Origin of the sequence: Bifidobacterium asteroides, assembly GCF_003202755.1 — a bacterium.
GTDB classification, from domain to species: domain Bacteria; phylum Actinomycetota; class Actinomycetes; order Actinomycetales; family Bifidobacteriaceae; genus Bombiscardovia; species Bombiscardovia asteroides_F.
The window spans coordinates 519,043-576,713 of record NZ_QGLK01000001.1 but is presented as its reverse complement, the minus strand read 5'-3'; the positions used below and the strand labels follow the sequence as shown (position 1 = coordinate 576,713).

Below are 57,671 nucleotides of genomic sequence, written 5' to 3'. Positions count from 1 at the left end.
AGCAGGTGCAGGTTGGCCCCGTTATCCCTTTCCTCAACGCAGTAGACAATAGGCCCCCTAGTCACCGCCACCTTACCTGCATCCTGGCGGACCAGAGGGTTGGCGGCAACGACACGCACTGGCATGTCGAATTCGATGTCGATCCGATCGCCCTGCTTCCAAGGACCGGAAAGGTAGAGGTACCCCTGTTCCACACGTCGGCTTATGACAGCCGAGGAGCCTTGGCCTGTGTGGACTGTCACCGCATCGGCAGCTGCATCGCCGCCAGCCCAGGAAGGCAGACGGAGGGCCAGAGTGGTCTGGCCGTGGCCAGAAGCCTCCACATCCAGGCTGATTCGACCCTTCCAAGGCAGTTCCGAATGCACCCGCAGTGCGATCGACCCCTCCCCCAGGTCCGCCTGGATCCTTCCGCCGATGTAGAGATGTACAAAGAGCGTGGACCCATCCTCGGCCAAGGTGTAAGCGTAATCCTGCACCGATTCGACCAGCCGTGCCAGGTTGGGCGGGCAGCATGCGCAACCGAACCACCGTTTGCGCACGATGGGCACGTAACTGTAGCGGGGATCCTTGTTCCGCTTGGTCTGTGGCCTGACCTCGAGGGGATTGCCATAGAAGAAACTCTTGCCATCCATGGCCATGCCGTCAAGCACTGTGTTATAGAGGGCCAGCTCCATCACGTCGGCATATTCGGACCTGGGCTCCAGCTGCAGCATTCTCCGCGCAAAGAAGACCAGAGCCACAGAGGCGCAGGTCTCACAATATCCGGTGTCGTTGGGCAGGTCATAGGCATAGGAGTGCGATTCGGCATCCGCGTCGGCACCCACCCCTCCCGTGACGTAGAGTTTCTTGTCAACAATGTCACGCCAGAGGGCATGCACCGCCTCATTCAGTGCAGGATCCTCGGTCAGCCTGGCCACATCGGCAGCTCCGGCGTACAGATACCCGGCCCTGACCGCATGACCCACGGCTTGACGTTGCTGAGCCACCGGCTCATGGGCCTGGTAGTAGGCATAGGGTGCTGGCCTGCTGGCGTCGACAGTGAAGTCGGCATGCTCATAGGCTGCCCTCTGCCGGTCCTCCTGCTCGAAATAGAGGGGGCTTGTTCCCCGCTGATTGACAAAGTAGGCCGCCAGGTCCAAATATCGCTTGATTCCGGTGGTCTCGTACAGGCGGATCAGAGCCATCTCGGCAATCTCATGACCCGGATAGCCATGCAGCTGATTGTCGCCCGGCCCGAAGGTCGCGGCCACATAGTCGGCGAACCGCTCGGCCGCATGCAAAAGCTTGGTCTTGCCCGTGCCCTGGTAATAGGCGATGGCACCTTCAATCAGATGGCCCAGGCAGTAGAGCTCATGGTGGTCCTTGAGATTGGTGAAGTGTCGATTCATCCCGTTGAGGATGTAGTAGGTGTCCAGGTATCCGCTGTTGAGCTGTGCCGCACAGACGATGTCGATAGCCCCGTCGGCCAGCCGCTCCAGCTCGGCATCCGGATGATGCGCCAGCGAGTACCCCACGGCCTCCACCCATTTGGAGAAGTCGGTGTCCTGGAAAACGTAACCATAGAACTTGTTCGGATCGGGATGATCCGGATCCTCCGGCAGGCAGTGAAATCCCTGATTGGTGTAAGTCGGCGGCTGGAAATCTCCGCTCCCCTCCTGCCCATTCAGCCTCTTGTTGAGCGCGGCGGCGGCGCGGAAGTTGTGCATGCAGTAGCTGGGCGAAGCGCCAGGCACCTGGTCGTTGAGGGCCCTCCATTGGTAGGGCAGGACCGCTGTTCTGACCAGCTCCTGCTCGGCTGACCAGAAGGGGTCGTCGACGCTGGCCTGACTGATCTGAATAGGCCCGCTCATATTGAATTGCTGACTCATGCTGCCATCTGCCTTTCTATGCGACGGCTGAAAACGGCCAGCACCAGCGCAACAGTCACCAAGGCCACAGCCACGATGGGGAAGAGATAGACCTGCTGGTCGGCCGTCTGGAAGAATTTGAAGAAGATGATGGCAATGGCATTGCCGATGGCTGCGGTCTGGTTCCATGCCGTCTGCAGCTGGGTCTCGTAGGACTCCGGAGAAAGCCCCGAGACCAGAGAGCTGCCGATCGGACCGACGAGCTGGTCAGACAGGGCCATGAAGGCGTAGTAGATGAGCACCCACCAGAGGGAGTAGCCAGAGGATCCACTTCCGCCCAGAATCAGGGAGGGTATGGTCAGCGTGAAGAAGGCCAGACCCGTGACCAGCAGCCCCATACCGTACTTATAGGTGGTCCGGATCGCCCCGGCACGAGTCTTGGTCCACAGGAAGATAAAGATGGGGCCGGCTATCAGATCCATGACCATGTAGATGACCTGGAGCGAACCCGGGGCGATGGTGATGCCGAAGATCACCCGGTTAATCTTCTTGTCCAGGAAGATGGCGATGGCGCTGGTCAGCAGGGTGGCGCCCAGGGCCATGACGATCTGAGCGAAGAAGAACCAGAGAAAGGCCCGAAGATGGGTGTGGTCACGGGCGGTCAGGTCCTTTTTGGTGAATAGGTTGACCAGGAAGCAGATGGGTACTACGAAGGCGAAGGTGGTGACAGCATTGATGATGGCATTCAGGTTGAAATGCTTGGTCAGGACCAGGGCGGCGATGATCAGCGCCAACACAACCAACCCGATGACCAGACCCTTGAGTATCCGCTGGCGCTCCCGGGCCGACAGGGGCTTGATGGGAGCCTCGCCCAGGGGTCCGAAGAAGCGGTACTGGGTGAAGAAGATAGCCGCGCCATAGAGCAGGGCGAAGACCCCGGCCACAGCGAAGCCGATATGGTAGTTGCTCAGACCGATCTGGCCCACCACGACCGGGGTGATGATTCCGGCCACCGTGTTGGCGAACTGGTGGATGGTGAAGGCCGCATCGCGCCTGCGGGCATCCTCCTTGCGGTAGAGCTGCCCGGTCAGGGAGGCGTTGGACATCCCCATGATGGGCATGGACAGCAGCACCAGGGCGATGTAGGCCATGGTCTGCCCGAAGACCTGACTGGTCGGCGGTATAGCCAGGATGAAGAAGGCTGTGGCCTTGAGTAGGTTGCCTAGTATCAGTGCCTTACGCATTCCCAGGACCCTGTCAGACAGCCAGCTGCCCACGATATTGAGCAGTCCGTTGGCTGCCCCCATGGCCGCGATCATCAGAGCCGCATCCCCCTGGGAGAACCCCAGCCCCTTTGAGAAGGGGGTGTAGAGGTAGTAGATCATCAGGGCATAGAAGGCGCCCCAGGCGGCCGAGTTGCAGAAATTGCCCAGAGCCAGGGTTCCGATGGCGCGAGGATGTCCGAAGAAGCCCTTGTCATCCCTGACCTCTTCCAAGGTGCTCTCCGTGTGTTTCATGATTGCATCGTTCCCAGAATGGTGGTGAATTTATAGAAAAGGTGGATGATTTTGAGGTATAGATTCTTTACAGCCACCTGGGTCACCAACCCCTGCGCTGGTATGGTCCGGTCTGCCACAGTCGTTCCGTCTCCTTCTGACGTGCTTAGGCCCCACTGCCTACGCTGACTTCAATGGTAACGACGGTGCATTTCATGTCTGGTGGCTTAGAATTCACAATACGTGGAGCATTTTTACCGATTCGTCCCGATGAGAGGTCGACTTTAATGACTTTGTTCTATGACCAGGAAAGCCGGCCCCAGCCCGAGCTGGTCTCTGCCGGCACCTTCATCGGCGACCCGGGCTGGCAACACAGCAGACGCATCATCAGCACCTTCGAAATCATCTGCAACATCCAAGGCGTGCTGCCGCTGCAGATTGGCGATACACGCTACATGGTCGGGCCCGGCACCTTCCTGATCGTCCCGCCCAACCTGGAGCATCAGGGGTTCCGGACAATCACTGAGAGCCTGAAGTTTGATTGGATGCATTTCAGTCTACCCGGCCTGACCCCAGTCGAGTGCACTGGCGATGACCCCGGTGTAGATGAGACTTCGGGCATCCTCCTGCCCGCCTATAGTGAGAATCTGCTCATGGATCGAATCACCGTCATCACCAACCAGCTGCTGGACGTCTGCCAGATGCACGGCGACCAACGCTATCTGAACGCCATCCTGGCCTGCGTGCTCTATGAGGTGACTATGCAGACCAGGCAGTTGCTGCACACCCAATCCATGAATCTGCACGAGCTGCAGCCGGTGCGCGACTGGATCCGCATTCACGCTCTGGGACCCATCAGCCTGGGGCAGATCGCCAACTACTTCAACTACAACAAGAGTTACCTGTCTCGCAAATACCGGCAGAAGTTCGGCATCACCATTTCACAGGAGATCGAACGCTTCCGCATGGAGGCGGCCAAGTCGCTGCTGGTGGAGACCGACGACACAGTGGAAAGCATCGGGGCCATCGTCGGCTACAAGGACGATAAATACTTCATGAAGGTGTTCAAACGCAGCACCGGCATCAGCCCCACCCGCTACCGCAGAACCTTTCACCAGCGGCATTTCAACTCCCACTGAACCCGGCCGTAGGGTTAAGCGAAGGGAACAATGGGTGGTTTTTATTGACTCAATGGTCCCCGCCAAAGAGGTTTCGCCCACAAGTCCCATAGGATGAAAACATCAAGGTGATTCCGCGATGAAGGGAGATCCCCCAATGCCTCATACCAATCCACCTCGGGTGATTTTTAGCCAGATGATCGATTCTCGACGCATCGAACTCTACTGGGATCAGGAGGTGAAGGGAGCCGCCGACCCCCGACATTTCCGCCTTTCCCTGGACGGCCATCCCCTGCCGCTGATGGAGAGGACCGACGTGGAGTGGAACCTGCTCAACGTCTATGAACCCATCAAAAAACGGTCCACGCTGATTACCAGGGAACCCTTGGATTTTACTGTTCTGGGGCGTCTGACCATACGGGCGGACTCGGCCATCGTCAACCGTCAAGGCCAGCAGGCCGACCCGGAGGTCGAGATCGTGGTCAACAACTGGCACTACCAGTACACCCAGTTCACCAACTGCCACTGTGGCATCCCCATCGAATCATCGGACGACGTCAAGCACCACACCCGGCTGCTGGCGGCCGATCTGATCGACACCATGCTGTCCGCATCGCCGCAGGTAGCCAAGACCATGATCGCCGAGGGCGCCAGGGTCGCCATCTACGGGCTGCACGAGGATGTCTATGACATACCCGAGCACCGCGGCGGCGCCCAGATCATGGATCGGCCTGTTGAAGGCTATGGAGGCATGATCGGCGACCCGGTCACATCTATCTCCGCCGCCAACATCGAACGCATCACCGAGGGCGTACACCAGACCCGCTACCCCAATGAGTCCATACTGGCCCATGAATTCGGCCACGCCATCCACCTGCTGGGCATCAACCGCCTTGAGGATCAGAGCCTGGCTCACCAAATCCAAACCGCATACAGCCATGCACAGGAGACGGGTCTCTGGCCCCACACCTACTTGATGGGCAACATCGAGGAGTACTTCGCCACTCTGACCTCCAAGTGGTTCAACGTCATGGCCGAGAGCGCCGACGATAACTGGGACGGCGTCCGAGGCCCGCTCAACACCAGGAACGAGCTACGCGAATACGACCCGACCGGCTACGACATGCTGGCGGACATCTATCCGCAGACCGCACTGCCCTACCCCTGGAACACCAACCCGGTCAACCATGACTACAGCGGGCATATGGACCAGCTGCCCTGAGAGCACCCGCTGTGGCGTTTGGCCTGCAGAAGGTGAGGATCGCGCCCGTGAGGCTACCCGACTAAGAGGCAGAGTGGTGGCTAACCAGGTAAATACGGCCAGCATTCGACCGCGAATGATACAAGTCGGCAAATATCGAGTCGGCAAATATTTTGTATACTTAGAGAAAGAGCTAAGCTTGCCTTAGCCAATAACCGCTCTTCTGGGTTATGAGACTTAAATCTAATTAACAATGTTGTGAACCCTCCCCCACCTGCTTAAGGAGAACTGATGAAGGAGACAAAGGGTTTTGGACAGAAGGACTTTGACCTAGCAGAGGTGCCTCAACGGGATTCCCAGGGTCGCGTGGGACGGCTCACGGCATTGCCAGCCCAATTCCGCAGCAGAGCAAGAACAGCTGGGGCTATCTGGGAAAAACAAATAATCGCTCTCGTAGCAGTAGTGATGAGTGTGGCCCTGTTCTCGGGTTGCCAGGGAACGAATAGGTCAGAGCCATCAGTGAAACAGGTCTCCAATTATCTTTCATCGCTGACAAAGTACAACGTTTCTGGTGACGGCAGTGTCAAAACCATTTCTGCGAACCAATCGGGAACCCTGTATGTACTGGCACAGCGAGCCGACCTCAAGCGGACTGATGCCGCGCAATGCAAGGTGAACGGGCAAGCCATGCAGCGTTCTTCTTCTGACATAAATTACCCAGCAGGTGACGGAAAGAATTTCTTCCCATTCGCACAAATCGAGATCGCGCAAGGCAACCCACACAAGCTCTCTTGCAACCAACCGAGTGGGACCAAATTAATTGCATTGCTCGACCCGCATATCCGAAACTTATGAAGGCTGGGCCAACGAGCAATCGAGCAGCAGGAAGTTGACCGAAAGCAGCTACAAGTAAAACAGCAAACGTGCGTCCCATTCTGCCTGCCGTTCGGAGCCTCCAAAGTCTTGGAACAGTAAGTAACGAAACCCGATATTCATCAACCTTCACAACCCAAATATTGCCGTTAAGAAGCCCCAGTGCAGCTATAGCCTGAGTGCTACAAGGCCAGGTGTGATAAAGTTGTTTCAGATTGTCGGGATTGTACCTGGCCTACGGCTGGCCTGAAGGATGGGGATATCCGATAGCCTGGCCGCTATTCCTGGGGAAGGGGATCGTAATTAGCATGCGTCGGCATTCGTGCACAACAGGTAGACCAGCTATGGCCGTCAGTATTCTGCTCGCCATAATCCTGCCCGCAAGCCTTATCGCAGGCAGTTTTGCCACAGCTGACACTGCTGAAAGCGAGCCTAGTGCTGCCGACACTACCGCGCCAGCCGCACTAGGAGGCACCGGGGGGGGGGGTCGTCAGACCCCTCGCGTAGCTAAGCAAAATTTCGGCATTTCCTCCAGTAAGGCAACATCGCTCGGCACACCGCCAACACCTGAATCTCCACTAGCTTCACCATCTCCGCTAGCCACATCCTCCCCTCTACCCACTTCTTCTCCTCTTCATTCCACGCCAGGGAAAACAGGCACCGAAGGCAGCTCCCACCATAACCTCCCACAAACGCGCTCAAACACCCAATACACCGTTACTTTCAGCAATCCCCTAGGCACCGATACAACCCAGACAATCACAGATGGCGAGCGCGCAATACGGCCGGCCGACCCAACCAAGGACGGCTACCTTTTCGACGGATGGTTCACCGGCAATACCTCCGTCGCTTATGACTTCAACCAGCCGGTCACCGACAATCTCACCCTCACCGCCAAGTGGACCAAAGGCTCTGAAACCTGGAGTATCAGCCCTGATCACGGGCCCGAAACCGGCAATGCCAAGGCCACTATTACGCCGCCTACAAGGCAAGACATCAGATTCAGCCAAATCCAAGCAGGCAACAGCCACTCTCTGGCCATAGGCTCGGACGGGAACCTCTACAGCTGGGGCAGCAACCAAAATGGACAGCTGGGCCGCAACATCGGATCGGCCACATACGATGCCAAGCCAGGCCTGGTCGCCAAACCCGCAGGAGCATCAGGCGACTTTACCTGGGTGCAGGCCAGCGCAGGATACGATCATTCCCTGGCCATAGGCTCGGACGGCAACCTCTACAGCTGGGGCATCAACAGCTTCGGTCAGCTGGGCCGCAGTATTGATTCAGCCAACAGTGCCCAACCTGGTCTGGTCGCCAAACCCGCGGGAACTTCAACAACCTTTACCTGGTCGCAGATCAGCGCCGGCGGTGAATTCTCTCTGGCGATCGGTTCCAACGGCGTTTTGTACAGCTGGGGATGCAACCAATGGGGACAGCTGGGAATCGGCATCCGAGACTCGCAGACCCATATCACACCAAGTCCTATCAAGAATCCGTCAACAGCAACCATCACATGGAATAAAGTCAGCGCAGGGTACGACCATGCATTGGCCATAGGCTCAGATGGCAGCGTCTACAGCTGGGGCGGCAACAACCATGGACAACTGGGAAACGGCGACTCAAGCTCCTACTGGAGCACTACACTCGTAAAACCTCAACTGCCCGATACCGTCACCATTACCCAGATCAGCGCAAAAAGCGACTCCTCCCTCGCTCTCACCTCTGATGGCACCCTGTACGCCTGGGGATGGAACGACAATGGACAGATAGGACGAGGGGCTACCGGATCCAGCGCCTTCTATGTCAATCCAGACAAGCTCACCGTGAGCGGAGTCAGCTTTACGCAGGCCGGCGCCGGAAGAGGAACTACCTTGGCTTTGGGATCCGACGGCAAGCTCTATGGCTGGGGAAAGTACGGGGGAACGCCCATAACCGGCACTCCCAGCCAGGTCAGCTTCACACAGGTCAGCGCTGGCGACGATTACCTTTTGGTCTTAGGCTCGGATGGCAACCTCTATAGCTGGGGCAACAACAAGTATGGCCAGCTAGGACTCACCGACAATGTCGACACATCAACAGGTATCCGAACCCCAAAGCTCACACCCTTCCCTGAAACTGCCACTCTCAGCTCAGTCGACTTCGGCGGAACGGCAGGAACGAATCTGACTGCGAACACGGACGGCACTTGGAGCGTCACCACGCCCAAGCATGCAAGAGGCAAGACGGATGTCACCGTCTCCTGGAGCATGAACGGCCAGCAGCCCGATGTGCACCTGACCTATCGATACTTTGGTGTTTACAATATCGCGTTCTCTTCCGATGGTGGCTCCTGCCCAGCACCCTCAGGCATGCCCAAAGATCAGTCCGCAACTGAGGGCGAGCAGGTCAAGCGCCCGTATCCTGACCCGCAGGCGGCCGGCTGCCTGTTCGACGGCTGGTTCGTCAAGGACGCCAACGGCGATTCCAATGTGGCTTACGATTTCAGCCAGCTCGTCACCAAGAATGTAACGCTGGTCGCGCATTGGAGCCTAGCCGACACTCGCGGCTGGTCGATCAACCCTGACAAGGGCAACGTGCTGGGCGGCCAGCAGGTGACCATTACGCCTCCCAAAACCAGCCGCGGCGTCCGCTTCAACCAGATCAGCGCCGGCGGATCCAAAAACAGGGAGATGCGCGGCTTCTCGGTGGGCGTGGCCAGTGACGGGAATGCCTACGCCTGGGGCAACAACAATTACGGGCAACTGGGAACCGGCGACAACAAGCAGCAAGACAGACCAACCGAGGTCCTCAAGCCGGAGGGTGTAAAAGAAGGCTTCACCTACACGCAGATTTCGTCAGCGGGAGCGCACACTCTGGCCATCGGTTCCAATGGCATCCTCTACAGCTGGGGGCGCAACGATTTCGGCCAACTGGGCAACGGCAGCACGGACACAAGCGTCCACGCCAAGCCGGAAGCTGTCATCAACCCCAGTACGGGCCAGCCGTTCCAGGCCGTCCAGGTCAGCGCCGGAGCCTGCGACTCGGTCGCCATCGATACCACGGGCAAGGTCTACAGCTGGGGAAGCGAAACCACAACCCTCGGCGATAGCGTCAGTACTGCAAATTCCGTTGCCAAAGCGAAGCCCACCCTAGTGGCCGATCCGGGCGGTACCGACCAGGGTCTGCATGCGGTCCAGGTCAGCGCCAACTGGAGCTTCATCATGGCCTTGAATGCGGATGGCAACATCTACGCCTGGGGATACAACAACTGGGGGCAGTTCGGCAACGGGTCCTCGACCAACAGCACTTGGACCACTTACTCCTCCACCCCTACATTGGTGCGCGATCCCACGGATACCAGCAAAGGACTGCAGGCCACCCGGATCAGCGCGGGCGCATGGCATGCCTTGGCCATAGGTCAGGACGGCACGGTATGGGCATGGGGAATGGACAACAACGGCCAGCTTGGTTTCAGCACCGACTATCAGACGTTGCCCAAGCAGGTACCCAATCTTAAGGCCCAGCAGGTCAGTGCAAGCACATGGAATTCCTTGGCAATAGGTCAGGACGGCACAGCCTGGGGTTGGGGCAACAACGCCAATGGCCAGCTCGGCGACGGCACCACCAGTAAGCGGACCACGCCACGGCCGGTCTTAGCCCCTGCAGATCAGAGCGGCTCCGGCACTGGGTTTGCATCCGTACGCATCAGTGCAGGATGGGGCCATTCCGTGGCCATCGGCCAGGACGGCAAAGCCTACGCCTGGGGCGACAACCGCTACAATCAGCTTGGAGCCGAGCAGAGCCTGACGCAAAGCCGCACCCCGACCCTAGTAGCCTTCAATCCGACGTTGCTAATCACTGGTGTCAAGTTCGACCAGGCGGCGGTCAGCTTCCTGCAGCAGAATTCTGACGGGTCCGTCTCTTTCGCTACGCCTGTCCATAATCCTGGGCAAGCCGACGTGGTCGTGGACTGGACCCTGGACGGCATCAGCCAGACCCAGACGCATTTGGCCTACACCTATGAAGGTGTCCTGCCCCTGACGGGAGGCAATGGCAGCATGATCCTCCTGCTCGCCGCCGGACTGCTGGCCGCAGCCGGCGCCATCGCGGCCGGACGCCACCGGCGGGAAACCCGCAGCCTGCACGTCTAGAATCTTCACCCGAGTAAGCAGCCGGACTAAACCCCAAGTTAGCCCAGCCGAAGGGTGGCCCCGCAGTCCCCAACACAACGGAGCCACCCACCTCTTTGTATGTGATTTCTTAGAAGAATGCAGGAGTCCCGGAAAGCAGGTCTGTAAGGCATCGACAGGCTGATGCTTACGCCCAAAGCGCGCCTGCTGTGGTAACCTGTCTTACGTGAGCCGGGATTGTGCCCGGCATGCGGCTTTCAGCCGGGACAGGGGGCGTCTTGGACATAGCCGCGATTCCAGGGAAAGGGGATTCCGCTTAATATGGGTCAGCATACCAACACACCAAGCCGCCCAGCAGCGACCATTAGTTTGCTGCTCGCCCTCATTCTGCCCGCCAGCATGATCGCCGGCAGCCTAGCCGTGGCCGACACCACAACCAGCCAGCCTGTCATGGCCGACGCGGTGGCCATGACAGAAAACACCGGGGGGGGGGGGTCGTCAGACCCCTCGCGTAGCTAAGCAAAATTCTGACATTTCCCCCAGTAACGCAATATCCACAACCAGCCGGCCATCCCTATCCGCACCCTCGCCCCTGAACACAGCCTCCCCACTGACACCCACGCCTTCACCCCTAGCCACGTCTTCATCGCCGAAAGCTACAACATCTAAATCTGGTAAGAGCAACGACGATCCGCCTCAGACGCGATCAACAAAGCACACCGTCACCTTCAAAGATGACAACACAACTCTCAGCAAGCAATCCATTGCCGACGGCACCCGCGCCAGCCGGCCTCCCAAGGATCCAACCAGGGACGGCTACCTGTTCGACGGCTGGTTCACCAAAGACGCTAAAGGCGACTCCAACGTGGCCTACGACTTCAGCCAGCCCGTCACCACAGACCTCACCCTGACCGCCCACTGGACCAAGGGAACCAGCATCTGGAGCCTCTCCCCCACCTCAGGGCCAGCCGCGGGAGGCGACAAAACCACCCTGACCACTCCCACAAAACCAGACATACGGTTCAGCCATATCAGCTCAGGGAGCAATTTTATCCTGGCCCTGGGATCGGACGGCAACCTCTACAGCTGGGGCAGCAACGGCGATGGTGAGCTAGGACGCGACACCAGCAGCACACCTAACAGCATACCAGGGCTGGTTACAGCACCGGATGGCGTCCGCTTCACCCAGACAAGCGGAGGGCTAGGCCTTTCCCTGGCCCTGGGATCGGACGGCAATATCTACAGCTGGGGATACAACAGCGAGGGTCAACTAGGACGCGACACCAGCAGCAAAGACAGCACGCCAGCCGACAGGCCGGGCCTGGTCGCCCCGCCGGCAGGCGTCCGCTTCACCCAGGTTAGCGCCGGCTTCACGCATTCCTTCGCCTTCGGCTCGGACGGCAACCTCTACAGCTGGGGAGACAACAGCGACGGCCAGCTGGGACGAGATACTGGATCAGCCAAATATGACACCACGCCAGGCAAAGTGCCCCTGCCAGCAGGTGTCGCGAGTTTCACCCAGGTCAGCGGAGGAACTTTCTACTCCCTGGCTATGGGCTCGGACGGCAACCTCTACAGCTGGGGCACCAACACCTTCGGCGAGCTGGGACGCGATACTGGATCAGCCAGAAGCGACTCCACACCGAGGAAAGTGTCCATACGGACAGGCGTCGCAAAATTCACCGCTATCTCCGCAAAGGGATGGTGTTCCTTGGCTATGGACTCGGACGGCAACCTCTACAGCTGGGGGTACAACCTCTACGGCGAATTGGGACGCAAAACCGATAATCCCACAATAAACGTTGTGCCAGTCAAAGTAACAATGCCGGCAGGCATCACGAGATTCATCTGGTTCGCCGAAGGAACGGAACACACTCTGGCTATGGGCTCGGACGGAAACCTCTACAGCTGGGGATGGGACTACTATGGCCAGCTGGGACGCGAGAACAACAACACGTCAGACAGCACTCCACGCAAAGTGATGATGCCGGCAGGTGTCAGCTACATCCAAGCCAGCGCAGGAGAGGCCTTTTCTGTGGCCATGGGCTCAGATGGCAACCTCTACAGCTGGGGAGACAATGAAAGCGGCCAGCTGGGACGTGATACCGGCGACAGCACCCAGAACACCAGCTCAGCCAAAGTCACCTTCCCGGAGAATCCTAGGCCCGTCAGCGTCAGTTTCGGCGGGATACCCGGCACGAATCTGACGGACAACAAGGATGGCACCTGGAGCGTCTCCACGCCCCCGCATGCAGGAGGCAAGACCGACGTAACAATCAACTGGAATATGAATGGCCAGCAGCCCGACGCGCACCTGGACTACACCTATATCAGCTCCTATACGGTCGCCTTCGACAGCGCCGGCGGCAAGCCGGCCCCAGGCCAGCAGCGGATCACCGGAGGCCAGCAGGCCACACGCCCGACCACGGACCCGGCCAAGGACGGCTTCCTGTTCGACGGCTGGTTCCTCAAGGACACCAAGGGTAAATCCGATGTGGCGTATGATTTCAGCCAGCCGGTCACCGCGGACATCACCCTGGTCGCGCATTGGAGCCCCGCCAACACCGGCGGCTGGTCGATCAGCCCAGACAAGGGCAACGTGCTGGGCGGCCAGCAGACGACCATCACCCCGCCCAAGCTCAGCCGCGGCATCCGCTTCAACCAGATAAGCGCCGGTGGCTTCCAGGCCGGGGACTTCCAAGGCTTCTCCGTGGGCGTGGCCAGTGACGGGAACGCCTACGCCTGGGGCAGCAACCAGTACGGGCAGCTGGGCCAGGGCACCGCCGGCAGCACTCCGCAGAAGACACCGGTCAGGGTCCCTCTGCCGGCTGGCGTGGATTCCAGTTTCACCTACACACAGGCCGTGGCGGGCGGCTACCATGTGCTGGCCGTCGGCAGCGACGGCATCGTCTACGCCTGGGGCGCCAACAACCACGGGCAGCTCGGCAACGGCAGTGTGGACACGCAAAACCATTCCAAGCCGCAGCCCGTCAAGGACACGGACGGCCAGCCCTTCAAGGCCATCCAGGTGAGCGCCGGCGCCTACGACTCGGCGGCCATCAGCCCGGATGGGCGCGTCTACACCTGGGGCAGCGAAAACAACAACTTCACCGCATACAGCACACCCAAACCGACCCCCACCCTGGCCAAGGACCCCAACGGCTCCGGCCAGGGGCTGTACGCGGCCCAGGTCAGCCTGGGCTGGAGCTTCATCATGGCCATGGACACGGACGGCAGCCTCTACACGTGGGGATACAACAACTACGGGCAGTTCGGCAACGGCACAGCCACGGGGGTATACAGCACCACGTACGCCGCCAACCCGGCACGCGTGCCCGACCCCAAGGACACGAGCAAGGCCTTCAAAGCCACGCAGGTCAGCGCCGGAGCCAACCACGCCCTGGCCATCGGCCAGGACGGCACCGCCTGGGCATGGGGGTACAACGACCACGGGCAGCTGGGCGACGGGTCGACAACCAGCAGGTCCACCCCCAAACAGATCCAGGATCCCGCAAACCCAGGCCAAGCATTCCAGGCCGCATGGGTCAGCGCCGGCGTGCACCACTCCCTGGCCGTCGACCGGAACGGCGCGGCCTGGGCCTGGGGATGGAACAGCGACGGCCAGCTCGGCGACAACACCACCAGCGACCGGCCCGCGCCCACACGCGTATCGCCGCCCGCAGGCCAGGGCAGCGCCGGCACCGGGCTCGCAACAGCACGAACCAGCGCAGGACGAAACCACTCCCTGGCCATCGGCCAGGACGGCAACACGTACAGTTGGGGCGACAACCAGTACGGCCAGCTCGGCACCGGAAACGACACGACACAGAGCCGCACCCCGGCCCTGGCCGCCTTCAACCCCAAGCTGCTGATCACCGGCGTCAAGTTCGACAAGACCGTCGTGAACCCACTGGTGCAGCACCCTGACGGGTCCGTCACCCTGGCCACCCCCGCCCACAGTCCGGGACTGGCCGACGTGATCGTGGACTGGACCCTGGGCGGCAACGGCCAGACCCAGGCGCGCCTGGCCTACACCTACGAAGGCACCCTGCCACTGACGGGCGGCAACGGCAGCATGATCCTCCTGCTCGCCGCCGGGCTGCTCGCCACGGCCGGCGCCGTCGCAGCCGGACGCCACCGGCGCGAAACCCACAGCCTGCACGCCTAGAATCTTCACCCGAGTAAGCAGCCAGGCCGCACCCCAAGACGGCCCGGCCAACCAGGGTGGCCCCGCAGTCCCCAACACAACGGAGCCACCCACCTCACTTCATTAGAATCCCACTCCCACGCCAACCCCATCTGCAGCGATAACGAACAATCAGGATGATGCCTGATACAGACTTATAGCTCGCTTCTCCTAGGCCCTGACAAGGTCTGCATAAATAAGTCCGCCGGAGTGATAAAGTTATTGCAGATAAGGCCGGGATTGAGCCCGGCGTGCGGCAGGGGATCCGGACTGGGGAGTTCCGGGCATGAAGCCGCAGGTCCTGGGGAAGGGGATCATGCTTAACATGCGTCAGCATACGAACACGCATAGCCGTCCGGTTATAACCGCCAGCCTTCTGCTCGCCGTCATCCTGCCGGCAAGTCTGATCGCCGGCGGTCTCGCTGCGGCCGACACGGCTACTAGCGAGCCTGTTGTGGCCGGCGCGAGCGCGCCTGCCACAACAGGCGGCACCGGGGGGGGGGGGTCGTCAGACCCCTCGCGTAGCTAAGCAAAATTCCGGTATTTCCCCCAGTAAGGCAACGTCTCCAACTTCACCCCTCTCTACACCATCGCCCCTAACAACAACCTCCCCGCTAAATACAGCGCAGCTGCCGTCACCCACCATCCCAACACCTAATAAAAGCGTTGATCAATCACAACCACGATCATCCGCTCAACATACCGTCACTTTCAACGACCCTGAACAGCAAACCAGCACAGAACAAAAAATCACGGACGGAAACCGTGTAAAGAGACCCGCAAATCCCTCAAGAATCGGCTATGTGTTCGACGGATGGCTCATAGGAGACACACCCGTCGCCTATGACTTCAGTCAGCCGGTCACCAGCGATATCACCCTGACAGCCCACTGGATACAAGGCTCCAGCACGTGGAGCCTCGATCCCGTCCATGGACCCGCGAGCGGCAACACCAAGGTCACTCTTACCCCGCCCGTCATACCCAATATTCGGTTCAGTCAGATCAGCGCAGGAAATAACTTTGCTGTGGCATTGGGATCAGACGGCAACATCTACAGCTGGGGTTCCAACCAGAAAGGCCAGCTTGGTCGAACAGCCAGCAGCAGCCTATACGATCCAAACCCCACACCCGGCAAGGTCGACAGACCCGCAAACGTACCATCCGACTTTACATGGGTTCAGGTCAGCGCAGGAAACACTTTTGCCCTGGCTCTCGGTTCTGATGGCATTCTCTATAGTTGGGGAGACAACGACTTATATGAGCTTGGACGCGACGGTGTTTACAATCTCTTCGGCGGTGACCAAACACCGAGGCCTGTAGACAAGCAAGACACCATCAAATTCACCCGCATCAAAGCAACAGCAAACCACGCTATGGCTTTTGATTCCCTTGGAAATCTCTACAGCTGGGGGTGGAATGAGTATGGACAACTGGGTCATGATGGGGAAACTCAGCAAGTCAAAGAACCGGCTAAGGTCGACAAACCTGCAAATACATCATCCGATTTCTCCTGGGTTCAGGCTAACGGAGGGTTCTACGATACGATTGCAATCGGTTCAGACGGCAACCTCTACAGCTGGGGAAACAACGACTTCGATCAACTGGGCCGCGACACCACTAATACAAGAAAGAATCCTATTCCTGGCAAGATTGACAAGCCCGCAGGTGTTCCCAGCGACTTCACATGGCTCCAGACGGGATCAGCCCATTACAATTCCATGGCCCTTGGCTCGGATGGAAACATCTATACCTGGGGTTCGGATCTTCAAGAAGTCATGCTGGGACGCGACCTGAGCCTCAATGCCGCCAATCGTCCGGCAGCTGTCTATAAACCTGCCAACATCAACTACATTGACTGCATGACGACTGACTACCACTCTGTGGGGCTCGGCTCAGACGGCAACCTCTACAGCTGGGGAACAGACGGAGACGGCGAGCTTGGACACGCTACACCAGTAAGCGGCCCAGGAATTGTGACCAAGCCAGACAGTAACCAAAATGACTTCACCTGGAAGCAGGCCAGCATAAACAATGGCTATACCATGGGACTCGGCTCAGACGGCTACCTGTATACCTGGGGCTTTAACTATTACGGCGAGCTAGGGCACGGCGCCGCCGGCGATAAAGAACGCGGAGTAGTGTCGACCCTCGGCACACCCGACCTCACTGGCATTAAGTTCGACGGAACCGCTATTAAAGACCTGTCGAAGAACACGAATGACAACGCTTGGAGCGCCACTGCCCCGCCGCATGCAAAGGGGAAGGCGGACGTGACTGTCCAATGGACCATAAATGGGGCGTCGCAGCCGGATGTGCATTTGACCTACCGATACGACGGACCAAAATACACTGTCTCCTTCAGCAACCAAGACAACTCCTGTCCGACGTCTTCCGACATGCCCCAAAACCAGTCCGTTACTGAGGACGGGCAGGCAATGCGCCCGTACCCCGATCTGAAGGCGGACGGCTGCCTGTTTGATGGTTGGTTCCTCAAGGATGCCAATGGCAAATCCGATGTGGCGTATGATTTCAGCCAGCCGGTCACCGCGGACATGACCCTGGTCGCGCATTGGAGCCCTGAGAAAGATTCCGGCTGGTCGATCAGCCCGGGCAAGGGCAACGTGCTGGGCGGCCAGCGGGCGACCATCACCCCGCCCAAGGCCAATAGAGGCGTCCGCTTCAGCCAGGTCAGCGCAGGCGGCTACCAGATGAGTGATGCGAAAGGCTTCTCCGTGGGCGTGGCCAGCGACGGGAACGCCTACGCCTGGGGCAGCAACCAGCACGGGCAGCTGGGCATCGGCAACACAACCAAGCAGAACAAGCCGGTTAAAATCCCCTTGCCGGACGGCGTGGATTCCGGGTTCACCTACACGCAGGTCGCGGCAGGGGGCTTCCATGTGTTGGCCATCGGGAGCGACGGCATCGTCTACAGCTGGGGCGCCAACGACCACGGCCAGCTGGGCGACGGCACCACCACCGAGCGTTCCAAGCCGCAGCCCGTGCCGGACCCGAACGACACAAGCCAGCCGTTCAAGGCCGTCCAGGTGAGCGCCGGCGCCTACGACTCGGCGGCCATCAGCCCGGACGGGCGCGTCTACACCTGGGGCAGCGAGGGCAACAGCCGCGACGGCGTCTTCCCCAGCTTCACCCAGCCGCGGAAGACGCCGACCCCGGCAGCCGCCCCCGACGGATCCGGCCAGGGGCTGCAGGCGGTGCGGGTCAGCCTCGGCTGGAGCTTCATCATGGCCTTGGACGCGGACGGCAACGTATACGCCTGGGGATACAACAACTACGGCCAGCTCGGCAACAACAGCACCAGCAGCACCTACACAGCCACGCCCACCAGGGTGCGCGACCCGAACAGCCCCAATGACCCCAATAAAGGATTGCAGGCCACGCAGATCAGCGCAGGCACGGACCATGGCCTCGCCATCGACAGGAACGGGACCGTCCTGAGCTGGGGGCACAACAACCAAGGCCAGCTCGGCAACGGCTCCACCTACGACAAGCTCGTCCCCGAACCGGTCAAGAACCCGGGTGGAAGAGGCAGTTTCACCGCCGTCGGCATCAGCACAGGAGTCATATACTCCCTGGCCGTCGACAGCTCCGGCAACACCTGGGCATGGGGATACAACGCCTACGGCCAATTAGGCAACGGCGACGTCTTTGCCCTGCTCACGCCAACAAGCGTGCGAAGCCCCGACCCGTCCGCCGGCGCCAGCGCATCCCTGCAGGCCACGCGGGTCAGCGCGGCGCAATACCATTCCCTGGCCATCGGCCAGGACGGCAACGCCTACGCCTGGGGCGACAACCGCTTAGGCCAGCTCGGCAACGGAAGTCTGACGCAGAGCCGCACCCCGACCCTGGTCGCCTTCAACCCGGCACTGCTGATCACCGGCGTCAAATTCGACAAGACAGCCGTGGACCCCCTGGTGCAGAACCCCGACGGGTCCGTCACCCTGGCCACCCCCGCCCACAATCCTGGACTGGCCGATGTCATCGTGGACTGGACCCTGGGCGGCACCAAACAGGAACCCGCACACCTGGCCTACACCTACGAAGGCGTCCTGCCCCTGACGGGCGGCAACGGCAGCACGGTCCTCCTGCTCGCCGCCGGGCTGCTCGCCGCAGCCGGCGCCGCCGCAGCCGGACGCCACAGGCACGAAACCCGCGCCCTGCACGTCTAGAATCCTCACTCGAGTAAGCAAGCCGGGCCGCACCCCAAGACGGCCCGGCCAACCAGGGTGGCCCCGCCAATCCCCCAACACAACGGAGCCACCCACCTCTTTCATACCGTCCCTAGCTCGCTGTTTTCTCCTGCCCAGTTATAGATGAGCAATAAAAGAGCCTTGACGAGTTCATCAGATCATCGAGTCCTTTTTAGGCTATTACCCGTATGGATAGCACACAGTGGAGTTTTGCAAAGTTGAGAGCTTTCCCTCATAAACACTTGCAAAACAATCTTCGACCAGAGATTGCTACTGTCATTGTTTCAACTGAATCCTAAAAGCTGGTGTCCGCAAAATTGTAAGTCCTCAGTGCAGGACCAGAACGACAGCGAACCCGAGGCAGAGTGGAGCGCAGAAAATCGTGCCCCGGTGGGCAGAAAGAGTGTCTGGCCCACACTTGAACAACAAGCCCGCTACATTGAAGTCCCCCACCGTCCGCAGAGCAAAGACCGCCCCGGCTATCTAGGGCAGAGCCCTTGACAACCGGAGTCCAGACTTTTAAACGTTTCAGCAAGATAAGGACGATCAGAATCATAAAAGCCCGGATTGCCATCAAGACTTCAAGAAATTCAGCTTCTTATTCGTGCGCGAGGATTAATCGAACAACATAGGCCAGTAATTGTGTTTGCATTCAGGCAAGATCCGATTACTAAACAGCTTGCTACCAAGCTTCCAGTACCTGTAAAAGCAGGCGGTGACTGCGGAGAGCACGGTGTCAATAGCATCCAACAAGCCGGCACCCGTAGACATAGATCACCTATCATTTCTTCGTCGAAGAGTAGTTATCGGATTCCCAACACTGCCAACGAAAATCATAGTACTCACTGCAATAATGAGGAAAAACACACTCTCCCTAACGTCTATTGGTAAAGTGTCTGCGAGCGCGCCGAGACCGCCCCGACAGAGATCAGAAACACTTTACCGATAAATGCCGCCGATAATTACTGCAGATAAATCAACATTGTTGGATCACATTGCGCGAGAGAATACACAAATCCTCATTAAAGGCTGAAATCCCTACTCGGTTCCATATTCATAATCACCACCAAGAGCTGATGCCGCAGACACGATGATGCGAGATTAATTGTTAACGATGTTATTATAGTTTACATTGTTAATCAGCAACAATCATTGGGAGGTATACCTTGCATCCTGCAAGAACCAATTCAGGGGAATACGCCCTGTCCTGTCAACAGGTGCGCAAATCATTCGGGAGCAGGCAGGTGCTCAAGGGTGTGGATCTTCAGGTCAGACGCGGAATCATCCTGGGTCTGCTGGGCCGGAACGGAGCAGGAAAGTCAACCCTGATCTCGGCCTTGACCGGACTGGGTGAGCCGGACTCGGGCCACATCACAGTCGAGGGACACAACCCCTATCGAACCTCTTCACGCATTTTCGGCCGGGTCATCGGACTCGCGCCCCAGGACCTGGGCATCTATCCCCACCTCAGCGTCCGAGACAACCTGCGCGGCATGGCCGGTCTGCAAGGACTGAACGCCAAACAGGGCAGCAAAAGAGCCGACGAACTGATAGAGCTCATGGGGCTGGCATCCCAGTCAGGAACATCAGCCGAGAATCTATCGGGAGGGCAGAAACGACGCCTCCACACCGCCATGGCGATGGTCCACAATCCCCCGGTGCTCTTCCTGGACGAACCGACGGTCGGCGCCGATGTGGAAGCACGCGCCAGAATACTCGACATGGTCAAGGCCATGAGCCGGCAGGGCACCACCATCATCTACACCACTCACTATCTCAAGGAGTTGGAAGAGATGGGCGCGGACCTCGCCTTCCTGATCGACGGGCGAATCCAGGTCCAGGGCTCCCTGCAGGAGGTGCTCCACAAATATGCCCGGGCATCCCTGCGCATCTCCTTCGTCGGTAAGGCCCCAGGCAAGATCCCCGGATGGCAGATGACAGAGGGTTTCCTGGAGCCCGATCACCCGGTTTCCAGCCCAGAGCAGGAGCTGGCCCGCCTCTTGCAGGAGCCGGTCATGAAAAATGCCCGTCTGGCATCAATCACCATCGTCCAGCCTGACATCGAATCGGCCTACATGACCGTCATGGGTACATCCTCAAGCGATCCGGCCGGGTCACGAGCATGGGAAGACAGGTGAGCGCCATGCATTTCAACGGATATCTAGCGGCGTTCCGCCTGAATTTCAAAATCGAGCTGCGAAGCATCTGGCTGCAGGCGGTCATCGTGGCCATTCCACTGATCATCATCCCCTTCATGCTGCCCTCCTACCGGGACTCGCTGAGGGCCCAGGGGCATCTGGGCGCCAATGGATCCGAGCAGGCGCTTCCTGGGTTCGCCATCCTTTTCGCCATGTTTTCCCTGCAGCTGGTCCTCCAACTCTTCTTCCAGGAGCATGAATGGCACACCTGGGACAGAATGCGGGTGTCGGCGGTCTCCCTCTTCGACCTGGTCATGGCCAAACTGAGCGTGTCCTTCATGGTGCAGGTGGTCCAGGTCTCTCTAGTCATGCTGATCGGGACGGCGCTCTACCACTATCGGCCTAATGGATCAGTCCTGGCCCTGGCCGCGGTCTGCCTGCTCATTTCAATTGTGCTGACCCTCTTCGGCCTGTTGCTCTACATCTTCTCGTCCTCCCAGAACATGGCCATGTCCTTCAACAACATTCTTGGCATGCTCCTGGCTGGCATGGGCGGAGCCCTCAGCCCTGTCTCCGGATTCCCGGACTGGGCACAGAAGCTGGCCAAGGGCAGTCCCGTCTACTGGGCCATGGATGCCGTAGGAAAAATCAATTTCGACCATGCCGGAATGGCGGATGTATGGCCTGACCTGCGTATCCTGCTGGCCTTCCTGCTCGCCCTGGCTCTTCTGGCAACGGTACTATTCAAGAGAGGAGTACAGCGGAAGGAGTGAGGAAGGCATGGCTGACCCACCCAAGGCACCCGTCAAGACGACGCTCAACCGCGACTATGTTCTGCGCTCTGCCCTATATTTCGTCGACGAGCACGGACTGGAGGCCCTGAATATCCGCGCCCTGGGCAAGCAGATGGGGGTGTCCGGGCCAGCCATCTACCGCCATGTGCCCAGCAAGGCCGCCCTGCTAGATGGGATCGTCGAGCTCATCTGGCAGTCAGCCACCGACCTCGACTCCATACCCCAGGGCATGGGATGGCGGCAAGCGCTGGAAGAGGTCATGCTCCAGGTTCACCGGACGCTGCTTTCGCATCCCCGGGCGCTCCCGCTCATGGCCACGCATCCCATCAACACGGACCAGTCCTTCCACATGGTCAGCACCTGGTTGAACCAGCTGACCACCCATGGGCTCAAGATCGATTCAGACACCATCCACCTGCTCAACAGTCTGGCCGGACTGACCTTGGGTAGCGCCATCGCCCAGGCCTCTCCCCCGGTCGGCGGTGCGGGTGGCCGGACCAATACGGAACTTGCAAAAAAGCTGGCCGAGGATACCCAAGGATTTGATGATCTGAAGAGGCTGTTCGATTCTCCGGGCGACGGAATCAGTGCACTTATGGAGACCAGCTACCGCAAGGGCCTGCACGCCCTGATCGCCGGTTGGCCTGCCTGATCCGGAACTGCCGACCAATTCAGCGGGCCACTGCATCAGAAGTCCTGTTTGGCGATGTTCCCTCGACATTCCACCTGAGAGGATTTTATCCTCAGGTAGTATAGTTGGAGGATGCAGGGCTTTCTGTTCACACCCTCATGAAAAGGGATGGGGACGCGCAAAACGTCTAGGAAGCCTCCGAGGGTGTCTTACCGGCAGGGGTCGGCAGCGTCAGCCTTTGGGGAAGGGGATCATGCTTAATATGCGTCAGCATCAGCACATGTCGATCAGACCAGCTGCAGCCGTCAGTTTTCTGCTATCTGTCATCCTGCCTATAGGCCTCCTTGCCTGCACCAGCGCCGATGCCAGCACTACGGCCAGCGAGTCTGATGTGGCCGGTGCCAACGCGCCGACCACATCAGAAGGCACCGGGGGGGGGGGGTCGTCAGACCCCTCGCGTAGCTAAGCAAAATTCCGGCACTATCTCCAGCAAGGCAACGCCAGCCACCATATCAAAAACACCCCAGTCACCACTGGCCACCCCATCACCCTTGCACCCAACAAACCCGACGCCGTCCGCACAACCCACGCCCAGTGACGACAGCCGTTCCCTGCTGACACGATCCTCAGCCACGCACACCGTCACCTTCGCCGACGAGTACCAGCACACCAGCTCAACCCAGAACGTCAACGAAGGAAGCCGGGCCGCAAGACCGGCCGACCCGACCAGGGACGGCTACCTGTTCGACGGCTGGTTCACCGGCGACATCGCCTACGACTTCAGCCAGCCCGTCACCAAAGACATCACCCTGCAAGCCCACTGGACCGACAAAAAGGGTTCATGGAATCTCAGCCCCTGGCACGGGCCATCCAAAGGCGGCAATGAATTGCAGCTTAGGCCGCCCACACCGCGTGGCCTCAAATTTACCCAAATTAGCACAGGCGACCGACACACCCTGGCCATCGGCTCAGACGGCAACACGTACGGATGGGGAAGCAACGACTACGGGCAGCTGGGCGACGGCACACTTCAGGACCATTACACGCCCCAACTGATTACCTTCCCACAGTCAGCCCACATCATCCAGGTCAGTGCGGGCATGCGCAACTCCCTGGCCTTGGACGACCAAGGCCACATCTGGGCCTGGGGCCGCAACGACTCCGGTCAGCTTGGCCTGGGAGACAGAACCAGAAGGACAACCCCGACAATGCTCGATGCCAGCACAGGTACACACTACGAGCAGGTATGCACCAGGGAGCAGCATTCCATGGCCTTGGACAGTGACGGCAACGCCTGGGCTTGGGGCGCAGGTCTCTATGGACGACTGGGAATCGGCGATACAACGAATTCCTATTCGCCTGTCAAAGTGTTGAAACCGGATAATGTGCCGTCCTCATTCAAATTCACCCAGATCAGCGTGACCTACTACCGTTCGCTTGCTCTGGGCAATGACGGGAACGCCTATGCCTGGGGCGATGCCCGGTGGGGACAGATAGGCAACGGCGGCTCATACGGCAGCTACAACAAGCCGGTCAAGGTCTCCAAACCAGCCGACGTGGATGCTTCGACCTTCTCCTATACGCAGATCAGCGCCGGTTACGTGCACTCCTTAGCGCTGGGCAGCAACGGCGAAGTATATGCCTGGGGAGTCAACGACAATGCTGCACTCGGCGACCCCAGTCACCCGGTCAACAACAACTCTGAAGCAGATGGCCCCCATGCGTATGTCGCCATACCCAGCAAGGTCGTCCATCCTGCCGGGGCCCCAAGCTCCTTCCGCTTCACCCAGATCAATGCGGGATACAAGTACTCCCTAGCCATCGGCAATGATGGCGAGGTCTACGGATGGGGATCCGATGCCGACAGGCAGCTAGGCGTCGACGAAAGCAAGAAACCCTCCGGAGGCTACAATTGGAACACTCCTTTCCAGGCCATGCATCCTGCAAATGTGGTCGAGCCGTTCACATACCAAGCCATCAGCAGCTTCGGGAACACCACCCTGGCAATAGGATCCGACGGATATGCGTATGGTTGGGGAAGGAACGACTTCGGAAACCTGGGCAACACCAACAACCGCACACCATCAACGCAGGTAATGCAGGCCAGCCGGGTCATCTTCCCTGAGTCTGCGAACCTCATTAGAGCCCTGTTCGATGGCGCATCTGTCAGCTATTCAGCAATGCAAACAGACCAGCAGGGCAATTACTGGTCGCTCAAGCCTCCTGCGCATGCCACGGGATGGGTAAAGGTGGTCATCTCCTGGAGCATGAACGGACCGCAAACCGATGCCACATTGTCCTACAAATACGACGGTGCGGATCATGCGGTCAACTTCGCCAAGGGATGTACCGACTGCACGGTTTCCGGCATGCCCGCTCAACAATCGGTTACAGATGGAAATCAGGCTTCACGTCCCTATCCTGATCCGTCCAGGGACGGCTTCCTGTTTGATGGCTGGTTCCTTGAGGATGCCAAAGGTGATTCCAATGTGGCATACGACTTCAGCCAACGCGTCACCAGCGGCATCGGTCTGGTCGCACATTGGTCACCAGTTGACACACGCTGGTCAATCAGCCCAAGCCAAGGCAACGTGTTGGGCGGCCAGCAGGTGACGATCACACCGCCTGACCACAGCCGCGGCATCCGGTTCAACCAGGTCAGCGCAGGTGGTGAGCAGGACAGCGTCATCGGCTTCTCAGTAGGAGTGGCCAGCGACGGGAATGCCTACGCCTGGGGCAACAACCAGTACGGGCAGCTGGGCCAAGACCCTTCCAAAACATCCGCTCAGAAGACACCGACCAGGATCCCCCTGCCTGACCTGCCTGACAAAGAGGCAGCCAGCTTCACCTACACGAAGATCGCTGCAGGGGGCGCCCACACTCTGGCCATAGGCTCCAACGGAATCCTCTACAGCTGGGGCCGCAACGATCATGGCCAGCTGGGCGACAACACCACCGCGGACCGGTACAAGCCCCAGCCCGTGCCGGACCCGAACAACACAAGCCAGCCCTTCAAAGCCTTGCAGATAAGCGCCGGAGCCTACGACTCGGCTGCCATCGACGACCAGGGCCGTGTCTACACCTGGGGGTGTGAACACAACAGTTACTCCTCCTATGGCACGGCCAAGCTGGTGCCGACCCTGGCCAAGGACCCCAATGGCTCCAGCCAGGGACTGCATGCGGTCCAGGTCAGTGTCAAATGGAGCTTTATCCTGGCCCTGGACGAGGACGGCAACGTATACGCCTGGGGATACAACACCAATGGCCAGCTCGGCAACGGAACCGCCACAGGGGATGGCAACGCTGACTACGCCAACGACCCAAAGCCAGTTCAAGACCCCAGGGACGCCAGCAAAACCTTCAAGGCCACGCAGATCAGCGTCGGCTCCCGGCACGCCCTCGCCATCGGAGAGGAGGACGGCAGTCTGTACACCTGGGGCAAGGTCAACGACACCAACTACACAAGGCCTACGAACGACCCCGGCAACACCGGTAAGACCATCAAAGTCACCTGCATCAGCGCTGGAACATGGCACTCCCTGGCCATAGACCAGGACAGCACCACCTGGGGCTGGGGCTGGAACCAATACGGGCAGACCGGCAACGGCAACACCAACTCGCAGGAAACCCCCACAAAAGTGACCGGTCCGAACAACACAGGGCAAGGATTCAAGGCCGTCTGCGTCAGCGCAGCCCACAACCATTCCCTGGCCATCGGCCAGGACGGCAACGCCTACGCCTGGGGCAAGAACGACTACAACCAGCTCGGCAACACCAGCATCCCCACAACAGGCAACAGCCCCACACCCATACAGACCATATTCGACCCCACCCCACTCAACATCACCAGCGTCAAGTTCGACAAGACGGCCGTGGACCACCTTGTACAGAACTCTGACGGGTCCGTCACCCTGACCACCCCCGCCCATAATCCGGGACTGGCCGACGTGATCGTGGACTGGACTCTGGGCGGCATCAGCCAAACCCAGGCGCATCTGACCTACACCTACGAAGGCGTCCTGCCCCTGACAGGCGGCAACGGCACCATGATCCTCCTGCTCGCCGCCGGGCTGCTCGCCGCAGCCGGCGCAGCCGCAGCCGGACGCCACAGGCGGGAATCACACAGCCTGCACGCCTAGAATCTTCACCCGAGTAAGCGGCTGGACTAAACCCCAAGTTAGCCCAGCCGAAGGGTGGCCCCGCCAATCCCCCAACACAACGGGGCCACCCACCTTTTTGCTTCCACCCTCTATATCGCCAGTAGGGCGTGAAGCAGTCTTCATATAGTGTTCAGACAAGCAGCCCGGCAGTCTGGCTGACGGGCACTTGGAGCATGCAGACGGACGGTGATAACCTAATGAATATATGTGGGGATTGTGTCTGCCATCTATCGGGGAGCCGGACCAGGGGAGTTCCAAGTACGCGGCAACAGTTCCTGGGAAGGGGATCATGCCGGTCATGCGTCAGCATGTGAACACGCACAGCCAACGGGCCATCGTCGTCAGCATGCTGCTCGCCTGCAGCCTAATCGCCGGAGGATTCGCCGCGGCTGACACTGCCTCCGGCGAATCCAGTGTGCCCGAGCCGACCAAGCTGGAGCAGACGGCTGCGGGCCAACAGGCCGACCCATCAGCCAATGCACCAACCCTGCCAGCCACCCCGGCCAGCCCCAAGTCTCCGCTGCCCTCACCCTCGCCCCTGGACACCGCATCCCCCCTCACCACCGCGCAGGCCGCGCCCAAGAAGCCCGGCGACACCGGCATCAAAAGCAAGACCACCGACAGCAAGCCCCAGACACGCGCAGCCTACACCGTCACCTTCAACGACCCCGACGGCAGAACCAACACGCCCTCCCAGAGCGTCCCCGGCGGCGGACAGGCCTCCAGGCCCGAGGACCCAGCTAGGGACGGCTATCTGTTCGACGGATGGTTCACCGGCAACACCGCCTACGACTTCACCCGGCCCGTCACCGGCAACATCACACTGACCGCCAAATGGACCAAAGGCGCCAGCTCCTGGAGCCTCTCGCCCGCTTCCGGCCCACCAGCCGGAGGCACCCGGATCACCCTCACCCCGCCCACCACACCCGACATACGCTTTAGCCACGTCGGCACAGGAACCTACGCTTCCCAGGCCATAGGCTCCGACGGCAACATTTACAAGTGGGGAGATGCCTCCGATGAAAGGCCAGTGATCGTCACCCCGCCAACAGGCGTCCACTTGACCCAGACCAGCGCAGGAATGAACTTTACTCTGGCCCTGGGATCGGACGGCAACCTCTACAGCTGGGGATTCAACAACCAAGGCCAGCTTGGCAATGGTACCACTACCAATAGCGGGCTGGGCAAAGTGATCATGCCGGCAGACGGCACGAAATTCACCAAGATTAGTGCCGGATTTAACTATTCCTTGGCCATAGGATCGGACGGCAACTTATACGGCTGGGGAGACAACAGCTACGGGCAGCTTGGCATCGGCAATCCCAGTGCGAGCCCTAATCAACAGCCGATTAAGGTGATCCTGCCAACAGGGATCCCAAAATTCACCCAGATCAGTGCAGGAGACAGTCATTCCCTGGCCCTGGGAACGGACGGCAACCTCTACAGCTGGGGATACAACGACCACGCACAGCTCGGCATCGGCGCTAGCGATTCTGATGCTCATGCCGCTCCGAGCAAGGTGAACCTGCCAACAGGGGTCCCAAAATTTACCCAGATCAGCGCAGGATACAAGCATTCCCTGGCCCTGGGAACTGACGGCAACCTCTACAGCTGGGGAACCAACGAGAAAGGCCAGCTGGGACGCAGCATCAATGGGGCTGAGGACGGCACGCCACGCAAAGTGAACCTGCCAACAGGTGTCAGCCGATTCACCCAGGTCATCGCAGGCGGCGAGCATTCCCTGGCCCTGGGATCGGACGGCAACCTCTACAGCTGGGGCGACAACACCAGCGGCCAGCTGGGACGCAACCCCAGCGCAACGAAAGACGGCACGCCACGCAAAGTGGCCATGCCAGCAGGCATCACAATCACCCAAGCCAGCGCGCCCGGCACTTTGGGTGGGGACTTCTCCCTGGCCCTGGGCTCGGACGGCAACATCTATAGCTGGGGATGGAACGGCAACCAGCAGCTGGGACGCGACGCTAGCGGCTACTTCGACGGCCAACCCGGGATAGTCGACTTCCCTGAGAAACCAAAGCCGACCGGTGTCAGCTTCGGCGATAGGCGGGGTACGAGCCTGGCCGACAACAAGGACGGCACCTGGAGCGTCGTCACACCCCCGCATGCAGGAGGCAAGACGGACGTGACCGTCTTCTGGAGCAGGAACGGCTGGAGGCCCGACGCACACCTGGACTACACGTACATCATCACCTACACGGTCGCCTTCGACAGCGCCGGCGGCAATCCGACACCAGGCCAGCAGCGAATCACAGGAGGCCAGCAGGCCACACGCCCAATCACAGACCCGGCCAGGGACGGCTTCCTGTTTGATGGCTGGTTCCTCAAGGACGCCAATGGCGGTTCCAAAGTGGCGTATGATTTCAGCCAGCCGGTCACCGCCGACATCACCCTGGCCGCGCATTGGAGCCCCGCCAACACCGGCGGCTGGTCGATCAGCCCAAGCAAGGGCAACGCGATGGGCGGCCAGCAGGCGACCATCACCCCGCCCAACCTGAGCCGCGGCATCCGTTTCAGCCAGATAAGCGCCGGCGGCTACCAGTCCGGGGGTTCGCCCGGCCTTTCGGTGGGCGTGGCCAGCGATGGGAACGCCTACGCCTGGGGCAACAACCAGTACGGGCAGCTGGGCCAGGGCAGTACCAGCAGCACTCCGCAGAAGACGCCGGTCAGGGTCCCCTTGCCGGACGGCGTTGCCTCCGGTTTCACCTACACGCAGATCGCGGCAGGCGGGGCTCACGTGCTGGCTATCGGCTCCGACCAGACCGTCTACGCCTGGGGGGCCAACGACCAGGGCCAGCTCGGCAACGGCAGTAAGGACGCAAATACTCATCCCAGTCCGATGCCAGTCAAGGGCGCGGACGGCCAGCCCTTCAAAGCCGTCCAGGTGAGCGCCGGCGCCTACGACTCGGCGGCCATCAACCCCCAGGGTCGCGTCTACACCTGGGGCAGCGAAGGAAACAATCACTACAACTACAGCACGTCCAAACCGACCCCGACCCTGGCCAAGGACCCCAACGGCTCCAGCCAGGGGCTGCACGCGGCCCAGGTCAGCGCCAACTGGGGCTTCATCATGGCCTTGGGCACGGACGGCAGCGTATACACGTGGGGATACAACAACTACGGGCAGCTCGGCAACGGCCAAAGCACAGGAGAAGGCAGCACCACGTACGCCGCCGACCCGGCACGCGTGCCCGATCCCAAGGATGCCAGCAAAGCCTTCAAAGCCGTGCAGATCAGCGCCGGAGGCTTCCACGCCCTGGCCATCAGCAAGGACGGTACCGCCTGGGCATGGGGGTACAACGACTACGGGCAGCTCGGCGACAACACGGAAATTAGCAGGCCCACGCCCACGCAGGTAGGAAACCCCACAGACTCCAGCCAGCCATTCCAAGTCGCGCAGATCAGCGCCGGCGTAATCCACTCTCTGGCCATCGACAAGAGCGGTGCAGCCTGGGCATGGGGAAGGAACACCAACGGCCAGCTCGGCGACAACACCACCAGCAACCAGCCCACCCCCAGGCGCGTGTCGCCGCCCGCAGGCCAGGGCAGCGCCGGCACCAGGCTCGCAACAGCACGAATCAGCGCAGGACGAGGCCAATCTCTGGCCATCGGCCAGGATGGCAACACGTACGCCTGGGGCGACAACCAGTACGGCCAGCTCGGCAACGGGAGTCTAGCGCAGAGCAGCACCCCGACCTTGGTGGTCCTCAACTCGCTGCTGATCACCGGCGTCAAGTTCGACAAGACGGCCGTGGACCGCCTGGTGCAGAATTCTGACGGATCCGTCTCTTTTGCTACGCCTGTGCACAGTCCGGGACAGGCCGACGTGGCCGTGGACTGGACACTGGGCGGGGTCAGCCAGACCCAGGCGCATCTGACCTACACCTACGAAGGCACCCTGCCCCTGACGGGCGGCAACGGCACCATGATCCTCCTGCTCGCCGCCGGGCTGCTCGCCGCAGCCGGCGCAGCCGCAGCCGGACGCCACCGGCGCGAAACCCGCATCCAGCACGCCTAGAATCTTCATCCGAGTAAGTAGCCGGGCCGCATCCCAAGACGACCCGGCCAACCAGGGTGGCCCCGCCAATCCCCCAACACAACGGAGCCACCCACCTCTTTGCTTCCACCCTCTATATCGCCAATAAGACGTGTAACAGCCTTCATGTCTTGTGCAGGCTGGCTGACAGGTACTTGGAGTATGCGGACGGACCGTGGTAGCATTTTCTACATAGTTGGGATTGTGCCTGGCATCTATCGGGGAGCCGGACCGGGGGGTGTTCCGGATACGCGGCAGCAGTTCCTGGGGAGGGGATTATGCCGATCATGCGTCAGCATGCGAACATGCACAGCCGCCGGGCCATCCTCGTCAGCATGCTGCTCGCCATTATCCTGCCAACCAGCCTGATCATGGGCGGCCTGGCCATGGCCGACACAGCCTCCGGCGAATCCAGTGTGCCCGAGCCGACCAAGCTGGAGCAGACGGCTGCGGGCCAACAGGCCGACCCATCAGCCAATGCACCAACCCTGCCAGCCACCCCGGCCAGCCCCAAGTCTCCGCTGCCCTCACCCTCGCCCCTGGACACCGCATCCCCCCTCACCACCGCGCAGGCCGCGCCCAAGAAGCCCGGCGACACCGGCATCAAAAGCAAGACCACCGACAGCAAGCCCCAGACACGCGCAGCCTACACCGTCACCTTCAACGACCCCGACGGCAGAACCAACACGCCCTCCCAGAGCGTCCCCGGCGGCGGACAGGCCTCCAGGCCCGAGGACCCAGCTAGGGACGGCTATCTGTTCGACGGATGGTTCACCGGCAACACCGCCTACGACTTCACCCGGCCCGTCACCGGCAACATCACACTGACCGCCAAATGGACCAGGAGTTGGAGCCTGTCCCCCGCCTCCGGGCCAGCAGACGGAGGCACCAGGATCACCCTCACCACGCCCACCCAACCCGGTATACGCTTCAGCCACATCAGCACAGGGATCTGGAATTCCCTGGCCGTGGGCTCCGACGGCAACCTCTACAGCTGGGGAACATACGGCGGCATAAATCAATCCAACAGACCGGTCATCGTCAAGCCGCCTGAAGAAGGCGACCGCTTCACCCAGGCCGGCTCCGGCAATGGGTTCTCCGTGGCCCTGGGCTCGGACGGCAACCTCTACAGCATGGGAGGGAACGACCGCGGCCAGCTGGGCAACGGCACCACCACCACCTCTTATAACAAACTGGGGAAAGCACCCCTGCCGACAGGGGTCAGGCAATTCACCCAGATCAGTGTAGGATTCGGCCATTCCCTGGCACTGGACTCGGACGGCAACCTCTACAGCTGGGGGCAGAACGACTGCGGCCAGCTGGGCTATGGCACTACAGATAATAATTCTCATGCCACGCCGAGCAAAGTGGCCATGCCGGCAGGGGTCACGAAATTCACACGGATCAGCGCAGGCACGGATTATTCCCTGGCCCTGGGATCGGACGGCAACCTCTACAGCTGGGGAGAAACCGTCTACAATGCACTCGGACGCACCCCCACCAGCACCACGCCAGCCAACCAGCCAGGCAAAGTAACCATGCCGGCAGGCGTCAAGCAGTTCATCCAGATCAGCGCAGGATACACCCACTCCCTAGCCCTGGGATCGGACGGCAACCTCTACAGCTGGGGAAACAACACCAGCAGCCAGCTGGGACGCAACCCCACTAGCACCATGCCAGCCAACCAGCCAGGCAAAGTGACCATGCCGACAGGCGTCAAGCAATTCACCCAGATCAGCGCAGGAAACGGTTATTCCCTGGCCATGGGATCGGACGGCAACCTCTACAGCTGGGGAGACAACACCAACGGCCAGCTGGGACGCAACCCCGGCGCAGCGAAAGACGGCACGCCGGGCAAAGTGGCCATGCCGGCAGGCATCACAATCACCCAAGCCAGCGCGCCAAACATGATTAATGGGTACTTTTCCCTGGCCATGGGATCGGACGGCAACCTCTACAGCTGGGGAGACAACAGCAGCCGCCAGCTGGGACGCGACACCAGCGGTGACTTCGACACCAATCCCGGCATGGTTGCCTTCCCCGAGTCTCCCACGCCGACCGGCGTCAAGTTCGACACGACAGCGGGCACGAGCCTGACGGACAACAAGGACGGCACCTGGAGCGTCTCCACGCCCCCGCATGCAGGAGGCAAGACCGACGTAACAATCAACTGGAATATGAACGGCCAGCAGCCCGACGCGCACCTTACCTACACTTATATCAACCCCTACACGGTCACCTTCGACAGCGCCGGCGGCCAGCAGACCCCAGGCCAGCAGCGGATCACCGAAGGCCGGCAGGCCACGCGCCCGACCAGCAGCCCGTCCAAGGACGGCTTCCTGTTTGATGGCTGGTTCATCAAGGACGCCAATGGCAAATCCGATGTGGCGTATGATTTCAGCCAGCCGGTCACCGCTGACATCACCCTGGTCGCGCATTGGAGCCCCGCGGACACCGGCGGCTGGTCGATCAACCCAGACAAGGGCAACGCGATGGGCGGCCAGCAGGCAACCATCACCCCGCCCAAACTCAGCCGCGGCATCCGTTTCAGCCAGGTCAGCGCCGGCGGCTATGAAATCGGAAGGGCCAGTGGCTTTTCGGTGGGCGTGGCCAGCGACGGGAACGCCTACGCCTGGGGCAGCAACCAGTACGGCCAGCTGGGCCAGGGCAGTACCAGCAGCACTCCGCAGAAGACACCGGTCAGGGTCCCTCTGCCGGCTGGCGTGGATTCCAGTTTCACCTACACACAGGCCGTGGCGGGCGGCTACCACGTGCTGGCCGTCGGCAGCGACGGCATCGTCTACAGCTGGGGGACCAACAACCGCGGTCAGCTGGGCGACGGCACCACCAGCGACCGTTCCAAGCCGCAGCCCGTCAAGGGAGCGGACGGCCAGCCCTTCAAGGCCGTCCAGGTGAGCGCCGGCGCCTACGACTCGGCGGCCATCGACCCGCAGGGGCGCGTCTACACCTGGGGCAGTGAGTGCAACAGCGGCGGCTCATACAGCCTGTCTAGATCAACCCCAACCCTGGTTCAGGATCCGAGTGGTTCGAACGAGGGGCTGCAAGCAGTCCAGGTCGCCGTCAAATGGAGCTTCATCATGGCCCTGGACAAGAACGGCACCGTTTATGCATGGGGGTACAACGACTACGGGCAGCTCGGCAACGGCACTAGTGACTCCTCCTATACGAACCAACCCACGCCAGTACAATACCCAGGCAAAACAGGTCAGCCCCTCCAAGCCAAACAAATCAGCGCAGGAAGCTGGAGCGCTCTGGCCATTGATACGACCGATACAGTCTGGGCATGGGGATGGAATGATCGGGGTCAGCTCGGCAATGGCTCCACTGCCGATCGTCAGTACAGCCCCGTTCGGGTACAAGATCCCACAGGCACCAATCAAGGATTCCAAGCCAGCCAAATCTGTACTGGAACGAATCACACCCTGGCCATTGACAAGGAAGGCACAGCCTGGGCCTGGGGGGACAACGGCTACGGTCGGCTCGGCAACGGAACCGTCAAAAACGCTCGGACACCAACACAGATAAATGGCTTTCTGCAACAGAACAATGCCGACGCGGGATTCAAAGCTGCACGCATTAGCGCCGGAAGCCAGCATTCCCTTGCGATCGGCCAGGACGGCAACACCTACGCCTGGGGCGACAACTATTACGGCCAGCTCGGCACCGGAAACGACACGGCACAGAGCAGCAACCCGACCCCAGTGCCATTCAATTCGCTGCTGATCACCGGCGTCAGCTTCGACAAGACAGCCGTGGACCCCCTGCAGCAGAATTCTGACGGGTCCGTCTCTTTTGCTACGGCTGTCCATAATCCTGGGCTGGCTGAGGTGGTCGTGGACTGGACCCTGGGCGGCGTCAGCCAGTCCCAGGCGCACCTGGCCTACACTTACGAAGGCGTCCTGCCCCTTACGGGCGGCAACGGCAGCATGATCCTCCTGCTCGCCGCCGGGCTGCTCGCCGCAGCCGGCGCAGCCGCAGCCGGACGCCACCGGCGCGAAACCCGCGCCCTGCAGGCCTAGAATCTTCGACCGAGTAAGCAGCCAGGCCGCATCCCAAGACGGCCCGGCCAACCAGGGTGGCCCCGCAGTCCTCAACACAACGGAGCCACCCACCCCTTTGCATCCACCCTTTATAACCCCTCTCTGGAATGAGTCAATAAGGTGTGAAGCGGTCTTCATATAGTGTTCAGCCAAGCAGCCCGGCAGGCTGGCTGACGGGCGCTTGGAGCATGCGAATGAACCGTGGTAGCATTTGTATATAGGTTGGGATTGTGTCTGCCATTTATCGGGGAGCCAGACCGGGGGAGTTCCAAGTACGCGGCAACAGTTCCTGGGAAGGGGATCATGCCGATCATGCGTCAGCATACGAACACGCACAGCCGCAGGGCCATCCTCGTCAGCATGCTGCTCGCCATTACCCTGCCAGCCAGCCTGATCGCCGGAGGACTCGCCACAGCCGACACAGCCGACAGCAGGTCCGCTACGGGCGCCAACGCGCCCGCCATACCGGAAAGCACAGGCCAGGAGGGCCGTCACACCCCCGGTATGGACCAGCAAAACCCCGGCGCCACCCCCGCAATGCCCACACCAACCCTGCCGGCCGGCCCCAAGTCGCCGCTGCCCTCACCCTCGCCCCTGAACACCGCATCCCCCCTCACCAGCGCCCAGGCCACGCCCGACAAGCCCGACAAGCCCGGCGACACCGGCATCAAAAGCAAGGCCACCGACAGCCAGCCCCAGACGCGGGCAGCCTACACCGTCACCTTCAACGACCCCGACGGCAAAACCAACACGCCCTCCCAGAGCGTCGCCAGCGGCGGACAGGCCTCCAGGCCCAAGGACCCGAGCAGGGACGGCTACCTGTTCAACGGATGGTTCACCGGCAACACCGCCTACGACTTCAGCCAGCCCGTCACCGGCAGCATCACCCTGACCGCCAAATGGACCAGGATAACCAGCTCCTGGAGCCTCAAACCCACCTCCGGCCCAGCAGAAGGAGGCACCAGGATCACCCTGACCACGCCCACCACATCCGACATACGCTTCAGCCACATCGAAACAGGAAAAGACTTTGCCCTGGCCATGGGCTCCGATGGCAACCTCTACAGCTGGGGAAACACAACCAACGGGGCGCTGGGACGAGAAACCAACCAAACGCCAGAAAACCTACCAGGCGTTGTCACCCCGCCGACAGGCGTCCGCTTCACCCAGTTCAGCGCAGGCAATAGCCATTCCCTGGCCCTGGGCTCGGACGGCAACCTCTACAGCTGGGGAAACAACAGCTCCGGCCAGCTCGGCACCGGCAGTACTGATTATTCTCCGCATAACACGCCGAGCAAAGGGTCCATGCCGGCAGACGGCACGAAATTCACCCAGATCAGCGCAGGAGACGATTATTCCCTAGCCATGGGAACGGACGGCAACCTCTACAGCTGGGGAGACAACGGTACCGGGGCGCTGGGACGAGAAACCAACCAAACGCCAGAAAACCGGCCAGGCGTTGTCACCCCGCCGACAGGCGTCCGCTTCACCCAGTTCAGCGCAGGCTCTACTTATTCCCTAGCCCTGGGCTCGGACGGCAACCTCTACAGCTGGGGAAACAACGGTACCGGGCAACTGGGCATAGGCGCTACTGATTCTAATCAACATAACACGCCGAGCAAAGGGTCCATGCCGGCAGACGGCACGAAATTCACCCAGATCAGCGCAGGATACTATCATTCCCTGGCCATGGGAACGGACGGCAACCTCTACAGCTGGGGAGACAACTCCCTAGATCAGCTGGGACGCACCCTCACCAACGCGTTGAACGACGGTACGCCCCGCAAAGTGAATCCTCCTACAGGCGTCCCACGATTCACCCAGGTCATCGCAGGTGGCGATAATTCCCTGGGCTTGGGATGGGACGGCAACCTCTACAGCTGGGGAGACAACAGCAAAGGCCAGCTGGGACGCAGCGCCAGCAGCACGCAAGACGGTACGCCACGCAGAGTGGCCATGCCGGCCGGCATCACAATCACCCAAGGCAGAATCGAAGGCGGCTATTTAGGGGGCTATGCCCTGGGCTTGGGCTCGGACGGCAACCTCTACAGCTGGGGAGACAACAGCAAAGGCCAGCTGGCACGCACCCCCGCCAGCGCCACGCCAGCCAACCGGCCAGGCATGGTCGCCTTCCCCGAGTCTCCCAGGCCGACCGGCGTCAGCTTCGGCGGGACAGCAGGCACGAATCTGACCGCAAATACGGGCGGCACCTGGAGCGTGACCACGCCCCCGCATGCAGGAGGCAAGACGGACGTGACCGTCTCCTGGAGCAGAAACGGCCAGCAGCCCGACGCGCACCTTACCTACACCTACATCAACCCCCACACGGTCACCTTCGACAGCGCCGGCGGCAAGCCGGCCCCAGGCCAACAACAGATCACCATAGGCAAGCAGGCCACACGCCCAATCACAGACCCAGCCAAGGACGGCTTCCTGTTCGACGGCTGGTTCCTCAAGGATGCCAAGGGCGATTCCAAGGTGGCGTATGATTTCAGCCAGCCGGTCACCGGAGACATCACCCTGGTCGCGCATTGGAGCCCCGCGGACACCGGCGGCTGGTCGATCAGCCCAAGCAAGGGCAACGCGATGGGCGGCCAGCAGACCACCATCACCCCGCCCAAGCTGAGCCGCGGCATCCGCTTCAACCAGACAAGCGTCGGCAACCCAATATATGGCTTCTCCATAGCCATAGGGGTGGCCAGCGACGGGAACGCCTACGCATGGGGAAGCAACCAGTCCGGGCAGCTGGGCCAGGATCCAGAGAAGACAGACATGCAGAAGACGCCGACCAGAGTCCCCCTGCCGGATGGCGTGGCCTCCGGGTTCACCTACACACAGGTCGCGGCAGGCGGGAACCACGTGCTGGCCATCGGCAGCGACGGTATCGTCTACAGCTGGGGGGCCAACGACCACGGCCAGCTCGGCAACGGCAGACAGGACGCAAATGCCCATCCCAGTCCGATGCCCGTCAAGAGCGCGGACGGCCAGCCCTTCAAAGCCGTCCAGATCAGCGCCGGCACCTCCGACTCGGCAGCCATCAGCCCGGATGGGCGCGTCTACACCTGGGGCAGCGAAGGAAAAAACATATCCGTGTACAGCACGCCCAAGCTGACGCCGACCCTGGCCAAGGACCCCAACGGCTCCGGCCAGGGGCTGCACGCGGCCCAGGTCAGGGCTCATTGGGGCTTCATCATGGCCCTGGACACGGACGGCAACGTATACACGTGGGGATACAACAACTACGGGCAACTCGGCAACGGCACAGCCACGGGAGACGACAGCCAAACATATGCTGCCGACCCAGCACGCGTGCCCGACCCCAAGGATGCCAGCAAGGCCTTCAAAGCCACGCAGATCAGCGCCGGAGCCTTCCACGCCCTGGCCATCGGCCAGGACGGCACAGCCTGGGTCTGGGGCGACAACCGCTGGGGGCAGCTGGGGGACGGCACGACAACCAGCCGTCCCACGCCCAAACAGGTAGGAAACCCCACAAACTCCAGCCAGCCATTCCAAGTCGCGCAGATTAGTGCCGGTTGGGTCTACTCTTTGGTCGTCGACCGGAGCGGCGTAGCCTGGGCATGGGGGTACAACTACGAGGGCGAGCTGGGCGACAACACCACCGACTACAGGTACACCCCCACACGTGTATCGCCGCCCGCAGGCCAGGGCAACGCCGGCACTGGGCTCGCAACGGCACGAATCAGCGCAGGAGCAAGCAATTCCATGGCCATCGGCCAGGACGGCAACACGTACGCATGGGGAGACAACAGGTATGGCCAGCTTGGCAACGGGAGTCTGACGCAAAGCAGCACCCCGACCTTGGTGGCGTTCAACTCGGTGCTGCTGATCACCGGCGTCAAGTTCGACCAGGCGACAGTCGACTCCCTGCAGCAGAATGCCGACGGATCCGTCACCCTGACCACGCCTGCTCATAATCCTGGGCAGGCTGATGTGGTCGTGGACTGGACCCTGGGCGGCGCCGCCCAGACACCAGCCCAACTTGATTACACCTATGAAGGCACCCTGCCCCTGACGGGCGGCAATGGCACCATGATCCTCCTGTTCGCCGCCGGGCTGCTCGCCGCAGCCGGCGCCGTCGCAGCCGGACGCCACCGGCGCGAAGCCTACGCCCTGCAGGTCTAGAATCTTCACCCGAGTAAGCAGCCAGGCCGCATCCCAAGACGGCCCGGCCAACCAGGGTGGCCCCGCCAATCCCCCAACACAACGGAGCCACCCATCTCTTTTTTACCCCTTCCTAGACAGAAAGCCTTACAATCCGGAATTTGACATAACATTTTTTACTTGATTTATCCGGGTGTTGCTTCCGTTTTGGACCGACCCTGTATGCTAACGTTTGTCTAGCTACCGGGAATGTGCCCGGCACGCAGTCGATGAAAAACTTGGGATTTTCATCATTTGACCGCCTTATCTTGGGAAAGGGGTTTGTAGCGATCATGTGCCATCCGGACGCATCTTCCCGGTCAGCCATTGTTGTAGACCTTTTGAAGGTCATCGTCATTCTTCCAGCCAGCATGATTATCGGCAGCCTCACTGCGGCTGACGCCACCGCGAAAACAATCAACCCACCCCAGCCGACCAAATTGGAAGAAACCGCAACAGGCCAGCAAAAAGACGCATCCTTCAGCACAGCAACCCCCGTGGTCACACCCACGCTGGCGACTGCGACATCCGGCCGTCCGCAAACAGCCTCAACCTCGTACCAGGTCATCTTCGACAGCGCTGACGGCAGCAACGTCGACTCGCAGACCATTGCCGAAGGCACCCAGGCCAGCCGGCCCGCCAAGGACCCAATCAGGAAGGGCTACCAGTTCGACGGCTGGTTCACCAAAGACGCCTACGGCGACTCAAAGGTGGCCTACGACTTCACACAGCCGGTCACCACAGACCTGACCCTGATCGCCCACTGGACCAAGGGAACCAGCGCCTGGAGCCTCTCCCCCACCTCTGGGAAAGCCACAGGAGACACCAAGATCACCCTGACCCCGCCCACCAAACCAGAGATACGCTTCAGCCATATCATCCCAGCAAAAATAGAAGGTTCCCAGGCCATCGGTTCGGACGGCAACCTCTACAGCTGGGGAGACAACAACTACATACTGGGAACCCCTGAAGAAGAAAAGCGCACGCCGAGCCTTATCACTCCGCCAGATGGTGTCCACTTCACCCAGGTCAGCACAGGCTACTACCACTCCCTGGCCATCGGTTCGGACGGCAACCTCTACAGCTGGGGACACAACAGTTACGGCGAACTGGGGCGCGAGACCGTAAGCAAGTCCCCGAAAGACGACCCCGAGATAGACAATCAGCCGGGCCTGGTCACTGCCCCGGCCGGCGTCCGCTTCACCCAAGCCTGCGCAGGAAAATGGCATTCCCTGGCCCTAGGATCAGACGGCAACCTCTACAGCTGGGGAGAAAACAAGCACGGTGAATTGGGACGCGACACGGGTTCCGCCCCATACGACGTCAAGCCAGACCAGGTGCCCATGCCAGCAGGCATCACGAAAATCACTCAGCTCAGCGCAGGGACCTTCTACTCAATGGCCCTCGACTCGGACGGCGATCTCTACACCTGGGGGGACAACAGTTATGACGAACTGGGACGCGACACCGCTTTGGCGGGAAAAGACGGCCAACCGGTCAAAGTGCCCACCCCGGAAGGCATCACAAAATTCACTTGGATCGCGGCCGGAGAGTGGACATCCCTGGCCACCGGCTCAGACGGCAACCTCTACAGCTGGGGATGGAACGAACACGGCCAGCTAGGACGGGACACCGGCGGTTATCCCTACCGTAACGGCAGACCGGGCAAGGTGACCATGCCGGCAGGCGTGACGAAATTCACCCAGGTCAGCACAGAACTCAGGCATACCCTGGCCCTGGGATCGGACGGCAACCTCTACAGCTGGGGAGAAAACAATCGGGGCCAGCTGGGACGCGACACCGGATCGGCTTTATACGGCACCAAGCCAGGCAAGGTCACCATGCCGACAGGCGTCGCAAAATTCACCCAGGTCAGCGCAGGCTATTCCCATTCCCTGGCCATCGGCTCCGACGGCAACCTCTACAGCTGGGGAGAAAACAAGTACGGCCAGCTGGGACGCCGCACCAGCGGCAACTATGACAGCCGTCCCGGCATGGTCGCCTTCCCCGAGGATCCCAAACCCGACAAGGTGAGTTTCGGCGGGACGCCCGGCACCAACCTGACCGCCAACACGGACGGCACCTGGAGCGTCACCACACCCAGACATGAGCATGGCAGGGTGGATGTGGCCGTCACCTGGAAGATGAACGGCAAGCGTCCAGACGCGCATCTGCCCTACAGGTACCTGGGCACTTACCTTATCGCTTTCGACCCTGCCGGTGGCATTGGGTTCTACCTCCAACTCGTGACCGAGGGCGACCATGTGAAACGCCCCGCCAAGGATCCAACCAAGAGGGGCTACCTGTTCGACGGCTGGTTCACCGGCGATACAGCCTACGATTTCAGCAGGCCGGTCACCGGCAAGGTGAACCTGACCGCCCACTGGAGCAGTGCCGACACCAAGTGGAAGCTCGACAAGGCCAGCGGTCCCGAGTCAGGCGGCCAGTCCGTCACACTGACCCCGCCGATGAAACGCGGCATCCGCATCAGCCAAGTCGACGGAGGAGACCTCCATTCCGCGGCTGTGGGCTCCGATGGCAGCCTCTACACCTGGGGAGACAACAGCAGCCATGGGCAGCTGGGCCGCGACACCGCCGACAAGCAGGACAGCCATCCCGGCAAAGCGGAGGCCCCTGCAGGCGTCAACTTCGTTCATGTCAGCACAGGCTCGGGATTTTCCGTGGCCCTGGGCTCCGATGGCAGCCTCTACACCTGGGGAGACAACAGCCGAGGACAGCTGGGCCGCGCCGTCACCAGCAGCAAACCAGCCGACAGGCCCAACAAGGTGGAGTCCACGGCAGGCATCACTTTCACCCAGGCGAGCGCAGGCGGATCGCATGTGGTAGCCGTGGGCTCGGACGGCAACCTCTACACCTGGGGAGACAACAGCGCCGGCCGACTGGGCCGCGACACCAGCAGCATCCCTGCTGACAAGCCTGGAAAAGCCGACACTCCGGCAGACGTCACTTTCAGTAGCGTCAGTGCAGGCTGGTGCCACACAGTGGCTCTCGACACTCAGGGGAATGCGTACACCTGGGGTAGCAACACCCACGGCGAACTCGGACGCAGCACCACCAGCACTCCGGCAGACAAGCCCGGTAAGGCCGACACACCTGCAGGCATCATCTTCACCCATGCGAGCGCAGGCAGAAGCCACTCCGTGGCCGTAAGCGACGACGGCAGCATCTACACCTGGGGCAATGCCGACAATGGACAACTGGGCCGCGACACCAGTAGCACACCTGCTGACAAGCCAGGCAAAGCCAACATCCCGGCAGATCTCGCCTTCACCCAAGCCAGCGCAGGAGACGAACATTCCATCGCCTTAGGTTCCGACGGCAACCTCTACACCTGGGGAGACAACAGCCATGGGCGCCTGGGCCGCGACACCAGCAAAACCCCGGCAGACATGCCAGGCAAAACCGATACGCCGGCAGGCATCACGTTCACACAAGCCAGCGCAGGAGCATGGCACAGTCTGGCCCTGGGCTCTGACGGCAACCTCTACACCTGGGGAGACAACACCAATGGTCAGCTGGGCCGCGACGCCGGCAACACCCAGGCCGCCAGCCCGGCCATGGACAATTTCCCCGGGCAAGGCACCCCCACGCATGTCCTGTTCGACAATGTGGAAACCCCTGACCTGACCAAGAACCACGACGGCACCTGGACGGCGACCACGCCGGCACACATGCCCGGCACGTCAACCGTCACCATCGACTGGAGGCTGGATGGAGCAGCCCAAACCCCCGATACCAGCAACACGTATCGGTACACCTCCATCAGCCAGCTGCCCTCGGCCGGAGGAGGCGGCCTGCTTCCCCTGCTAGTCGCCGGGCTGCTCGCCTTCGCATGCGCCGCAGCAGCCAGACGCCACCGGCTGGGAACCCTCAGCAGACAACAATAAAGACTTCGCTTGTGTAAGAAGGTCCGGGTTATCACTATCCCCAACATAAAGCCCGGACCACAGGGGTGGCCCCAACTCCCCCGACGCAATGGGGCCACCCATATACTTCCTTCAGAGCGGCAATGGCATCGCATGGCAACATCGCCAACATGGACAATGGCTTATACCGCGACATTACCGTATATGTAGCGCTACAATTATCGTCAGCAACGCCGACGGCTCAGCCACCGCAGGCCTGTCCGAACGGCACCCCGAACACAGCCGTCGATTCGTCGCGAGGAGGAGCCATGACCGACGCACGCCATCAATCCCAATCAGCGCAAAACAATTTTGAACCGGATGTCCGCTTCACACCATCCCAGGTGCGACTGACCCCCGGCAGCATCTACGCCAATGCACAGCAGGCCGGCTCAGACTGGGTCAGCCTGCTGCGCGGTGTCAAGGTCATGGCCGCCCGCAGCGACGATGCCGACCTGATAGGCCTTAAGGCTGACGACTCCCGTGCCAGGCACATCGCCTCCGGCCCCCTGCGTCCGCTGGGCGACCTGCCCGTGCTCCAGGGAGCGCCCCAGGATGACGGTGCCATAGAAATGGCCGTCTCCAGACCCAAGACCGGAAAACAAGGGTGGACCGATTCGCGCCTGCTACTGGTCCCCTTCACTTCCATCGAAGCCTCGCGATACTCGGTCTACCTGCCCTGGGCGAAGGATGGCGATAAGGACCGTGTTCGCCGAGCCCTGGAAGAGATCGATGCACAGGAGCAGGCCCATGAGCTGCGGGTCCCAGCAGTCCGAAATCGACCACGAGTATCAGGGCAGGAATGACCGGCAGGAGCTGATTGAGGGAATCAACACCCGTCACGCCCTGGCCGGGGGCTGCTTCTCATACCGGCTGCGGGATGCCACCGGCGGCGCGACAATGCTGGAGGTTGCCATGCGGGACCAGGACAGCGCCGCACCCTACTCCTTGCGGGCGGAAGGCCTGGAATTGGGCCAGCCCGTAAGAAGCCGTGAAAACGGCAGAATATTGGACCGCTACCCCCTGACCGGTCGTGGATTGGACGCTCTGCCCGACCGGGCTGTCAGGGTACAGGTCCAGGCCTGAGACGAAGGTCCCACCCCTGACCTGCTGACTCTGGCGCTGATCCGCGGTTGAAGAGTTCAGGATCTGGCTGTGCTGCCAGCCTCCACCAGCGTGAAGGGGAGGTCCACCTGCTCGGGCTGATGTCTGCCGGGCGGATCCTTCATCCGAGCCATGAGCAGTCGCAGGCACTCGGCCGCCACCCGGTCAGCGTCTACGCAAATGGTCGAAAGGGCAGGTGTGAGAAAGCGGGACACTTCCAGCCCGTCGAAACCAATCAGGGCTACCTGCTCGGGCACTCGCACACCATGTGCACCCAGCGCGTGCAGGGCCCCGATGGCTACCACATCCGTCAGGGCAAAGACCCCGTCAAAATCCCTGCGGCGAGTCAGCAGAGCGGCCATGGCCTGGTCGGCGCTGCCCTGATCCCAGTCGCAGTCGACAACATCTTCAGGCCCTAGGCGGATTCCATGACCTTGTGCTGCCTGCATGGCACCCAAGAGCCGCTGTTCCCGCCCTAGGCTGGACTGAGCCAATTGGTCTGGGGTTTTATAGGCGGTGCCAAGAACCAGAATCCGCCGGCAACCATGGTCTATCAGATGCTCTACTGCTGCCTGAGCACCCTGTCGGTTAGGACTGCGAACGGTGTCTACAGACGAGTCCAGCCGCGGACCGTCGAAAACCACCAAGGGATAGCGCCGATTGAGCGCGGCGATAGAGTCAGCGGATAGGACCGGCGCGGACAGGATGGTTCCCTCGCAAAATTGGGTGGCGATGTCTGCCACCATGGATGACTCGTAACTGGCCATTTGCCGCGTCTGCTGGATTAGCGTCTGATACCCCATGCTGAAGGCCTGGTCCGATATCGCCGCCGCCAGGGCCGCCGAGAAGGGCGAACGGTCCAGCTCCACAGTGGAGAAGCCGATGATTCCGGATCTGCCCGAACTGAGTCGCCGGGCCGCCAGATTGGGCCGGTACCCCAGACGTTGCGCCGCCTCCAGCACTCGACGCGCCGTGGCGGGTTTGACTGAGGATTTGCCCCGCAAGGCATTGGATGCCGTCATCCGCGACACCCCGGCCTCACCGGCCACATCGTCCAAAGTCGTCACTATGGTCGTCGCTTCCCTCACGCCTGATACGTCAGTTCATTCTATCGCCGGGCAGACAAGGACTTAAAGGTAAATAGCAGTTGACAGTGCACTACTTACGCGTCGCTTTCGCTGCTACCACGGCTGGTCAACAGTACAGCTGTATTTTGTTTCGATGGTATTGTGAAAGCTGGGGTGTTGAGGATCTGAGCGGTTTTCGTCAGGGCCTTTTCGACTGATGCAGGACTGGCGCTGACACACCGAGCAGCTTTTTCGACAGACAAGACGTTTGTAGGCAAGCGATGATGGCTTCGCTTGCTGTTAGTGAAGGGGCTTTGATTTCATGCGTCTGGCTTCTCGTCTGCGTCGCGCATCGGCGATGATGCTCGTCCTGCTGAGCCTGCTGGCAGGCCTGGCAACAGCTTCCGCCAACGCGGACGATGTCGCTCCCGCCGGGACGACGGACGCTCCTGCGAATATCGGGCGAAGTCTACAGACACCTGGTGTAGCTGAGCAAACCCCCGCCACTCTCCCCAGCAACGGAACAGACATCCCACTAACCTCGCCATCACCTATACAAGCTACCCCGTCAACGACGGACTCGCCTGATAGCACATCCGATAAGACAGATAATCAAGCCATGCATATGGTGCGCTTCGACCCGGCCGACGGCAGCAAACCGACACATGAGAGCGTGAAAACCGGGACTCTCGCCTCCCCTCCGGAACACAACCCTGTACGTGATGGCTTCCGGTTCGATGGATGGACGCATGACGGTCAGCCGTTCGACTCGCAGACCCCCATCCTCCAGGACACAACCCTGAAAGCCAACTGGACCAAAGTCACAGACTGGACGCTGAGCCCGGATCATGGGCCCGCATCAGGCAGCCGGCTGATCATCAGCCCGCCCAGCCTGCAGGAGCCTTACTACGTCAGCATCCACACTGCAGGCGGCTTGACCGGCGACGGCAGAATCTACACATGGACGAAAGACAGCCCGCCCAAGCAGGTTCCCTTCCCCGCCCAGGCTCCCAGCGGGTTCCGCTACCTGCAGGCCACAGCCGGCAGCCGATGGCTGGCCGCCCTCGGATCCGACCAGCACATCTACGCCTGGAACAGCCAACAAGCAACCCCCACCATGGTCAGCTCGGCAACGGCACTAGCAGCAAATACTCGAGCGCTCCCGTACGCGTGTGCGATCCAGAATATCCTACGGATACAAGCAAAGGGCTGGTGGCAATAAAAGTAGCTGCGGGAGGGGCTCACTCATTAGCGATTGACAAGAACGGGGACACCTGGGCTTGGGGATTCAACAGTTACGGTCAGCTCGGCAACGGCACCAGCAGCGGCTTCAACGGCGCAAATCCTGTCCCTGGGCGCGTGAGCGACCCGAACAATCCCGATGACACAAGCAAAAGTTTAAAAAGCGTTCAGATCAGCGCTGGTTTTGAGCATACCATTGCCATCGATGCCCAAGGGAACGCCTGGCCATGGGGATGGAATTATTGGGGCGAACTCGGGCAAAACACGAAGACTGACAGAATTTTTGTTCCAATGCAGGTATACAATCCCGACAATCCCTCTATCGCCTTCAAAGCCAGCCAAGTCAGTGCAGGATATGACACTTCCCTAGCTATAGATATCAATGGGGTTGCATGGTCGTGGGGACGAAACGATTACGGCCAACTTGGTTATACCAACTATGACAGTTCCACTGTTCACAGACAACCAGCAAAGGTGCGAAATCCTGCATCCCCAAACAACACTGATCTAAGTCTGAACAGCACTCTGGTCAGTGCGGGAAATTGGGATTCTCTGGCTATCGGCAAGGATGGATACACGTATGCATGGGGATACAACGGCTATGGTCAGCTCGGCAACAACAGCTACAAAGATGCCTATGCCCCGGTGTTAGTGGAGTTCAACCTGTCTCGGGTGATCAGCGCAGCCAGGTTCGACTCTAGCCCCGGCACGAATCTGACCAATATCAACAACAGCAACAGCGTCACCGTGCTCACGCCTGCGCACGTGCCGGGCACGGTCACGGTCAGCGTGGACTACACGATGGGCGGCTCAGGACAGACTTTGACCGACACTTCCCTCAGATACACGTACACGCCTGCAGGCGTACTCCCCCGGGCGGGCGGTGAGGGCGTCATGCTCGCCCTGGCCACCGGCATGACCGGCATGAGCGCAGTGCTGGCATCCCGCCGCCACCGGAGAGAACAACACCGCCTATTGCACGCTTTGCACGAGTAAGAAAGGCCGAGGGCATATATCACCCCCCCCCCACCTCCTGCCGGAATAAGGGGAGCAGGGAAGCAAGCGTCACTAAAGGCTCAAATCCCCAAGTGAGCCGACGCCCCTCCCGCGTCCCCACCACACTTATTGATCAACCACACGACAGCGATAAAGGAAGCAACTGCTCTTGACGTTGGAGGTTATTGTTTCGTGTCAGGAACAAAACCTATGGTTGTTTGCTACTTGTTACCATGCTTGTCTGGGTCGTCTTTTTGCAGACCAAGCAAGAGCAAGCTGCTATAGTCGGCTGCTTTGAGATGCTGAAACCCCCACCGATTCAGTTGTTTATCAGCGTTCTATGGCCAATCAGTGATGAATATCGTGGCGGGGGCGAGATTCATTAGGGTAATGCTCACGCAGCGCTTTCACCAGTGATGCGATTAATCGGAATTACTGCGCTGCCGTAAAAACCGACGATGACACGGTCTATAAACCAGATAATTCCAAATCACTTACCACAAATTACTTCGTGTGTTGCTTTTTAACTTGGTGGTATGGTGAAAATAGGGGTGTCGGAAAACAGATGGCTTTCCGCTATGGCTCGTGCAATCTGATGCTGAGTCGGCATTGAAAGACAGAAGGACTTTCCGACAGACAAGACGTTATGTGCAGGCGGCTTTGACACCGCTTGACGTTTGGTGAAGGGGTTTTGGTTTCATGCATATGGTTTTCCGTCTGCGCCGCATCTTGGCAATGACGACCGTCCTGCTGAGCCTACTGACAGGTCTGAGCGTCGCATCCGCCCAGGCGGACGCTCCTGTACTCACCGGGGGGGGGGGTCGTCAGACCCCTCGCGTAGCTAAACAAACCCCAGGCATTACCCCCAGCAGCACAACCAGCACAACACTGCCCTCACCATCGGTATTACAAGCCACCACACCATTAAGCCCAACAGCGAGTCCAGTCACCCCGTCATCAACGACGGGAACACTTGACAGCACAAACTCCGTTGCGGCTAAATCATCAGAAAAAACGGATGATCAAGATGCACACGAGGTGCACTTCGACCCGGCCGACGGCAGCACACCAACCAAAGCAGCCGTGAAAACCGGGTCTTTAGCCACCTCTCCGGAAAAGAATCCGCAACGTGAGGACTTCCGGTTCGACGGGTGGACGCTTGACGGCCAGCCCTATGACTTCCAAACCCCGGTACTCCGGAATATAACCCTGAAAGCTCAGTGGTCGAAAATCACGGACTGGACGCTGAGCCCGGACCACGGGCCCGCCTCCGGAGCCCGTCTGACCATCAGCCCGCCCGACAAGCAAGAACCACGTTTCAGCAATATCCACGCCGCAGGCGACCAGACTGTCGGACTGACCGGCGATGGCAGAATCTACATATGGATGCAGGAAAGCACACCAAAGCAGGTCCCCTTCCCCACCCATGCTGCCGACGGGTTCCATTACCTGCAGGCCGCAGCCGGCAGCCATTGGGATGCCGCCTTAGGATCCGACCAGCAGATCTACACCTGGACCAGCGCACAAGCCATGCCCACCATCCTCAACACTGACCAGAACACCGGGTTCACCAGCATCAGCATGCACGATGATCAGCTGCTAGCGGTGGACCAGCAAGGACAAGTCCACCTCTTCCAAACCGACCCAATAGACAACCAGAGCATAAAACCGACAGAACAAGCCGCAACCAACCTGCCCGGAAAAGCGCAGGCCATCCTCGCCGCCGCCTCCAACAAGCGGATCCTCATCTTGGACGCGGACGGGCAGGCCTGGGCCTGTGAGACGAGCAAGATTGGAAAAGCCGAACCAGCACGCGTCAAGCAGGACCAGGGCAGACGCATCATCCAAGCAGCAGCTCTCAACCAGGGGTTCCTCCTGGCCGTGGACGGTCAGGCTTGGTACCTGGCCGACGGCACAACCAACGTGAACCTAGTCGGCTTGCCGGACGGCGCGCAGACCAGCTGGATCATCGCCAACGCGGACCAGGCCTTGATCACAGACACAGAGGGACGCGTTTGGACGTGGAAGCCCAGCGAAACGCCGATGCGCGTATACAACGGGAACCAGCAGTACGTACAAGCCGCCAGTGTTGGCAGCAAGATCACCGCCATCGACAAGCATGGCAGCATACTCACGTGGAGTCTGGACGCTCAAGGCCAACTCAGCAAACCGGTCAGGCTCAACACCACTCAGGCGCCCACCCTTGAATCAGCCAGTATGGACAGCCAGCCGCTGAAACTCACCGGAAAGAATCATACCTGGCAGGCAGATGCCCCAGCCCACAAGCCCGGACCAACCACCATCACACTCGTCGGCAGGCAGGATGACCAGACCTTCACCAAAAGTCTCCAATACACCGTAGACCAGCCGCTGACCAGGGACACCGAAACAGAAACCAGCTACACGGTTTACTTCAACACAGGCGAGGGAGACCCGACACCCAACAACCAGAAGGTCTCCTATCCGTACGGCAGGGTACAGCGGCCCTCCCCCGATCCGACCCGTCAAGGCTACCTGTTTGACGGGTGGTTCATCAAAAACGTCGCCTACGACTTCAGCAAGCCTGTCACAGACAACCTCACGCTCACCGCCAAATGGACACCCAAGAACCCGGGCAACACTTGGAAGATCAACCCTGACAAGGGTGGCCAGCTTGGCGGGCAACAGACCACCATCACCCCACCCGCCAATATCAGCGGCATCAAATTCAACCAGATCAGCAGCTCAAAAAGCACTTGGTTTGCTTTTTCCTTGGCTGTGGGCAGTGATGGAAACGCCTACGCTTGGGGGAACAATGACTACGGGCAGCTTGGCGATGGGACCACTACTCAACGAGACAAGCCGGTCGTGGTGAAGAAGCCCGATCCCATGATATATACGAATCTACCAAATGATTTCACCTATGTACAGGTTAGCGCCGGAGATGGGCATTCGCTTGCCCTGGGCAGCGACGGATACGTGTACGCCTGGGGAGACAACACATATGGCCAGCTTGGCAACAATACCAACGGCGGTTATTCCACTGCTCCCTTGCGAGTGCGTGACCCCGCTACCAGCTCCAATGCGACCACGGGACTGAAGTCCATACAAGTGAGTGCCGGAGGCGAACATTCGCTGGCAATTGATGCAAATGGAAGCACCTGGGCATGGGGACGTAATCACTATGGCCAGCTCGGCAACGGCACTAGCAGTGCGTCTAATGTCGCGAATTCTATTCCGGTACGCGCAAAATTCCCCATAACTGAGGACAAAGAGGTGAAAGTAATACAAGCAAGTGCCGGGTATGAGCATTCGCTGGCAATCGACAATGAAGGCAACACCTGGGCATGGGGATACAACAGGTATGGCCAACTCGGCAACGGCGATAGTAGTACAAATACCGCTCCCACGCTGGTGCAATACCCCAAGAAAGAGTCAGGCAGCGTTACAGCTGTACAGGTCAGTGCAGGAGGCTGGCACTCGCTCGCAATCGACACTGATGGCCAGGCTTGGGCATGGGGATACAACTATTATGGCCAACTCGGCAACGGGAGCACCAGCGGCAAAAACGCGAATTCTCTTCCCGCGTCCGTACAATTCCCCACCACCGAAAACAAGGAGGTGAAAGTAATACAAGCAAGCGCCGGATTTAAGCATTCGCTGGCAATCGACGAGGAGGGAAGGGCCTGGGCATGGGGGAGTAACGAGTATGGCCAGCTCGGCAACAACACCACGAATGATCAGCATTCTCCGGTGAAGGTATTCGCCTCCACCCAATCCACAAGCTCACCAGGCCCATGCTTGAACGCTACACAGATCAGTAGTGGAGGCTGGCATTCGTTGGCAATCGACGAGGAGGGGAGCGCCAGAACATGGGGATACAACTACTATGGCCAACTCGGCAATCCCGACGCAGGAAGTCGGAGTTTAGCCCCAGTACCAGTAGTGTTCAACCTGCAGCCGGTGATTACCGGCATCACATTCGACCGCACCGTCGTAAAGGACCTACCCAAAAGCCAAGATGACGGCAGCGTCACAGTGGTCACACCCGCTCATGAGCCGGGCACGGTCACGGTCAGCGTCGACTACACGCTGGGCGGCGCAGCCCAAAAGCCGGACACCACCCTCAGATATACCTACACGCCTTTGGGCGTGCTCCCTCAGGCCGGCGGGGAAGGCATACTGCTCGCCCTGACCACCGGCATGATCGGCATGGGGGGTGTCATAGCAGCCCGTCGCTACCGGAGGGAACAGCGACAGCTGTCACACGCTTCGCACGAGTAAGAAAGACCGGAGCGGATTAATCCCCCCGCTTCGGCCTTACTGGGGGCGCACGGAGGCGAGTGTCATTCAAGGCTCAATCCCCAAGGGAGCCGACACCCCTCTCGCGCCCCCACCACATCTATCAATCGACCACCGACAGCAATAGTGGAAGCAGCCGCTTTTATCGCGCGCAGTCAGCCGATTATCCTGCATCAGGAACAAACCTGACAACCGGTCTATTATTGGCCGACAAGCTTAAAGCAGATGGTCGTTTTGCTGATCAAGCAAAGACATAGCGGCGTCAATCAGAGGCACGTTAATACAGTCGAATCCCCCAAGATGTTGGGGCCCTCCAGACTAGGTCCGCCCTTCAGCCTCTATCGCTAGGCACATGCTGAACTCCATGAAGGAGGTAAGAGCCAATAGGAGCGATGCTTGCGTGCAGCTCCACCAGTAATGCAATTAATCGGAATTGCTGTTTTGCCATAAAAACCGACGATTACACGGTCCATACTGCAAATAATTCCAAATGACTTACCACCAATTGCTTCGTGTGTTGCTTTTTAACTTGGTGGTATGGTGAAGATAGGGGTGTCGGGAAACGGCTGGCTTTCCGTTATGGCTCGTGCAATCTGATGCTGAGCTGGCATTGGAAGAAAGAATAGTTTTCTGGCAGACAAGACGTTATAGGCGAGCAGTTGGCTTTGCTTGGTGTCGGTAAGGGGTTTATAAGTCATGCATCTGGTTTCCCGTCTGCGTTCCGTTTCGGCGATGATGATCGTCCTACTGAGCCTGCTGACAGGCTTGGGCGTCGCGTCCGCCAACGCAGCGGATGCTCCTATCCTCACCGGGGGGGGGGGGTCGTCAGACCCCTCGCGTAGCTGAGCAAAATCCCGCCTCTCTCCCCAGCAGTGCATCAAATACCCAACTTCCCTCGCCATCGCCTCTGACAACAGCATCGCCAATAAGCACCACAACAGCAAGCCCAAATGCTCCCTCATCGCCGACGGGCAGTACAGGCAGTGGCGAGTCAGCTCCGGCCAAATCAACAGAAAAAACGGATGATCAAGATGCGCATATGGTGCGTTTCGACCCAGCCGACGGGAGCAAACCAACCCAGGCGAGCGTGAAGACCGGGACACTCGCCTCCCCTCCGAAAAAGAATCTGCAGCGTGAGGGCTTCCGGTTCGACGGGTGGACGCTTGACGGCCAGCCCTACGACTTCCAAACCCCCGTCCTCCAGGACACGATCCTGAAAGCAAAGTGGTCGAAAACCACGGACTGGACGCTGAGCCCGGACCACGGGCCCGCCACCGGCGCCCGCCTGACCATCAACCCGCCCGACAAGCAAGAACCACGTTTCAGCAATATCCACGCCGCAGGCGAGCAGACCGTCAGCTTGACTGGCGACGGCAGCATCTACACATGGACGAAAAACAGCGCTCCCAAACAGGTGCCCTCCCCCGCCCAGACTCCCCAAGGGTTCCATTACGTGCAGGCCACAGCCGGTAGCCAGTGGCGGGCCGCCTTGGGATCCGACCAGCAGGTCTACACCTGGACCAGCCAACAGGCCACACCCACCATCCTCAACACCGACCGGAACACCGGGTTCACCAGCATCAGCATGCACGATGACCAGCTGCTGGCCGTGGACCGGCAGGGACAGGTCCACACCTACCAGGCCAGCCAGGACCAGACCCCGGAATTCACCCAGAAGGCCACGGCCAGCCTGCCCGGGCAGGCGCAGGCCGTGACCGCCGTCGCCTCCGACGAGCGGATCCTCACCGTGGACGCGGACGGGCAGGCCTGGACATGGGAGACGAGCAGCACCGGAAAAGCCGAACCCGAACCCGTCAAACAGGAGCCAGGCAGGCGCATCATTCAGGCCCAAGCCCTCAGCGGAGGATTCTTCCTCCTGGACGCGGACGGGCAGACCCAGTACCTAAACGACAGCACAACCAGCTCTGCAACCAACAGCCTGCAGGAAAGCATGAAAGCCAGCCGGATCGCCAGCAACGACAGTCAGGCCATCATCACCGGTATGGACGGCCGCCTCTGGGCCTGGAAGCCCGGCGAGGCACCCAAGCGAGCGGACGACAGCAGCCAGCCCTACATGCAGGCCGTCGAAGCCGACGGCAGGGTCACCGCCATCAGCAGACAAGGCAACCTATACCAGTGGAGCCTGGACGCTCAAGACAAGCCCGGCAAGCCGGCCAGGCTCGTCACCAGCACCGCGCCCACACTGGGAACAGCCAGCCTGGACGGCCAGACGCTCACACTCACCAAGACCGACAACGCTTGGCAGACGGACATGCCCACACACGAGCCCGGACCAGCCTCAATCACCATCACCGGCAAACAAGACAACCAGCCCTTCACCAAGAACCTCAACTACACCGTCGACCAGAGCCTGACCAGAGACACCACTACAGACACCACCCACCAGGTCACCTTCGACGCAGGAGAAGGAAGTCCCAAACCCGCAGACCAGAATGTCTCCACCCCGTACGGCAGGGCCAAGCGGCCCTCGCCTGATCCGACACGCGACGGCTACCAGTTCGACGGATGGTTCATCGGGCAGGTCGCCTACGACTTCAGCAAACCCGTCACCCAGAACCTCACCCTCACCGCCAAATGGACCCTCAAAGACCCCAACAACACCTGGAAAATCAACCCCGACAAAGGCAGCCAGACAGGAGGACAACAGACCACGATTACTCCGCCAGCGGCTGCCAACGGCATCAAATTCAGCCAAGTCAGCAGCTCAGGCACCAACAACTTCTCCTTGGCTGTGGGGAGCGACGGCAATGCCTACGCCTGGGGATTCAACAACTACGGCCAGCTCGGCAACGGAAATACCAGCAACCGAAATACACCAGTCATAGTGAAGAAACCTGCAGGTGTGTCGGATGACTTTACCTATGTGCAGGTCAGCGCCGGAACCGATCATTCACTGGCCGTGGGCAGCGACGGATACGCCTACGCCTGGGGAAACAACAACAACGGCCAGCTCGGCAACAACATAACAAGCTTTTCGTCCGTCCCCGTGCGCGTATGCGATCCTTCCACAGGATCCAACGCTGATACGGGGCTGAAAGCCATACAGGTGAGCGCCGGAAGGTTGTTTTCGCTGGCAATCGACCAAGATGGGAACATATGGGCATGGGGATACAACGACAACGGCCAACTCGGCAACGGAAAAACCAGCGGCACTAACACCCCCCAGTCGGTGCTGCTCGATCCAAAGCATGCGAGCACGGTGCTCAAAGCTGTCCAGGTCAGCGCCGGAGATTTTCATTCGCTGGCAATCGACCAAGATGGGAACACATGGGCATGGGGACGCAACGACTATGGCCAACTCGGCAACGGAAAAACCAGCGGCACTAACGCGAATCCTACTCCCAGCTCGGTGCTGCTCGATCCAAAGCATGCGAACACGGTGCTCAAAGCTGTCCAAGTCAGCGCCGGAGGCTCTCTTTCGCTGGCAATCGACCAAGATGGGAACACATGGGCATGGGGGCACAACGACTATGGCCAACTCGGCAACGGCAGAACAAGCAGCCTAAGGAATCCTGTCCCCAGTTCGGTGCTTCTCAACCCAAAGGATACAAGTACAGTGCTGAAAGCTGTGCAAGTGAGCGCCGGATGGGCTCATTCGCTGGCTGTCGACACGGATGGAAACGCCTGGGCGTGGGGACAAAACAACTATGGGAAGCTCGGCAACAACACCACGAGCGATCAACATTCCCCCGTTAAGGTGTTCGCTTCCGATCAATCTACGAGCGCTGCTGGATCCTGGCTGAACACAGCGCAAATTAGCGCCGGAGGGAATCATTCGCTGGCAATCGGCAAAGACGGTAACACAAGTGCATGGGGATTCAACCGGTATGGTCAGCTTGGCAACGGCACCACCAGCGGCAACGACGCGAATCGTGTTCCGGTGCCGGTGACGTTTGATCTGTCTCCAGTAATCACCGGTGTCAGCTTCGACGGCAAAGCCATCAAGGATATATCTAAAAGCCAAGACGATGGCAGCGTCACCGTGACCACGCCCCCCCATGAACCGGGCGAGGTCACGGTCAGCGTGGATTACACGCTGGGCGGCACAGGAAGCACCCTGACCTACGACTCCCTCAGATACACGTACACACCCTTGGGTGTGTTGCCTAAAGCCGGCGGGGAAGGCGTCCTGCTCGTCCTCGCCACCGGAATGACCGGCATGGGCGGGGTGCTGGCCTCCCGCCGCCATCTGAAAGAACAGAGACAACTGCTACACACTTTGCACGAGTAAGAAAGGTCAGGACGGATCAATCCCCCCGCCCCGGCTTACAAGGGGCGCACGGAGGAACGTCATACAAGGCTCAACCCCAAGTGAGCCGACACACCTCCCGCGCCCCCACCACACTATTGTCAATTACTGCCGACAAAAATCGAAGGTGGTTATGCGCTCCCCGCTTCTACACTGCAGATAGCGAAACTCGGGCAGGCAGGCCGATGGCACATGAGCACAAGTCAGCCCAGCCACTGTCCATACTCACATCCCAGATAATTACTGTAAGCAGCCGCCCTCCTCAGCCGAGAGGATCATTGCAGCCGGGCGGCTGACTCTGGCTTATGTGTGTTGTTTATGTGCTGGGTGGTTGGGCGAAAACAGGGGTGTCGGGGACCGGCTGGCTTTTCATTACTGGTTCCTGCGATTGGATGCAGGGCTGGCGAAGGTAGGAAATACGGCTTTCCGACAGTAATGACGTTAAGATATGCCAAGGCAGGCGGTGTTTATACCGCTTGATGTTGGTTGGGGGGGTTGGTTTCATGTGTCTGGTTTCCCGTCTGCGTCGCATCTGTGCGATGATGATTGTCCTGCTGGGCCTGCTGGCAGGCCTGGGCGTCGCATCCGCCCAGGCGGACGCTCCTGCACCCGCCGGATCAGGCCCTCGCGTAGCTGGGCAAACCCCCGCCATTCCCCCCAGCCGCGCAACCACTACTCCCCTGCCTTCACCCTCGCCTCCGGAAGCCGCCTCGCCGTTAAGCTCGGCGACGCCAAATCCGGACATCCCGTCATCGCCGGTCGGCACTCCTGACAGCCCTGGCTCCGCTTCAGACAAGCCATCCGATCAGACGGATGACCAGGCCTCGCATATGGTGCGCTTCGACCCGACCGACGGGAGCAGGCCAACCCAGGCAGCCGTGAAGACCGGGATTCTCGCCGCCCCTCCGGAACACAATCCTCAGCGTGAGGGCTTCCGGTTCGACGGGTGGACGCTTGACGGCCAGCCCTATGACTTCCAGGCCCCGGTCCTCCAGGACACGACCCTGAAAGCAAAATGGTCGAAAACCACAGACTGGACGCTGAGCCCGGACCACGGGCCCGCCTCTGGCAGCCAGCTGGCCATCAGCCCGCCCGAGAAGCAAGAACCACGTTTCAGCAGTATCCACGCCGCAGGCGAGCAGTTCCTCGGCCTGACCGGCGACGGCCGCATCCACACTTGGTCGCAGGAGGGCAAGCCATCACAGGTGCCCTTCCCCGCCCAGGCTCCCGAAGGGTTCCACTACCTGCAGGCCGCAGCCGGCAGCCGGTGGCGGGCCGCCTTGGGATCCGACCAGCGGATCTACACCTGGACCAGCCGGCAGGCCACGCCCACCATCCTCAACACCGACCGGAACACCGGGTTCACCAGCATCAGCACGGACAATGACCTGCTTCTGGCGGTGGACCGGCAGGGACAGGTCCACGCCTACCAGGCCAGCCAGGCCGGCAGCCAGGACCAGACCCCGGAATTCACCCAGAAGGCCACGGTCAGCCTGCCCGGGCAGGCGCATGCCGTGATCGCCGTCGCCTCCGACAAGCGGATCCTCATCGTGGACGCGGACGGGCAGGCCTGGACCTGGGAGACGAGCAAGATTGGAAAAGCCGAACCCGTCAAACAGGAGCCGGGCATGCGCATCATCAAAGCCCAAGCCCTCAACAAGGGGTTCATCCTCCTGGACGCGGACGGGCAGGCCTGGTACCTGTCAGACAGCACAACCGCCATGACCCAGGTCAATCTGCAAGAAGGC

Annotated in this window: 26 protein-coding genes (2 of these 26 only partly in view); 23 read left to right on the top strand and 3 right to left on the bottom strand. The window is 60.3% G+C overall.

Annotated features, from left to right (window positions below; genetic code table 11):
* Nucleotides 1-1,868, bottom strand: partial view of a glycoside hydrolase family 127 protein gene (locus DKK74_RS02065; RefSeq protein WP_110412540.1) — the 5' portion only. Its footprint begins 304 nt before the window's first position; 1,868 of the gene's 2,172 nt are visible here — the first part of the coding sequence; it begins with the start codon at nt 1,866-1,868; the stop codon falls past the left edge of the window.
* Complete coding sequence (locus DKK74_RS02060) at nt 1,865-3,364, bottom strand: oligopeptide:H+ symporter (RefSeq protein ID WP_110412539.1); 1,500 nt, start codon at nt 3,362-3,364, stop codon at nt 1,865-1,867. Before DKK74_RS02060 ends, DKK74_RS02065 begins: the two co-directional genes overlap by 4 nt.
* Nucleotides 3,365-3,630: 266 nt before the next feature.
* On the opposite strand from DKK74_RS02060, the gene DKK74_RS02055 reads away from it, so the two are divergent.
* The 18 genes from DKK74_RS02055 (at nt 3,631) to DKK74_RS01975 (ending at nt 44,049) form a co-directional block, all read left to right on the top strand.
* Entirely contained in the window at nt 3,631-4,482 is an 852-nt protein-coding gene (locus DKK74_RS02055) for an AraC family transcriptional regulator (RefSeq protein ID WP_181414875.1), read from the top strand.
* A 118-nt stretch (nt 4,483-4,600) separates the two neighbouring features.
* Nucleotides 4,601-5,683 (top strand): hypothetical protein, encoded by a 1,083-nt coding sequence (locus tag DKK74_RS02050; protein ID WP_219997339.1) that lies wholly within the window; start codon nt 4,601-4,603, stop codon nt 5,681-5,683.
* A 270-nt stretch (nt 5,684-5,953) separates the two neighbouring features.
* Nucleotides 5,954-6,517: a hypothetical protein gene (locus DKK74_RS02045; RefSeq protein ID WP_110412536.1), complete on the top strand. Its 564-nt coding sequence runs from the start codon at nt 5,954-5,956 to the stop codon at nt 6,515-6,517.
* A 326-nt stretch (nt 6,518-6,843) separates the two neighbouring features.
* Nucleotides 6,844-10,665 carry an RCC1 domain-containing protein gene (locus tag DKK74_RS02040; protein ID WP_110412535.1) on the top strand — a complete coding sequence of 1,274 codons (3,822 nt, stop codon included), beginning with the start codon at nt 6,844-6,846 and terminating at the stop codon, nt 10,663-10,665.
* A gap of 300 nt (nt 10,666-10,965) precedes the next feature.
* Nucleotides 10,966-11,163 carry a hypothetical protein gene (locus DKK74_RS08730; RefSeq protein ID WP_110412534.1) on the top strand — a complete coding sequence of 66 codons (198 nt, stop codon included), beginning with the start codon at nt 10,966-10,968 and terminating at the stop codon, nt 11,161-11,163.
* 13 nt (nt 11,164-11,176) lie between these two features.
* A complete protein-coding gene (locus DKK74_RS02030; RefSeq protein WP_309146452.1) occupies nt 11,177-14,812 on the top strand; it encodes an RCC1 domain-containing protein in 3,636 nt (1,211 codons plus the stop codon).
* 470 nt (nt 14,813-15,282) lie between these two features.
* A complete protein-coding gene (locus DKK74_RS02025) occupies nt 15,283-19,017 on the top strand; it encodes an RCC1 domain-containing protein (protein ID WP_110412532.1) in 3,735 nt (1,244 codons plus the stop codon).
* Nucleotides 19,018-20,204: 1,187 nt separating this feature from the next.
* Nucleotides 20,205-21,176 carry an ABC transporter ATP-binding protein gene (locus DKK74_RS02020; RefSeq protein WP_181414874.1) on the top strand — a complete coding sequence of 324 codons (972 nt, stop codon included), beginning with the start codon at nt 20,205-20,207 and terminating at the stop codon, nt 21,174-21,176.
* Nucleotides 21,177-21,181: 5 nt separating this feature from the next.
* Nucleotides 21,182-21,949 (top strand): ABC transporter permease, encoded by a 768-nt coding sequence (locus DKK74_RS02015; RefSeq protein ID WP_181414873.1) that lies wholly within the window; start codon nt 21,182-21,184, stop codon nt 21,947-21,949.
* A gap of 7 nt (nt 21,950-21,956) precedes the next feature.
* Entirely contained in the window at nt 21,957-22,622 is a 666-nt protein-coding gene (locus DKK74_RS02010) for a TetR/AcrR family transcriptional regulator (protein ID WP_181414872.1), read from the top strand.
* Nucleotides 22,623-22,863: 241 nt separating this feature from the next.
* Nucleotides 22,864-23,067 (top strand): hypothetical protein, encoded by a 204-nt coding sequence (locus DKK74_RS08725; protein ID WP_181414871.1) that lies wholly within the window; start codon nt 22,864-22,866, stop codon nt 23,065-23,067.
* A gap of 85 nt (nt 23,068-23,152) precedes the next feature.
* Entirely contained in the window at nt 23,153-26,740 is a 3,588-nt protein-coding gene (locus tag DKK74_RS02005) for an RCC1 domain-containing protein (RefSeq protein ID WP_181414870.1), read from the top strand.
* Nucleotides 26,741-27,059: 319 nt separating this feature from the next.
* Nucleotides 27,060-30,797 (top strand): RCC1 domain-containing protein, encoded by a 3,738-nt coding sequence (locus tag DKK74_RS02000; RefSeq protein ID WP_181414869.1) that lies wholly within the window; start codon nt 27,060-27,062, stop codon nt 30,795-30,797.
* A 305-nt stretch (nt 30,798-31,102) separates the two neighbouring features.
* Nucleotides 31,103-34,855: an RCC1 domain-containing protein gene (locus tag DKK74_RS01995; protein WP_146210527.1), complete on the top strand. Its 3,753-nt coding sequence runs from the start codon at nt 31,103-31,105 to the stop codon at nt 34,853-34,855.
* Nucleotides 34,856-35,188: 333 nt separating this feature from the next.
* A complete protein-coding gene (locus tag DKK74_RS01990; protein WP_181414868.1) occupies nt 35,189-39,019 on the top strand; it encodes an RCC1 domain-containing protein in 3,831 nt (1,276 codons plus the stop codon).
* Nucleotides 39,020-39,330: 311 nt separating this feature from the next.
* Nucleotides 39,331-42,945 (top strand): RCC1 domain-containing protein, encoded by a 3,615-nt coding sequence (locus tag DKK74_RS01985; RefSeq protein ID WP_181414867.1) that lies wholly within the window; start codon nt 39,331-39,333, stop codon nt 42,943-42,945.
* 287 nt (nt 42,946-43,232) lie between these two features.
* Nucleotides 43,233-43,769 (top strand): DUF4986 domain-containing protein, encoded by a 537-nt coding sequence (locus DKK74_RS01980; RefSeq protein WP_181414866.1) that lies wholly within the window; start codon nt 43,233-43,235, stop codon nt 43,767-43,769.
* The gene (locus DKK74_RS01975; protein ID WP_110412522.1) at nt 43,714-44,049 is read left to right on the top strand and encodes a DUF6805 domain-containing protein; all 336 of its coding nucleotides are present in this window, start codon (nt 43,714-43,716) and stop codon (nt 44,047-44,049) included. The genes DKK74_RS01980 and DKK74_RS01975 overlap by 56 nt, the downstream gene beginning before the upstream one ends.
* Nucleotides 44,050-44,105: 56 nt before the next feature.
* On the opposite strand, the gene DKK74_RS01970 is transcribed toward DKK74_RS01975, so the two are convergent.
* On the bottom strand, nt 44,106-45,134 hold the full coding sequence (locus DKK74_RS01970) for a LacI family DNA-binding transcriptional regulator (RefSeq protein WP_146210526.1): 1,029 nt from the start codon (nt 45,132-45,134) through the stop codon (nt 44,106-44,108).
* Between the two features lie 322 nt (nt 45,135-45,456).
* On the opposite strand from DKK74_RS01970, the gene DKK74_RS08805 reads away from it, so the two are divergent.
* The 5 genes from DKK74_RS08805 to DKK74_RS01950 all read left to right on the top strand — a co-directional run.
* The gene (locus DKK74_RS08805) at nt 45,457-46,356 is read left to right on the top strand and encodes an InlB B-repeat-containing protein (RefSeq protein WP_258334412.1); all 900 of its coding nucleotides are present in this window, start codon (nt 45,457-45,459) and stop codon (nt 46,354-46,356) included.
* A complete protein-coding gene (locus DKK74_RS08800; protein ID WP_258334411.1) occupies nt 46,305-47,372 on the top strand; it encodes an RCC1 domain-containing protein in 1,068 nt (355 codons plus the stop codon). Before DKK74_RS08805 ends, DKK74_RS08800 begins: the two co-directional genes overlap by 52 nt.
* Before the next feature lie 699 nt (nt 47,373-48,071).
* Nucleotides 48,072-51,635: an RCC1 domain-containing protein gene (locus tag DKK74_RS01960; protein ID WP_110412520.1), complete on the top strand. Its 3,564-nt coding sequence runs from the start codon at nt 48,072-48,074 to the stop codon at nt 51,633-51,635.
* Nucleotides 51,636-52,692: 1,057 nt separating this feature from the next.
* On the top strand, nt 52,693-55,905 hold the full coding sequence (locus DKK74_RS01955; RefSeq protein WP_258334410.1) for an RCC1 domain-containing protein: 3,213 nt from the start codon (nt 52,693-52,695) through the stop codon (nt 55,903-55,905).
* Between the two features lie 521 nt (nt 55,906-56,426).
* Nucleotides 56,427-57,671: the 5' end (the start) of an RCC1 domain-containing protein gene (locus DKK74_RS01950; RefSeq protein ID WP_110412818.1), read on the top strand. Its footprint extends 2,316 nt past the window's final position; 1,245 of the gene's 3,561 nt are visible here — the first part of the coding sequence; its start codon is at nt 56,427-56,429; its stop codon lies off the right edge, out of view.

Bases quoted from the DNA above. Each gene is read 5' to 3' on its own strand.
- DKK74_RS02060 (WP_110412539.1), bottom strand. From the start codon at position 3,364: ATGAAACACACGGAGAGCACCTTGGAAGAGGTCAGGGATGACAAGGGC.
- DKK74_RS02055 (WP_181414875.1), top strand. From the start codon at position 3,631: ATGACTTTGTTCTATGACCAGGAAAGCCGGCCCCAGCCCGAGCTGGTC.
- DKK74_RS02050 (WP_219997339.1), top strand. From the start codon at position 4,601: ATGAAGGGAGATCCCCCAATGCCTCATACCAATCCACCTCGGGTGATT.
- DKK74_RS02045 (WP_110412536.1), top strand. From the start codon at position 5,954: ATGAAGGAGACAAAGGGTTTTGGACAGAAGGACTTTGACCTAGCAGAG.
- DKK74_RS02040 (WP_110412535.1), top strand. From the start codon at position 6,844: ATGCGTCGGCATTCGTGCACAACAGGTAGACCAGCTATGGCCGTCAGT.
- DKK74_RS08730 (WP_110412534.1), top strand. From the start codon at position 10,966: ATGGGTCAGCATACCAACACACCAAGCCGCCCAGCAGCGACCATTAGT.
- DKK74_RS02015 (WP_181414873.1), top strand. From the start codon at position 21,182: ATGCATTTCAACGGATATCTAGCGGCGTTCCGCCTGAATTTCAAAATC.
- DKK74_RS02010 (WP_181414872.1), top strand. From the start codon at position 21,957: ATGGCTGACCCACCCAAGGCACCCGTCAAGACGACGCTCAACCGCGAC.
- DKK74_RS08725 (WP_181414871.1), top strand. From the start codon at position 22,864: ATGCGTCAGCATCAGCACATGTCGATCAGACCAGCTGCAGCCGTCAGT.
- DKK74_RS02000 (WP_181414869.1), top strand. From the start codon at position 27,060: ATGCGTCAGCATGTGAACACGCACAGCCAACGGGCCATCGTCGTCAGC.
- DKK74_RS01995 (WP_146210527.1), top strand. From the start codon at position 31,103: ATGCGTCAGCATGCGAACATGCACAGCCGCCGGGCCATCCTCGTCAGC.
- DKK74_RS01990 (WP_181414868.1), top strand. From the start codon at position 35,189: ATGCGTCAGCATACGAACACGCACAGCCGCAGGGCCATCCTCGTCAGC.
- DKK74_RS01985 (WP_181414867.1), top strand. From the start codon at position 39,331: ATGTGCCATCCGGACGCATCTTCCCGGTCAGCCATTGTTGTAGACCTT.
- DKK74_RS01980 (WP_181414866.1), top strand. From the start codon at position 43,233: ATGACCGACGCACGCCATCAATCCCAATCAGCGCAAAACAATTTTGAA.
- DKK74_RS01975 (WP_110412522.1), top strand. From the start codon at position 43,714: ATGAGCTGCGGGTCCCAGCAGTCCGAAATCGACCACGAGTATCAGGGC.
- DKK74_RS08805 (WP_258334412.1), top strand. From the start codon at position 45,457: ATGCGTCTGGCTTCTCGTCTGCGTCGCGCATCGGCGATGATGCTCGTC.
- DKK74_RS01960 (WP_110412520.1), top strand. From the start codon at position 48,072: ATGCATATGGTTTTCCGTCTGCGCCGCATCTTGGCAATGACGACCGTC.
- DKK74_RS01955 (WP_258334410.1), top strand. From the start codon at position 52,693: ATGGTGCGTTTCGACCCAGCCGACGGGAGCAAACCAACCCAGGCGAGC.